Here is a 52,164-nt window from a genome sequence, read left to right on the forward strand (position 1 = left end):
TTATCAGCAAACGGGTGCAAAACTGATTTCAGGACCGGTAACGTTCACCACAGACACGCCCTGTTCCAACGGCAGGGCACAACCAATTCCAACTCATTCTACACTATTCGACTCGTTACAAACGGTGGAATTTGCCAGTCTGATCGGTTCGGGGGCGGCCACAATGGCGCTGGGGCAACCGACCATGTGCAACGGAGCCAACCTGTGTTACGAAAAGCGGGTCTTTACTGAGGTTGGCGGCTTTGCGGGTGTCGATCACCTGGCATCGGGCGACGACGAGTTTTTGATGCATAAGGTCGCAACCCGGTATCCCGATGGCGTCCGGTTTCTTAAAAGCCGCGAGGCCATTGTCCGAACAGGACCGCACCGGTCGTGGACCGCGTTTTATCAGCAGCGCAAACGCTGGGCGAGCAAATGGCGGGCCTACGAAAACTGGTTGCCTACGGGGCTGGCCGTGTTTATTTTTCTCAGCAATGCGGCTCCGGTAGTGGCCGTGGTGAGTTGGTTGCTCGGATTTTTAAACGGAAATGCAGCACTTGTCGTTGTCGGACTGAAGGTGGTACCCGAATTTTTGTTTTTACAGCAGATTCTGGTTTTTTTGCAAAAAAGGGCGTCGGTCAGTGCAATTCCGCTGACGCAATTAATTTACCCGTTCTATGTCGTTTTCTTCGGGCTGGCCGCTCAGGGAAAAGGCTACCGCTGGAAAGGACGCAACCTGGAATGAACTGAGTTTGTGGTTTGTCGTTGCGGTTCCCCGCCGGGACTGACCGCACCGGCGGACCGGCGTCCAGAACCGTGCGTCAGTCCCGGCGGGGAACCGCAACGACAAACCACAAACTCAAAAACCACAAACTCAAACGCACTTTGTCTTTCTTCCTCCATAAATCAAACTTCCTCATCCGAACGGTTTACCCTGAATTCTGGTGGAAAATCGACGATGAAGCCGCCCCAACGATCTACCTGACGTTCGATGATGGTCCCATTCCCGACGTGACGACGTTCGTGCTGGAACAACTTGATAAATACGCGGCTCAGGCCACGTTTTTCTGCATTGGCGACAACGTCCGCAAGCACCGGAATGTGCTGCTTGAGGTACTCGAAGCGGGGCACATGGTCGGTAACCACACGTTCAATCACCTCAACGGCTGGAAAACTGATGATGCGGTCTATCTGGAAAATATCGAGAAGTGCCAGCAGCAGTTGGGCGTCGAAACGGCCCTGTTCCGCCCGCCCTACGGACGCATCCGAAAGACGCAGGCGGCTCAGGTGATCGAAAATTACTCTATTGTGATGTGGGACGTGCTGACCGGCGACTTCGACCGAAAACTGCCCGCCGACGTATGCCTGCGTAAAACGATTCAGTACACCGAACCTGGCTCGATTGTGGTGTTTCACGACAGCCTGAAAGCCTGGCCGACAATGCGTTATGTGCTGCCCCGGATGCTGGCGTACTTCGCCGAGCGTGACTACACATTCCGGGCCGTTCCGCAACCCGTTTACGCTGGATATTGAGTATGTCAGTTGATGAGTCGGTCAGTCAGTGAATCAGTTGATGCGTCAGCCACTCACTGACTGACCGACTCATCAACTGATTCACTGACTGACTCCATGACTTTAATCGACACCCACGCCCATATTTATGATCCGCAGTTCGACGCGGATCGGGACGAGATATTTCATCAGGCTGAAATGCAGCAAGTGAGTCAGATCTGGATGCCCAACTGCGCCCGCGAAACCGCGCCGGGCCTGATGGCCCTCGCTGACCAACATCCTGACCGGTATTTACCGATGATGGGCCTGCATCCAGCCTACGTTACTGAGACGGTTGACGCTGAACTGGCGGCTGTAGAAGACTACCTGAACCGCAACGCGTTCATGGCCATCGGCGAAATTGGACTGGATTTTTACTGGGACATGGCGTTTGTCGACCAGCAGTTCAGGGCGTTTGAGATGCAACTGCGCTGGGCGGCTGAACAAAACCTGCCCGTGTCGATGCACACCCGCTCCGGCCACGATAGAAACGCATTCGCCGAAGCCGCCGACCTGATTGAGAAGTTATCACTGCCGGGTTTAACCGGTATTTTTCACTGTTTCGTCGGAACATTGGACGAAGCGAACTGGGCCATTGACCTTGGTTTCAAACTTGGCATTGGGGGTGTGGCTACGTTCAAAAACGGAGGTTTAAATGCCGTGTTGCCGCACGTTGGTCTGGATCACATTGTTCTCGAAACCGACAGCCCGTATCTGGCACCGATGCCGCACCGGGGCAAGCGCAACCAACCGGCTTATCTCCGGCTGATTGCCCAGCGCGTGGCTGACTTGATGCAGATTAACGTGGACGACGTAGCCCGCCACACCACCGCCAATGCATTGTCCCTGCTGCCCGCACTGTACGCGAATCTGTTACCGGACTAATGGCACCCCACAGGCTTCAGCAAATACTTCATTCCAATCGTTCACGAACCGATTTAGTCCGAACCGAGTGAGGGCGGGTAACGATGGTCGGCCAAAAAGACACCCGTTGAACCGGCCTGATTGGGCACATTGACCGGTTCTTCGCATCTTTGGCGGATGAGGTACAACACAGTGCGCCTGAATCCACGGGCGAATGCAACGCAGGCAAAAACAGACCCTGCGCTCCGGTCGGTATTAGTTATTTACACCGGCGGCACGTTCGGCATGGTGTACGATCAGCAAACGGATGGGCTTATTCCGTTCGATTTTGAGCACGTTCCCGACCGCCTGCCCGAACTGCACCGGCTCAACTTCGACATCACGCTCATTACCCTGTCCGACGTTATTGACTCGTCGAACATGAAACCGGCGGTATGGATTGAATTGGCGCAGTTGATCGAAGCAAATTACGAGCAGTACGACAGCTTCGTAATCCTGCATGGCACCGACACAATGGCCTACACGGCTTCGGCGCTCAGTTTCATGCTCGAAGGACTAAACAAACCCGTTATTCTGACGGGGGCACAGCTACCCATTGGGGCTGCCCGAACCGACGCCCGCGAGAACTTCATCACGGCCCTCGAAATTGCTGCCGCCGTGGATTCGGCCGCAGTGGACGCTGCGGCAGTGGATTCGACCCGCTCCGGCCGGTGCGCCGATGCGATACCGACCGTGGAAATGTCTGGGCAACCCACCGTACCCGAAGTTTGCGTGTATTTCAACTCGCGGCTGCTCCGGGGCAACCGGGCCACCAAGCAGGAAAGCGTTCAGTTCAACGCGTTTGCCTCCGAAAACTACCCGCCCTTAGCCACGGCGGGGGTCAGCATTGCCTACAACCGGCCATACATCCGACCTTATCAGCCGGGTCAAACCCTACGAATTCGCACGGCGCTGGAGCCGAACGTGACGATCCTGAAATTGTTTCCGGGTATCACCCAGCCCGTGGTCGAATCTATTTTGGGTATTCCCGCGCTCCGGGGCGTGGTGCTCGAAACATTCGGCGCGGGCAATGCCCCAACGGATGGCTGGTTTCTGGATGCGCTCAAAATGGCCATTGATCGGAGCGTGTTGATTATCAACGTGTCGCAGTGTGAAGGTGGCCGCGTGACGCAGGGCCGTTACCAGACCAGCAAGCAGCTTGAGCAGATTGGCGTCGTGAGCGGGGCCGACATCACCACCGAAGCAGCCATCACCAAGCTGATGGTGCTGCTTGGCCGGGAGCATGGCCGGGGAGCAGTGGCCACGGCCCGATTACGAACACTGCTGGGTTTACCAATGGCGGGCGAAATGAGCGAATGAACGATTTTTTGCCCCATAATTCTTGCGTCATTCGGGCTAATCCTGCATCTTTGCAGTCCGAAACGACACAGAGAGGTGTCCGAGTGGTTTAAGGAGCACGCCTGGAAAGTGTGTATGCGGGCAACCGTATCGAGAGTTCGAATCTCTTCCTCTCTGCCACGCCTGGAGAGTGTATATGCGGGCAACCGTATTGAGACCGGGGAATCGAAAGTCTTCGAATCTCTTCCTCTCTGCCACTTAGTTTGTGAAGTTGACCAATTTAGAGAGCTGCCAGAGTGGTCGAATGGGTCTGATTCGAAATCAGAAGTACTCGCAAGGGTACCGGGGGTTCGAATCCCTCGCTCTCTGCTTAAGTCCTGTTGACCGCAAACGTTGACAGGATTTTTTGTGCGTTTAGGTGAGCTTGAAGCTGTTCAGGATTTATTCTTAGCTATTGAATTCAGGCTGATGCAGGCGGCTGTTGGTATTCTGGACGGCCACGTCCGGGCGTAAATAGTCTGTGTTCGCCCGGACGACGTGGCCCTCCAGAATACTAACATACCGGATAAGTAATCATAAATAGCTTCCTTATCCGGTATGTTGCCAACGAACATCACGCGTGTCAGCAATAATCATAAACTACGAACTAAAAACCCTTTCCCATGTGGACCGAAACCGATAACCAACTCACCCGCGAGTTCACCTTCGCCGATTTCAGCGAGGCCTTCGCGTTTATGACCCGCGTGGCGCTCATCGCCGAAAAAATGGATCATCATCCTTGGTGGTCGAACGTCTACAACCAAGTGACCATCAAGCTATCAACCCACGACTCGGGTAACACCGTCACGACCAAAGACCACAAATTAGCTGCGGCCATCGATAAGATAATGAATAATGCAAAATGAATAGTGTGTAAATGCTTGAATTTAAGCTATTTATATATTATTCATTGAACTACTTTCCGGCGGGAACGGCCACGCGTTGCGTTGCTAACTGTTTAATCAGCGTCGTTTCCTGCGGGTCGAACACTGAGCCGTCGGGCCGGAAGATGTCGTGGAACCAGGCCTTAGGTTCGTCCCCGTTGGGCATGGGCGTATCCCAGGCGTAGATGGTGTTGGTTTTGCCCTTCACGAGTCCCCAGTTAATAGCCCCAACCTTGTATTTCTTGAAGACCGGTAGACACGTCTGGAAGGTGCTGTTGCGGGTGCGGGCCATATACTCGGTGCAGATCAGCGGCCGACCCATCTTTTGCAGGTCGATGATCTGCGCTTCGAGTTTCGGCGCTTCAGCGTAGTTGTGGAACGTAATAATGTCGGACTGGCTGTAGGACAAATCGCTGGAAAGCGGATGGTCGGTCCACCAGCCGACCGTGATGGGCTGGCTCGGCCGGACGGCCTGCGCCCAGACGAACGTTTGGGTCAGCAGGGGCATGACGGCGTCGTTGTAGCCCGAATTGGAGGGTTCGTTGAACAGGTCCCACACCAGCACCCGCTTGTCCTGGCCAAAAGCGGTCAGTACGCCTTTGGTGTATTGCTCTAATCCGGCCCACGTCCGCGCGTCGAACAGGCGTTTGGTGCCCGGCCCGCGTACCCAGCCCGAGTTGTGTTTGCCCGTCACTGGCTCGGGTTGCTTGCCGAGTTTAGGGTCGTCGTTCCAGCACGAATCGAACAGCACAAACATAATTTTTATGTGGTGCTTATCGGCAATCTGTAAAAACTGGTCAATTCGTTTTTTGTACCCCTCGGCGTCCTGTTCCCACACTAAGTTGTGCAGAAACACGCGCATGATGTTCATGCCGATGCCCTCGGCGTAACCGAGTTCGCGGTCGATGGTGGCGGGGTCGAAACTATCGGCCTGCCACATCTCCAACTGGTTGATGGCGTTGCTGGGAATGAAGTTGGCACCCACCAGGAAGGGCTGGGTCTTGTACCAGTCATTGGCCTGCTGGGCGGTCCATCGCTGAGCGGTTGCCGGGAGCAGGGCCGAACCGGTGAGAAGGAGCAGGACGGTGAAACGAAACAGCGTAACGAACGTAAATCGCTTCATAAAATTTGGATCGGGGTTGAATGGGTATTGGATCGTTGTCTTTGGGAAGAAGGAAAATAGCCCCTGATTTACCCCTGCACTTTCTGAAAAAAACGGTCTTATGCCGGGAGTGGCGGTCGGTTGGCGTCCGACGGTTAACTTGCAGCATGAAACTGTACCTCGTGCCGACGCCCATCGGCAACCTCGACGATATTACGCTCCGGGCCATTAAAATCCTGCAAAGCGTCGATGCTATTCTGGCCGAAGACACCCGCACGTCGGGCGTGCTACTCCGGCACTTAGCCATCAGCAAGCCGCTCCACAGCTACCACATATTCAATGAACACCAGACTGTGCAGCGTGTTGTCGACCAGCTCAAAAGTGGTAAAACGCTGGCCCTGATCTCCGACGCGGGTACGCCCGGCATCCAGGATCCTGGTTTTCTACTGGTGCGAGCCTGCATCCAGAATGATGTGCCGGTGGAGTGTTTGCCCGGCCCCACGGCGTTTGTCCCCGCGCTGGTCAATTCCGGCCTGCCGAATGACCGGTTTACATTTGAGGGATTTCTTCCTCAAAAGAAAGGGCGGCAGACGCGCCTGGGGGAGCTGGCAGGGGAAGAGCGGACGATGATTTTCTACGAATCGCCCCACCGCCTGCTCAAAACGCTCGGTCAGTTTGCCGAGGTATTTGGTTCCGACCGGCCCGCCAGCGTCTCGCGTGAATTGACAAAGATGTTTGAAGAAAACCGGCGCGGGCCGTTGTCCGAACTTATTACGTATTTTGCCGAAAAAACGATAAAAGGTGAACTGGTTATCTGCGTTCAGGGGAAAGAAGTGGTTAAGGGGAAGACCAAGCGAGTATACAACAATGATGACGAGGGAGATGACACCGACGACGATAGCGACGATGAATAACCGCCCACCAGTACGTAACTGGCTGCTTCGGGCAGTCCTCATCATTTATCATTTATCATTTATCATTCATCATTCGCATGGCCAAACCCTCTCCCCAGCCGCGCGGGTGAGTCTGCTGACGGTGTCGCCTGGCGCGGAACTGTATTCGAGTTTCGGGCATACCGCCATTCGTGTGGTTGATCCGGTGGTGAGTCAGGAGCGGATTTTTGGCTGGGGCACGTTCGATTTCAGGGCCGATAATTTCTACGTTAAATTCCTGCGGGGAACGCTGCCGTACACCATATCGGTCACGGATATGTACTCGATGCAGTACGCCTACCAAATCGAAAATCGCACCATCCGTGAGCAGGTACTCGACCTGTCACCCGCCCAGCGGCAGCGGCTGTTTAACGTGCTCAATGAGAACTACCGCCCCGAGAACCGGACGTACCAGTATAAATTCTATTACGACAACTGCGCCACCCGCCCCCGCGACAAAATTGCTGACTCCTGTGGCGACAGCCTGACGGTGCCGTCCAAGACCGTATCGACCGGTAAGTCGTACCGCGACTGGATGAACGATTACCTCGGTCAGCATCCGTGGTCTAAAGTGGGCATGAACCTCGCCCTCGGCACGCCCTCTGACGTAGTCACGACCGGCTGGCAGGCCATGTACCTGCCCGACCAGGTGCATGACCAACTGAGCCGTGCTACCCTGCGCCGGGCCGACGGGCGCGTGGTGCCGTTGGTGGCGCAGAACCTGACGCCGTTTGAAGCTCCTAAAGTTTTCCGGCAAACAATTCCGTTCATTTTTGACCCGGAGGTAGTTTTTGCCGTACTGGGTATTTTAGTTGCTTTGTTCACGGCACGTCGCTACCAGCGCGGCCACGTCGACCGCTGGCTCGACCGGCTGCTGTTCGGCTTCTCGGGCTTTTGGGGTTGGTTTTTGTTCCTGCTCTGGGTCGCCACCGACCACGGCGTTACGGCCTGGAACCCCACGCTGTTGTACCTCATGCCGCTGCATCTGCCACTCATTTATTGGGCTACCGGTCCCAGCACGACCGCCCGTCGCCGAACGCTGTATTTTGGCGTAACGGCGGTGCTGATTCTGCTCGGTATGATCCTCTCGAATGTGCCGGGGGGCGTGGATGTGCTCTTTCCGCTGACTCTGCTGGTGCGCTGCATCGTGAACCTGCAACCCGTCTGGCGTGGGAAACAGCTTCCGGCACAGGCTGAGGTTTGATAGTCGATATCGGATGTCACAACGCTAAAGCGATGGGCTAATAGCCGGAACACGGCACATTCGTATCATCCCACCAGCCCACCGCTTTAGCGTTAGGAACCGTTGAGAACCCTTAAAAAGCCTATAATCTCCCTAACCCCATGAGAAAACCGTTCCTCTACCTCTGCCTGCTGCTCATCTGGAGCAATACGGCATTTGCCCAACCCGTTGAGCGATTCGTTAAAATCGTCGTCACGCCCGACCACGACGATTGGCTCTACAAGATTGGCGAACCGGTAAAATTCGTCGTCTCGATATACCGCAATAATGTCTTACTGAAAGGGGCCAAACTCCGGTACGAGATTGGGCCGGAAAAGATGGAGCCGACCAAAAAGGAAGCTGTCACGTTAAAAGATGGTACACTGGCCGTTGATGCCGGTACGATGCGCACAACGGGTTTTCTGCGCTGTATCGCCACCGTTGAGGTGGATGGTAAAGAGTACCGGGGTCTGACAACGGTCGCGTTCGATCCGCTGAGCATTAAACCCACCGTCGAAAATCCCGCCGACTTCCGCGCGTTCTGGGACAAAGCCAAAGCCGACTTAGCTGCCGTGCCGATGGATGCCCGGATGACGCTCCTGCCCGAACGCTGCACCGAACGGACGAACGTGTATCACCTTAACCTGCAAAACATCAACAACTCCCGGTTTTATGGCATTCTGTGCGTACCCAAAAAAGAAGGAAAATACCCGGCTATTCTGCGGGTACCGGGCGCGGGCGTTCGGCCGTATGGCGGGATGATAGCCGACGCTGATAAGGGATTTATTACGCTCGAAGTGGGAATTCATGGCGTGCCGGTCACGATGGACCCCAGCGTATATGCCGACCTCAGCCGGGGACCGCTCAATGGGTATCAGGCGGCTAATCTGGACGACCGCGACCGGTATTATTACAAGCGTGTGTATTTGGGCTGCGTCCGGGCGGTTGATTTTTTGGCCGCCATGCCGCAGTTCGACGGGCAGAATCTGGCCGTGACGGGTGGGAGTCAGGGTGGGGCTTTGTCTATTATTACGGCTGGTTTAGATTCCCGAATCAAATGGGTAGGAGCCTATTACCCGGCGTTGGCCGACGTAACGGGTTACCTCAAGGGCCGCGCCGGGGGCTGGCCGCACTTGTTCACTGGCGACAATTTGGCGTTCAACAACAAACCCGACCGCATCAAAACAACGGGCTATTACGACGTGGTCAACTTTGCGCGATTAGTCAACATACCGGGCTATTATTCGTGGGGCTACAACGACGAAACCTGCCCGCCCACGTCCATGTACGCGGCTTACAACGTTATTCCCGGCCCTAAAATGCTGGATATCGGGTTCCTCGATACCGGCCACTGGACGTATGCCGAACAAACCGAAAAAATGACCAACTGGCTACTGGCGCAACTGAAAGGGGAGAAGTAGTTAACGTGAGTACGGGATTAATCTGGCTGCGGAGCGACAGTCGGCCGCGTAGCGGTTGAATATTTGTAGGTAATGGGAGACGCGTGTGCGCTCAGCGTGCTGTAGGTACGCAACTTCACGCCGTTGTTCCACCGGGATCTGCCATTTCGGCGGGTCCGGCTGCGTCGGGCCGGATGTCGTCGAGACTGGGGTCTTCGTCGGTGGCGGGGTCTTCCTGAATCTGGCTCTGAATCCGAAACGCCAGAACCGCCAGTGCCGTCAGCGACAGCGCGAACCAATAAAAACGTAACCGTACGTCGGAGGTTTGCTGCGCAACTAAGCCGTTAAGCACCCCACCCAGCAGCGCCACCGTCAGCGAATCGACGGCCGCCGTTGCGTACAGTAACCACACCAATTGCCCGACATTCGCGTACACGACGTGCAGCCCCGCCCCGATGATGGCCATGCTGATGACGATCTTCTTTTTATCAACTTTGTCGAGGAAATACTTGAAGAAGACGAAGTTGGTTAGCGCACTGGTAGCCCCGAAGAAAACGAAGAAGTGCGAAATCTGGGTCGAATTAAAGCGCAACGGTCCGGTGCTGACGTAGGCGTAGTAGCCCTGCGCCAGCGTGAACAGCAGCGTTAGAATCACTAACCAGCGCAGGCCCGGCCGAGCCAGCCTGGTCACTCTCGGTCAGTTTAATCCACAGGCGCTTCACGTTCAGCGACCAAACCAATATTCTTTACGATGTCATCTTTTGGCGATAAGTCGGTAACCGCCGAGCGGGCGGTGGCAAACATGCCGTTGGTGAGACCGTCGCCAAAACGGTTGGCGAAGAGGAAGCCCGCCCGCACCGGCAGCGCATTGGCGAGCAACGTTCCAATGGTTGACGTGATGATCAGGGGCCGACGCCCGAGCGAGTCGGAGAGCTTACCAATCAACGGAGACGACACCAACTGCACCCCCAGAAATAGCGCCGTACCCAGCGACAGCCACACCTGCGGCTGACTTAGCTTGCTGACAAACTGCGGCAGCACCGGCCCAATCGCTGATCCTAACACTACGTCGATCAGCACAATTCCGTACACCAATAGCAGTCGGCGATCCATTTGGCGGTAGTTGAGAGCAAACTACTATGTCGATCAAATTACTGACTGTACGAAAATTTGTTCGCCGACGCTATTAACTCTACTTTATTACCCGCGCTTGTCTGGGTTATTTACGAATCCTTACTGCTTTGGAAATTAACGTTTTATGGAGCGAATGCAGGGCTAATATAGATTTATGACGAGTTTTTTGTCTTTGTATTCGACCCAGAAATTTGCATAACATTCCCTTAAACAAGCAGTTGAGGGGTAATCTATAATAGTTATAGAGTAATATAGCAAACAATTAATCTACCCAACTGCATGACTGCTTTTTTACGCACCCGGTATCTGTGGTGCCTGCTCTGTACGTGTCAGGTACTCTGTCTCAGTCCCGCGCGGGCACAAACCGCGCCCGCTGCCACCCCATCGATTCCCGGAACCGATGCTATTCCCATCACCGGCAAAGTAACGACAACCACCGGTGAGAGCCTGCCCGGTGTCACGATTCTCCAGAAGGGTAGCCAGCGGGGCGCTACCACCGATGTCGACGGTAACTTCACCTTCAGCGTTCCCGACCAAAGGAGCACGATCACCGTCAGTTTCGTCGGGTTCGTTACGCAGGAGATCCCGGTCGGCAATCAAACCTCTTTCTCTATTCAACTCAAAGAAGATGCGCAGGCGCTCAGCGAAGTGGTGGTCGTGGGCTACGGCACCCAGAAACGCTCGACGCTGACCGGCGCGGTGGCCGAAATATCGGGCCGCGACCTTGTCCAAAGTCCGCAGCCCAACCTCGCCAATTCGCTCGCGGGCCGCACCCCCGGCCTGATTGCCCTCAACCGCTCCGGCGAACCCGGCCGCGACGGGTCCCAGTTCTTTATCCGGGGCCGCAGCACCCTCGGCGACCCCAATCCGCTCATCGTCATCGACGGCGTAGCCAACCGGCTCGGCGGCCTGGACCGGCTCGATCCCAACGAAATTGAAAGCGTGTCGATTCTCAAAGATGCGTCGGCGTCTATCTACGGGGCGCAGGCGGCCAATGGGGTGATTTTGGTGACAACCCGGCGGGGTAAGAAAGGTAAGCCCCAAGTCACCTACAACTTCAACCAGGGGTTTTCGACGCCCACACGGCTGCCCCAGATGGCCGATGCGCCAACCTACGCGCAGATTCTCAACGAAATTCAGTACTACACCAACCCAACGGGCGGACTAAACCAACGCTACACGGCTGAGGAAATTGAGAAGTTTCGCAATGGCTCCGACCCGATCAGCTACCCCAATACGAACTGGCTCAAAACGGTGTTGCGGTCGGCGGCACCCCAGCACCGGCACACCCTCGGCGTCAGTGGTGGCAGTGACGACGTGCGGTATTTAGTCTCGCTCGGTAATCTGTTTCAGGACGGCATCTATCAAAACGGCACCGCCAAATACAATCAGTACAGCCTGCGGGCCAATATCGACGCCAATGTGGGCAAAAACCTGACCATTGGGGCCGATCTGAACGGGCGTCAGGAAGACCGTAACTACCCGCTCGATTCAGCGGGGCGAATTTTCCGCTACGCCTTGCGGGCCTACCCAACGCTGCCCGCCGTGTACCCGAATGGGTTACCCGGCTCCGGCACCGATCAGGGCCGCAACCCGGTGTTGCAGGTGACCGACGCCCTCGGCTACCAGCGCGACCGCCGGACGTACCTCAACGCGACCATCCGGCTGCGCGAAAACCTGCCGTTCGTGAATGGTCTTTCCGTCGACGGCTTCGTAGCTTTGGATAAAGTGTACCAGTTCAACAAGCAGTGGTCGGTGCCCTGGACAACGTACAACTACAACGGGGCGACCGGCCAATACGACCCGCAGGTGAATTCGCCAAGCGTGCCGGGTTTATTGCAGGGTCAGACCAACCTTACGCAGATTACGCTCAACGCCCGGCTCAACTACGACCGCGCCTTCGGGCCGCACCGGCTGGCGGGGTTCGTGGCCTATGAGCAAAGTACCTACAAAAGCGACGTGTTCAGCGCTTACCGCAGCAGCTTCGTCAGTACGCAGATACCCGAATTCTTTGCGGGCACCGAAAGCGACCGCGTAACGGGCCAGCCGTTTGCGTCGGCGCGGCAGAACTACTTCGGACGGGTGCAGTACAACTACAACGACCGCTATTTAGCCGAGTTTCAGGCCCGCTACGATGGGTCGCAAAACTTTGCCCAAGAGCGCCGGTTCGGGTTTTTTCCAGCGTTTCTTGTCGGCTGGCGCATTTCCGACGAATCGTGGTTTAAGGGGTCGGCAACCAGCTTTATCAATAGTCTGAAGTTCCGGGCATCGTACGGGCTGCTGGGCAACGACCGCATTCCGCAGTACCAGTACTTAGCCGCCTTTGGCTTCGATCCGGGGTATATTTTCGGCGATACACCCGTGCGGCAGCCGGGTCTGACTGCGTCGGGTGAACCCAACCGGAACGTGACGTGGGAAAAAGCCCGCACCACCAACGTTGCGCTGGACGCCAACCTGTTCGACGGTAAACTGAGCGTGACGTTCGATTATTTTCACACGCTCCGTAACGACATTCTGATTCGCCGGAACGTGTCGGTGCCGGACTATACGGGCCTGGTGCTGCCCAACGAAAACCTCGGCAGCCTGACCAATCGCGGATTCGATTTTCAGATTACGCACAACAACACGCTCTGGTCGGGGTCGCGAAATCCCATCAACCTGTCGGTGGGTACTAACTTTACGTTTGCCCGCAACAGCGTAAAATTCCTGGACGAGATACCCGGTTTGCCCGATTACCAGCGGCAGACCGGCCAGTCGATCAGCGACCCCACCTATGGCGGTTTGCTGTATAATAGTCTCGGAATATTTAAAACACAGACCGACGTAGACGCGTACCCGCACGTGCTGGGAGCCGGACCGGGCGACATTAAGCTCGAAGATGTAAACGGTGACGGGGCCATCGACGCTAACGACCGCATCCGGCCGCGCTACGACAACATCCCCGAAATTGTGTATGGCGTACCCATCAACCTGACCTGGCGCGGGCTGGACCTCAATATATTGGTGCAGGGGCAGGCGCACGTCTCGCAGTATCTGTTGTTGGAATCAGGGTCGACGGGCAATTTTTTCGCGCAGGACGCGGCCAACCGCTGGCGACCCGACAACCCGAACGGTTCATTTCCGCGCGTGGCCAGCGAAATGCTCAATAGTATCAACGGAGTGTATCAGAATACATACTGGCTCAGGAACGCGGCTTTCACGCGGCTCAAGAACGTGCAGTTGGGCTATAACTTGCCCAAAACACTGTTGGAAAGGGTCAAGATTCAATCGTTACAGGTCTACATCAGCGGTTTTAACCTGCTGACGTTCGACAAGCTCAAAACCATAGACCCCGAAGGCGGCTCCGCCCAGGGCTGGTTCTATCCCCAACAGAAATTGTACAACATTGGCCTTAGCGCCCGATTCTGATCTCTCCATGAAATCGTTTATATACACAATTCTCACCCTCACCCTCGCCCTGCTGAGCGCGGCCGGGTGCAGCCACGAGCTGTTAGATAAAGCACCCGTTGACCGAATCACGTCCGATGTGGTCTGGTCGGATGCGAACTTAGTGCAAACGTACGTCAACTCGAAATACCGCGATCTGGGCTTCGGTTTCAACTGGAATGGCGATGAACTAATGTGGGCGTCGGCGTCGGACGAGTCGATGTTCAGCCATGATTACGGCATGTGGGCTATCAACAAGGGCGAAATCACCCCCAGCAACCTCGCTGTTCTGAGCAGTCAGCCCGGTCAGTACAACGGCAACATGAACCCGTGGGGCAAAAATTACCGCTACATCCGCGACGCCAACGTGTTTTTCGACCGCATTGGGGCTGTGCCGATGGATTCGGCCCAACGGCGGCAACTGACGGGCGAAATGACGTTTCTGCGGACATTCCGGTACTTCGATCTGGTGCGTAACTACGGTGGTGTACCCCTGCTTACCAAAACGTTTGCGCTCGGCGATGACTTTGGAACCGTTCAGCGGGCCACCCTCGCCGAAAGCATCAACTTCGTGGTGAGCGAAGCCGACAAAGCAGCCGCCCTGCTGCCGCTCACCTACGGCAGCGCCGACATTGGCCGGGCGACTAAAGGTGCCGCGCTGGCGCTGAAGGCGCGGATGCTGCTATACGCGGCCTCGCCCTTGTATGCCGGTATGAACGACGCTACGCGTTGGCAGGCTGCGGCCGATGCCGCCAAAGCTGTAGTAGACCTCGGCTTATATAAACTGTATCCCAACTACCAGCAGTTGTTCCTGACGGCCAACAACGCCGAAATCATTTTCAACCGCATTGAAACGCAGCAGGGCGATAGTTACCTGAACTTAGAGCGGTGGAATGGCCCCAACGGATACGGCGGCTGGGGTGGCAACCTGCCCACGCAGAACTTGGTGGACGCTTACGAAACGATGGATGGCCAATCCATTACGGAGGCTACTTCAGGGTATGACCCGCAGAATCCGTACGTCAACCGGGACCCGCGTTTCTACGCGACGGTGCTCTTCAACGGCGCACCCTACCGGGGCCGCATGGTTCAGGTTTTCCAGCCGGGCGGTTTGGACGGTCCCGACGGGCCGGAAGCCTTCAACACCACGCTGACGGGTTATTACCTGCGTAAATTCATCACGGAAAGTCGGGGGCTGGGCGACGCCAACGGCTCACCCGCCCCGTGGATTTACTTCCGGCTGGGAGAATTGCTGCTCAACTATGCCGAAGCGCAGAACGAAGCCACCGGACCCGATGCCAGTGTGTATGACGCCGTCAATCAACTCCGTGCCCGCGTGTCAATGCCCGCCCTGCCTACGGGCTTGACCCAGGCGCAAATGCGGGAGCGAATCCGGCGCGAACGGCAGGTCGAACTGGCCTACGAAGAGCACCGGTATTACGATGTGCGTCGGTGGCGAATTGCCAGCGCGACCGAGAACCTGCCGGTACGGGGCGTTACCGTGACCAAAGATGCAGCCGGAACGCTGCGTTATAATTACCAGACTGTGCAGGAACGCCGGTTTGGCGATCGTAATTATTTCCTGCCCATTCCGCTCAAGGAAACCCAGGCTAACCCGAACTTGCAGCAGAATCCGGGGTTTTAGGTTGCCGTGAATTAGGATTTCTCACCGATTTACGCTGATTTAAGGCGCAGGTCCTCGCCGATTTCACTCAATTTCTGCGAGGACCTGCGCCTTAAATCAGCGTAAATCGGTGAGAAATCCTAACGTAATCAGCTTTATAGTGTTTGGTAAAACGGGCCGAAAAGTCAATTTTACGCAACCAACTGGGCTGTTTTTGCGTAGAGAGGACATGAACCTGTTTGTTAATATCGCCCTCAACGACGCCCACAAAACCGCGCTTCGGCAGCAACTCCCGCCAGAGATCGTAACCGTATTTCGGCGGGAATTGCCCGAACCGGAGCAGCGGGCCGCGTGTCAATCTGCCCATATCATTCTGGGTAATCCGCCCCTGACCTGGTTCAGTGAACCGCTGCCCAACCTGAAGTTCTGGCAACTCGATTCGGCGGGTTTCGATGGCTACAAGGCTATTCAGACAACGGCACAGGTGGCTAACATGGGCGATTATTATGCCTGGCCCTGCGCTGAAACGATGGTGGCGGGGTTACTGGCGCTTTATCGGCGTATTCCCGAACTGACTTTGCTCCAAAACCAACAGCAGTGGGTGGGTGCACCACTCCGCGCCCGGACGGGTTTGCTGCGCCATAAACGCGTGGTCATCCTTGGCACCGGCACCATCGGGCAGGCGGTGCGGCAAATGCTAACCGGCTTTGAGTGCAACGTGACCATGCTCGCCCGCACCGATCCGCAGGCGGAGTTGCACTCGGCCGATGAACTCAAAGCCGTATTACCCCAAACCGACATCGTTGTCAATTGCCTGCCCGGTACGGCAGCGGGCTTCTTCTCGGCCGATCTGATCGCGGCCATGCAACCCGGCAGCGTTTACGCCAACGTGGGGCGGGGCACCACCACCGACGAACCGGCTCTGATCGCGGCCCTTCAGTCGGGTGGGCTTGGCGGGGCCGTCTTAGACGTAACCGCGACCGAACCGCTGCCCGCAGACAGCCCGCTCTGGACGCTGCCGAACGTCCTACTCACCCAGCACACGGGGGGCGGACAGCCCGACGAAGACGCCGGAAAAGCAGCGCAGTTTCTCAAGAATCTGGACTTATTTATGGCGGGCAAGCCGCTTGAAAATGCGGTGGTGCTGGGGCGGGGGTATTGAGTGAGCGGGTTTGGTTAGAAACCAGTTGGGCTTTTTTGGGATCCCGTTTTATTCCGCCAACTGCACAAAAACGGCCAAATCAGCACTTGATTCGCCTTTTTTTTGTATCTTTAAGGAGCCGATTTGTACCGCGTACGGATGGCTGGCCCGCCTGTTTTTTTACTGAAATAGTTCCACAGCAATTCATGATGAACGACGAGAATGGGGAACCGATGGACGACGATCTCCAGCCATCTTCAGCCGACGGAACGGCCGACGATACGGAGCCAATCGACGCCACCCAACCCGATGAACTACCGATTGATACCGTTACCGAAGTTCTGCACGACCAGACCGTTGTGTCGGGTTTATATGAAACGTACTTCCTCGATTACGCATCCTACGTTATCCTCGAACGGGCCGTGCCCGCCGTTGAAGATGGTCTGAAGCCCGTTCAGCGCCGGATTCTGCACGCCCTGCGCGAGATGGACGATGGCCGGTTCAACAAAGTGGCTAATGTCATTGGCCAGACCATGCAGTTTCACCCCCACGGCGATGCGTCCATTGGCGAAGCGCTCGTAAACATTGGGCAGAAAGAACTGCTGTTCGACACGCAGGGCAGTTGGGGCGATGTTCGTACGGGCGATGGGGCTGCTGCGCCCCGATACATTGAAGTACGACTCTCCAAGTTTGCCCAGGATGCCGTATATAACGACAAGACCACCGAGTGGCAACTGTCGTACGACGGCCGCAAGCGGGAACCCGTCACGCTGCCCGTTAAGTTTCCGCTGCTGCTGGCGCAGGGCGTCGAAGGTATTGCCGTGGGTCTATCGACCAAGATTCTGCCTCACAACTTCAACGAACTGATCGACGCGTCGATCAATATTCTGAAGGATAAACCGGTGTCGCTCTTTCCCGATTTTCAGACGGGGGGCCACATCGACGTCAGCAATTACAACGACGGTCACCGGGGTGGCAAAGTACGGGTGCGGGCCAAAATCGAAGAGGTCGACAAGAAAACGCTCGCCATTCGCGACGTGCCGTTTGGAATAACGACTCCGCAACTGATCGACTCCATCGTGAAAGCGGCTGAACTGGGCAAAATCCGTATCAAAGCACCGAGCCGGAACGTAGCCGCCGTAGTCGACAATACCGCTAAAGATGTTGAGATCTTAGTGCATTTGCAGCCGGGTGTCTCCCCCGACGTGACCATCGACGCGCTCTACGCGTTTACAGACTGCGAGGTGAGCATTTCGCCCAACGCCTGCGTCATTATTGGCGACAAGCCGCACTTTGTCAGCGTCAGCGATATTCTGCGCGTCAACACGCATCAGACGGTGCATCTGTTGCAACGTGAACTCGAAATCAAGCGGAGCGAATTGATGGAGCGGCTGTTATACAGTTCGCTCGAAAAGATTTTTATTGAGAACCGGATTTACCGCAAGATCGAAGAGTGCGAGACGTTTGAGGCCGTCATTGCCACCATCGACAAGGCACTGAAACCGCATCGTAAACTGTTTTACCGCGAAATCACGGAAGACGACATCATCCGCCTGACCGAGATCAAGATCAAGCGAATCTCGAAGTACGACGGCTTCAAGGCCGAGGAATTAATGCGTCGGTTAGAGCAGGAACTGTCCGAAACCGAGGACAACTTAGCCAACATCACCCGCTTCGCTATTGCGTACTATAAAGACCTGCAAAAGAAGTACGGCAAGGGGCGGGAGCGCAAAACCGAAATCCGGGCGTTCAACACCATTGCCGCCAGCGTAGTAGCGGCTGCCAACCAGAAACTGTACGTGGACCGCGAAAGTGGTTTTATTGGCTATGGGCTGAAGAAAGATGAATATGTGAGCGACTGCTCCGATATCGACGATATCATCGTGTTCCGGCGCGACGGTACCTGCGTGGTCACGAAGGTGCAGGAGAAAGTATTTGTCGGCAAGGATATTGTACACGTTTCGGTGTTCAAGAAAGCCGATGAGCGCAAAATATATAATATGGTGTACTTAGACGGGAAGTCGGGCATTTCGATGGCCAAACGGTTCCCCGTTACGGGCGTCACCCGCGACCGCGAGTATGACCTGACGATGGGCAACCCGAAGTCGAAACTGACTTATTTCAGCGCCAATGACAATGGGGAAGCCGAAGTGATCACGATCAATCTGACGGCGCAAAGTTCGGCCAAAATCAAGCAGTTCGATTTTGATTTTGCGTCGGTGGCGATCAAAGGGCGGTCGGCGCAGGGCAACATCCTGACGAAGTACCCGGTCCGGAAAATTACCCAGAAGTCGGGCGGTGTTTCGACATTGGGCGGGGTCGACATCTGGTACGACGACCACCTGGGGCGGCTTAACCGGGACGAGCGGGGAAAACTGCTGGGTAACTTCGATGCAAAAGACAGCATCTTAGTCGTTTATAAGGATGGACAGTATGAACTAACCGGGTTTGATCTGACCAACCGCTTTGAACCGAACGACGTGGCTATTCTGATGAAGTTTGATCCCGAGACGGTTCTGTCGGCAGTGTATTACGAAGCGAATCAGAAGGCGTGGTATGTGAAGCGATTTAAGGTCGAGACTACCTCGCTCGACAAGAAGTTCAGCTTCATCGGCGACGGAAAAGGGTCGAAGTCGCTGGCCGTTACCGCCGACCGCCATCCGCGTATTGAGGTCGTGCATCAGGCGAAAGATCGGGGACCTTTCGAAAAGATGGTGCTGGAACCAGAAGGATTTATTGACGTGCGTGGCTGGAAAGCGTTGGGCAGCAAATTGCCATTTGCAAAAGTAAAAGAGGTTAAATTACTAACGCCCAAAGTTGTGCCCGCCGGTTCAGTTCGTGAGACCGTGGTTGCATCATTTGTGGACGAACCGGTCGGCCTGGAGGCTACCGATGCCGACGCAACGGAGTCTGTGCAATTAGGCTTGTTTTCCTGAATGGTTCAACGCCCGAAAGTACAGGTGTTTGCGTGATGGAGTGTTTATCGTGTTTGACTGACTATTGCAAACATGATAAACACCCCGGCATGAACGACTCAATTAGTAGGCCTATCGGCAGAACGTCTTTTTAAGAGCACACATTGTGTATACGCGGGATTGTAAATGAATACAACATTGGCCACTGACTACAGCGACGATATGCCCCGCGAAGCGGTCAGGGTACGCGTGGTCAAGTGGACCATCAAAATCACCATTGTGGTTGTATTCACCGGAGCAATGCTGGTGCTGGCGTGTAACTGGTGGGTTGTGCGGACCACAGAGGCACAGATTTATTTCGACGTTCGCCAACTGCCCGCTAACGACGTTGGATTAGTGCTGGGAACGAGCAAGTTTGTCCGTACGGGGAAGGAAAACTTGTTTTTTCGGTATCGTATGGAAGCCACGGCCCGGCTTTGGAAAGAAGGAAAAATTAAATACCTGATTCTGAGCGGTAATAACGACTCGGAGTATTACAATGAACCTGCCGATATGCAGCGGGCGCTGGTTAAGTTGGGTGTACCGGCGTCGGTAATGACCCTTGACTACGCCGGTTACCGCACATTCGACTCGGTGGTGCGCTGTAAGGATGTGTTCAATCAGGAGAAGATCACGATTATCTCCCAGAATTTTCATAACGCCCGTGCGCTCTACATCGGTAACCACGAAGGAGTCGAAGCGGTTGCGTTTGCTGCTCAGGACGTGCCCGACGGCTACTCGTTTCGTACGCTCATCCGCGAATACCTTGCCCGGCCTTACGCATTGCTCGACGTGTATTTGTTTCGGCCTGAGCCTGAAAAAGGGAATTGGCAGCGATAATGATCTCGCCTAAAAATAGTGTTTAGGTAAATTAATTCAATTTTTATATTTGTAATATATGACTAATAGTATACTTGTTGTAATATAAATACTTTATATTACAACAAAAGGTATTCTACTGCGTTTCGTTTATTAGATTTACTACCGGAATGAACGCAATGATTGTAAAAATTTTTTACCTCACATGTACGGCCGCTCTACTGTGGGTAGCAACGGCCTGTCAGAGCGACAAGGAAACGGCTCAGACACCCGCGCCTGTTGCCTCGTCGGTTTACAAAGAAGGTGGCTCTGTTGTGGCTGTTCCTTCAGTGCGAAATGGGGCGCGGGCTGCAGCAGCTACTTCAATCCAGCAACAGGAAGTGCTGACCTTTATCAATCAGGCCCGTTCGCAGCCGTGTCAGTGTGGAACGGCAACCTACCCAGCCGTACCAGCGCTGGTGCTCGATGCGCAACTCAACGCAGCATCTGACAAATACGCCATCGACATGGCAACGTATAATCGGTTTAGTCATACGGGCCGCGACGGATCTCAACCTTGGGACCGCATGACCCGCGAGGGCTACATTTGGCGGGCAGCCGGCGAAAACATAGCGGCTGGCTATTCGACGACCCGCGCTGTAGTGGATGGCTGGCTGCGGTCGCCGGGGCACTGCAAAAACATTATGAGTCCTAATTTCAAGGATGTAGGTGTGGGTTATGGGTACTCCGCCAGCAGTACTTATGGTCACTACTGGGTTACGGACTTCGGCGCGAAGCGTTAATCTTCCCGCGTATAAATTTAATTAACGGGTCAGATGCTTATCTGCTCGCTAAACCGGACGACACGACGGTTTAGCGAGCAGATAAGCATCTGACCCGTTCTGTATTCTAATAATATTGGGGGTATTGTAATCTATTGATTTAGTGGCGATAAACTACGACAGACGTTGCTGGCTGTAGAGTCGGCGAATTTTATCACGGGTCCGCTTCAAACGCATCTTTACAGCGCTGTCGTTCAGCGAAAGTTGCTGAGCTATGGTCCTGATGTCGAGACCTTCTTCGTATTTCAGTAGCAACATACGTGTTTCTTCGGGTGTGATCGCATTCATCACCAGGGCCAACTGTTGAAGTTGCCCATCGATCACATCATGCTCACCTGATTCGGTCAATGTATGCTCATGTTGATCGGTGAGCGAGACGGTAACGTTTCGATTCGCCGAGCGCAGTTGATCCATGCAGTAATTGTAGGAGATGGAATAGAGCCAGGTTGAGAAAGCGGAATGCTCCTTGAATTTGCCCAAATTACCATATACCCGCAAAAAAATATCGTGGGTATAATCTTCCGCCCGGAATGCGTCTTTGGTTAGCGACAGGCATCGGTTATAAACCTTATTTACGTATCGATCATACAAGACTTCGAAGTAATTATTTTGTTGCGTATTTAAATACATTTTAATTAATTCTTCGTCATTCAACTGATGGTGCGTAGACATAATTCAGTCCCTCGTTTATGTTTGAGTTAGCTATTAAAGACTTATTACATTAACTGAAATTCGTTATTAACAAGGTTTTTGTTTACTTATTATGATTTATGTAGATAAATCACGCCATTCATTTTACACTTAAAATAATTTATTTAACACGTTATAAATCAGAACGTTGCAATTTATCTTTCGCTTGCTGGTTACAATTTGTGAATATCGGAACGGATTCAATTCTTCTATTGAGTATTTATTATTCGGTATATGTGCTCTTATATTCATGCGATAATAAGCAAATTATGTACGTTGATGTAGTAGGTTAATGACACTCGAAATTATAAATTGGAAATTAGATGTTGACGGATTGCGTCTTAATTAAATTAACTACAGATGCGGTTTGTATTGATAAAAAATGATGGTTGATGGTCGTCCATTCTGTCCCCTTCATGTATGTGCTCATAAACGAGCCGACGCTTTGTAATGTCTTCAAATAGCACACGATCACGCGCAATTGCGCTTATTTTTCGGAACCGATCAATATTGACTTACATTTGCTGAAAATTCCTGGTCCTGCCACCGAGTCAATCGATGAAGTGCAATAAGTCCTCAAAAGCAGCCATGTTGTCACCTGTATTCGTGTTATGTGGCAACGGCGTACCGTGACCGGTTGCCTGCGATAGTAACGAACTGCTGTTGAAACGAGGGGTAGGGTTCAAACGCAAACACAGCGCCTGTACACTATAAAATTGGTTTACTGTCTGTTGACGTCAGGTAGGAACGGACAGTAAACGAACAAAGATTATGGTTCCGAACGACGAACTTATCCGTATTATTGATCTGCTTAATACAACCTACGAGAGCGAAGAAGCCTGGCACGGACCGTCTGTGGTTGAAGCCCTGCGGGGCGTAACACCCGATATGGCTGGTCGGCGGACGACGCCCAATACCCACACCATTGCCGAGCTGATTTTTCATATGACGAGCTGGCGCATTTTCTGCGTCAAAAAAATGCAGGGCGACGTCGACTTTGATATTACAACCCCTGCGAAAGACTTCGGAGCATTACCCGACAAAATCGACGATTTTGAGTGGGAAGCCCTCGAAATTGAGTTAAGCCTGAGTCAGGAGGAACTCATCAATGAACTCGATAAACGCGACGACGATGAGTTTCTGGAAGACATCGTACCCGGCCGGGATTATACGTACTATGATATGCTTCATGGCATTATCAACCATGATATGTACCACACGGGCCAGATCATGATCCTAAAGAAAGCACTGTCGTTTAAAACGGCCGGTTCGCGTTTTGCCGACTCCGACGAAGATGAATACGGCTCACCTTTCGGCGGCAATCAGGAACAGGACGATTATTATTGAGTTGGTCAGTCAGGTAGTCGATGAGTTAATCAGTGCTGACGCCAGTTTTACGGACCGCCTAATTTACTCACTACCTGATTGACTGACCAATTCATAGACTCACCAACTATCTTTGAACTACTGGCTCGTCAAATCCGAACCCGATACATACGGGTGGCACGAGTTCACCCGGCAGGGTCGCGCCGTGTGGGACGGTGTCCGTAACTACCAGGCCCGTAATAACCTGAATGCCATGCGCACGGGCGATCAGGTATTGTTTTACCACAGTGTAATCAATCCGGCGGTTGTTGGATTGGCCAAGGTCGTTCGGGAAGCGTATCCCGACCCAACGGTAGCCGTTGAACTCAGCACAACGCCAACGCGGTGGGTAGCCGTGGAACTGGAGCCGGTGATGTTGCTCGAAAAGCCGGTTTTACTACGCCGGATTAAGACTGAGCCGCTCTTGGCCAACATTGCCCTCATCCGGCAGTCCCGCCTGTCGGTGATGTCAATTCGGCCCGATGAGTTCGAGCTTATTCTCCAAATGGGAACCACTATAAATGGATAATGAGTAATGAACAATGTGCGATGGCTCTGCCTATGTATTGTTCATTACTCATTATCCATTATCCATTGATGATATTAATCACCCCCGCGCCCTGGTCCGATTATGAACTGATCGATTCGGGCGGATTTCAGAAGCTCGAACGCTTCGGCGAGTTTATATTGACCCGGCCCGAACCGCAGGCTATCTGGAACAAGTCACTGTCCGACGACGAGTGGACGCAACGCACTCACGCCCGGTTTCAGCGCGACCGGCAGTCGCCTGAGCGGGGAGACTGGCAAACCACGCCTGACATGCGCGACCCGTGGTACGTATCGTTTCGGCAGGAGGGGCTTAAACTTACCTTCAAACTCGCACTGACATCGTTCAAACACGTGGGTCTGTTTCCCGAACAGGCCGATAACTGGACGTATATATATGATAAAGTGAAAAAAATGACCGCCCCCGGTCATTTACCGACTCAACCAAAGGTGCTTAACCTGTTTGCCTACACGGGTGGTGCTTCTCTGGCCGCCCGGCAGGCCGGTGCCCAGGTTACGCACGTCGATGCGGTGAAGCCCGTTATTAGCTGGGCGCGGGAAAACATGGATCATAGTGAATTGGACAACATCCGCTGGGTGGTCGAAGACGCCACAAAGTTCGTTCGGCGGGAGGTGCGCCGGGGCAACCGCTACAATGGTATCATCCTCGACCCGCCCGCCTACGGTCGCGGCCCCGATGGTGAAAAGTGGGTGCTCGAAGAGCACCTCAGCGACCTGCTCAGGTCCTGCGCTGATCTGCTCGACGGCGATGATTTCTTTTTTATCATTAATTTGTATTCGCTTGGATTCTCCGCGCTCATTCTCGAAAACCTAATTGAGCAAATATTCGGCGCGGTGCCAAATGCTGAATGGGGCGAGTTGTTCATGAGCGACAATCGGCAAAAACGGTTGCCGCTGGGGGTCTTTTACCGGTTCGCGTCCGTACCTTTGTAAGGTTATGAAAGAGCAAAAGAGCGAAAGAGTGAATCGGATCGCCGAAGCGGAGCGAAAGAACAAGGAAGCGAAACGTAGCCGGTCCTGCTCATTCACTCATTCACGCATTCACTTATTTACTCTTTCACTCATTCTTTTCGCCTGCGGCAACGACAACCGGCAGACGGCCCGCATCCCGGACTATCCAAAGCCGGGCGACAGCAGCCGGACGGCGGGGGCACTGCGTGCGCTGACGCGGTCCATCAATGAGTCGGCTCCGGCATCGGCTTATGCCAAGCGGGCCGCAATTTTACTGAGAATGGGACGAGTAAGCGACGCGCTGACCGATATTGACGAAGCCATCAGCCGAAACGATAATGCCGGTTCATATTACCTCACCCGCGCCCAGATTCTACGCGCGTTGCAACGGCCCGACAAGGCGCTCGTGAATGCACAACGCGCCGAGATTTTGGGTGTCGACACCCCCGAGTTGTACACCTTGCAGGGTGATTTACTCCAGCAGCAAAATCAGTTCGACAAGGCCCGGCTTTACGTGGCCCGTGCCCTTCAAATGGCCCCTTACGACGGCGAAGCGTATTTTTTTAATGGATTAATGGCCGCCAAGCAGGGCGACACGGCTGAGGCACTGGCGCTGTATCAGCAATCGCTTCGATTGAAGCCGCGTTACTTGGAGACGTATAATCAATTGGCGTCGATCTATCGGACAGCGGGTGATGCCGCTTCGGCACTGGCTTATAACGGGCAGGCGTTGCGGTACTTTCCGGCCAACGCCCGGCTCAACTACGGCCGGGGCCTTATTTATCACACGACCGGGCAGATTGACAGCGCCATGACGTATTACCAGCAGGCGGTGACCGTTCAGCCTACGTACTATCAGGCTTACTTTCAGATGGGGCTGATTAATCAAAAGTACCGAAACTATTACACGGCCTTAAGCAACTATGAGCGAGTGCAGCAACTTCGGCCCCAGTTTCCGCGCATCGACACGTACCTCGGCTATTGCCACGAGCAGATGGGACAATATGACCTGGCGATTGCTGCCTACACTAAAGCCGTCCAACAGAGCCCGGCCGACCGGCAGGCTGCCGCCGGATTGTGGCGGTCCGACCGGCGACGATACGCGAAAAACCCGTATAACTCCTTATTTTTGCCGGATGCTCCAGCCGAGCCATTGACCTCAACGCGAAGCCGGTCCGTACTCGACACCACCCGTGTCAGGATTTCAACGATCCAGCCTAAAGCGCGGGTGCTCACCGGCGAAAGCGACTCGCTCCGGCGAGCCGTCAGGCCGATTGGACAGAATTAGTATGTAATGAATAATGTACAATGCATAATGCCACCCGTTTCACTACTCATTTTGCATTATTCATTAAAACAAGTGACGTACAGTTGTAGGTGCGTTGCGGGTACCCATAGTTTAACCAAGTACAATCAATGATTGCGCAGGACGAACAAATCCGCGTGACGCTGCCCGATGGCAGCGTTCGGCAGTATCCCAAAGGAAGCACCGGGTTGGATGTTGCCACCCAAATTAGTGAAGGCCTGGCTCGCAACGTGCTGGCCGCCAAAGTAAACGGCATCGTTCAGGATGCCACGCGGCCTATTGATACGGACGCTAATGTGCAGCTACTGACCTGGAACGATACCGAGGGTAAAGCAACGTTCTGGCACTCGTCGGCGCATTTGCTGGCCGAAGCGCTGGAGAGCTTGTATCCGGGCGTCAAATTCGGAATCGGACCGGCGGTAGAAACTGGTTTTTACTACGACGTGGACCTCAATGGACAGCCGTTTTCCCAGGAAGACTTTAAGAAAGTGGAGGACAAGATGCTCGAACTGGCCCGCCGGAAAGAGCAGTACGTCCGCACGCCCATGTCCAAAGCCGACGCTGTTGCGTATTTCGAGGAGAAGGGGGATCCCTACAAACTCGACCTGCTCGAAGGTCTCGAAGACGGCACTATTACGTTTTATAGCCAGGGCGATTTTACGGATTTGTGCCGGGGACCACATATTCCCAACACCAGCTTTATCAAGGCGGTAAAGATCATGAATGTGGCTGGTGCCTACTGGCGGGGTAATGAAAAGAATAAGCAACTAACCCGGATTTACGGCGTTACGTATCCCAAGCAAAAGGAACTTGATGATTACCTGTTTCTGCTTGAAGAAGCCAAAAAGCGCGATCACCGGAAGCTGGGTAAAGAACTCGACCTGTTCACGTTTTCGGAGAAAGTAGGAGCGGGGTTACCCTTGTGGTTGCCGAAGGGCGCTATCCTGCGCGAGCGGCTGGAAAACTTTCTCCGTAAGGCGCAGGTGCGGGCGGGCTACCTGCCGGTCGTGACGCCCCACATCGGCAGCAAGCAACTCTACGTAACATCGGGACACTGGGAGAAATACGGCAAAGATTCATTCCAGCCCATCCACACGCCCGATGAAGATGAGGAGTTCATGCTCAAGCCAATGAACTGCCCGCACCACTGCGAGATCTATAAATCACGGCCCCGCTCGTACCGCGACTTACCCCTGCGGCTGGCGGAGTTCGGGACCGTGTACCGGTATGAGCAGTCGGGCGAATTGCACGGGCTGACACGGGTGCGCGGCTTCACCGTGGATGATGCCCACATGTTTTGCCGACCGGATCAGGTGAAGGAAGAGTTTCTGAAAGTGATTGATCTGGTGCTGTACGTATTTAAAACGTTCGACTTTACCGATTACACGGCCCAGATTTCGCTGCGTGATCCTGAAAACAAGACCAAATACATTGGATCAGATGACTTGTGGGAGAAAGCCGAATCAGCCATTATTGAGGCAGCCGCCGAGAAGGGGCTGCGGACAGTGACCGAGTTGGGCGAAGCGGCTTTTTACGGCCCTAAGCTGGATTTTATGGTGCGCGACGCCCTCGGCCGTAAGTGGCAGTTGGGAACGATTCAGGTGGATTATAATCTGCCAGACCGGTTTGAACTCGAATACATCGGGGCTGACAATCAAAAACACCGGCCGGTGATGATTCACCGCGCCCCGTTTGGGTCGATGGAGCGGTTCATCGCCATTCTGATTGAGCAGACGGCTGGTAACTTTCCGCTTTGGCTCTCGCCCGATCAGATCGCCGTGCTGCCCATCTCAGAAAAATACGAAGACTACGCCAACGCCCTGTTTCTCCGGCTACAGGAGCAGGACATCCGGGGTTTTGTTGACTTGCGCGATGAAAAAATTGGGCGCAAAATTCGTGATGCCGAAATTGCGAAAGTACCGTATATGCTGATCGTTGGTGAGAAAGAAGTTGCCGAAGGCAAGCTGTCGGTTCGTCGCAAAGGCGGTGCCGCGACCGGACAGGGTGATCTGGGTATGATGCCCGTTGATGACTTTATTCGATCGTTTCACGAGGAGGTAAGATTATAAGTTTTTGAGTGTGTAGGTATTTTGGTGTTTTGGCAAACTTATGCACCCGAACACTTACACACTCAAAAACTAAACTCTGGTTGCTTCCAATCCCTATTTTCGATACATTCCCGAACTTTTTACCAACCGGCACGTTATCCAAGCGACTTTATAAAAGTCGGATATCAACATCCGTTACCCTAAACACATTATATGGCATTACCCCAGCGCAGACCACCCCGTCGCGTGGTTGAAGAACCTTACAAAGTCAATGAGCGCATCCTGGCCCGCGAAGTGCGGGTGGTTGGTGAAAATGTAGAGCAGGGAATCTACGAGACAAATCAGGCGCAGGCAATGGCCAAAGCCCAGAACCTCGACCTCGTTGAAGTGTCACCCAACGCCGTTCCGCCCGTTTGCCGGATTGTGGACTACTCTAAGTTCAAGTACGAGCAAAAGAAAAAGCAGAAAGAAATAAAAGCCAACGCCACCAAAGTTGTCATCAAAGAGATTCGGTTTGGTCCCAATACCGATGATCATGACTTTGAGTTTAAGCTCAAACACGCCATTAACTTTCTGAAAGAGGGCGCTAAGGTGAAAGCGTACGTGCAGTTTGTGGGGCGGGCAATTGTCTTTAAAGATCGCGGATTTCAACTCCTCGACCGTTTCTCCAAAGGGTTAGAAGATTACGGCAAAATAGAAGCTGAACCGAAGCTCGAGGGCAAGCGCATGAGCATGTTCCTGGCCCCGAAGGTGGTGACGCCCAAAAAATAGATTTAATAGAAAGCCGGATAATGAATGCCGGACGTTGAGCTTCCATAACGTCGCTTCACGTCTGGCATTCATTATCCGGCTTCTTTTTGTATCTTTGCGGCCTGTTTACTATTTTCTCCACAGGTAACGGTTTATCACAATGCCAAAAGTAAAAACCAATTCGGCTGCCAAGAAGCGTTTCAAGCTGACCGGTACCGGAAAAATCAAGCGGAAGCACGCCTTCCACAGTCATATTCTGACGAAAAAAACGACCAAGCAGAAGCGCAATTTAGTGCATGACACGCTGGTTAGTGGCCCCGATGAGACACGCATCAAAGCGTTACTGAACATCTAAGCCCAAAGAAAGACGCAGTTGCGTCTGGTTTCACGTTTCACCCGATGTCCGGCTGTTGAAGAGAATGAGTAATGAAGAATGTAAAATGAAGAATGTCAGACATAGAGTCATTAAACATTACTCATTATACATTATTCATTAGTATTCCGCCGGTTGTCAAAAAACAAACAAGGTTATGCCACGTTCCGTCAATCACGTTGCCTCACGGGCGCGTCGGAAAAAAGTAATGAAGCTGGCCAAAGGCTATTTTGGTCGGCGTAAAAATGTCTGGACGGTTGCCAAGAATGCCGTCGAAAAAGGCTTGGGCTACGCCTACCGCGACCGCCGGGCTAAGAAGCGTGATTTCCGCAGTCTGTGGATTCAGCGGATCAACGCCGGTGCCCGGATTCATGGTCTGTCGTACTCAGTGCTGATGGGCGCTCTGAACAAGTCGGACATTCAGCTTAATCGCAAAGTACTGGCCGATCTGGCCATGAACCACCCGGAAGCCTTCAAAGCCGTTGTGGACCAAGTGAAGTAGTAAACAGATCTAAAAAGACAAAAGCCCTGGTGATGAACCGGGGCTTTTGTCTTTTTAAGAGGGTGTATCAGACCTCCTACCGTGATAATTCGGGAATCATCGTCACCAGAACGTCGGGTCTGATGCCCCGGTGGCTATCATCAATCACTTGCTTCACCTGTGGGTAGCTGAATCGTTCGTGCAGGTAGTGATTGTAAAAACTATTCAGTGCTGCTGTCATTTGGTTTTTGTCGTTGGCGTCGAAAGCAGCCAATGCCCATTCCACAAACACCTGTGGCGAAAACGGGGCTTTAGGGTTGGTTTGGTCGATTCGGTCAACGAACGCGTGCGGATAACCGGCCTGTTGATAAATCTGCTTCACAAAATCAATCCGGTTCACCAGCGTTTGCGTGCTGACGCGCCGAAGCAGCCGGTAACACTGAGCCGTGTCTTTCTGAACGGCAAACGCGAGGGCTTTATACAGCAAGGGTTCTTCCCACCGAGGCTGCAACTGGTAGGCCTGATCGAATAAGACCTGCGCTTGCTTAAACTCGCTCTTCCTGACGTGCGCGTTGCCTAACTGGAGAAAAGCAGAAGGACGTTTAGACCCTTCAATGGCAATGATTTGTTGGCATAAGCTAATTGCCTTATCTGTTTCTCCACCCGCCAGAAACAGTGAAACGGCTCTCGACATCAGCCGGGTATACCGGGGATGCTGGGCAAGTTGCTGATTTATTACACGGACGGTGCGCTGGTAGCAAAACTGTTTCACGGCGGGTGGGGCGTCGCTTTGGAGCAGGCTCAGGGTCTGCGATTCTAACCCATCGGCCAGATCCAAAGTCCGTATTTTTGCGTCGAAGTAAATCGTTTCCAGTGCGTCGTATCGCTGTTGTACATCCGCCAGATTCTGCTGTTTTTTCAATTGCCGTACGGTTCGGTACAGCTCGTAAGCACCGTAGTTGGCCAGTAAGGCAATCAGTGTTACACCAGCCACCCGGACCGGAACCAGCCAAACAGGTTTGGTGGGCAGATCAATTGCCGGACGGGGCAAGGTACTAACCAGCGCCAGCAGGCCGAAAAAAGTTTGCAGCGGCAACAGACTGTCGACGCTCAGTAAGTTGAAGAAAAAATAAGCTACGAATACCGCCCCCAGAAACCCCCGCTCCCAACTGGTTAGTAGGGTGCCGTTTGTCCGCAGCGTGTTGACCAGCGTTACCCAGATGAGCAGGTAAGTTAGCAGCCCGATGGCGCCGGCCGAATATGCCCAGTCTAACAGCACATTGTGAGTCCGGTCGTACCAGTCAAAATTGCCACCAATCAGAATAGTGGGGTCGAAATGCTGGGCAAATCCATAGCTGAAGGTTTCCTGCCCCCAGCCCAACAACGGGCGCTCAGTTAGGGCATTGAGGGCTATTTTCCAGCAGACATACCTCGGCGACAGCGTGTTGTTGACCCCTGAATAATGCGTGAATCGGTAGACAATCGGCGACTTTTGCAAAAAATCACTGTTAACAACCAGCCAGAAGAGGCCGACTAGGACGCCAAGCACGGCCATCAGTCGCAGAACTATCGTTGACAGCGCCCGACGTTGCTGCCAGGCGACAAAAACACTGAGGTAAAGGATACCGCTTACCAAGCCAAGCACCGCCGAACGGGTACCGGTCAGGTAAATGCCGCCTGTCAGGATTACCAGCGTCGATGCCGCCGTTAGGCCTTTTATCCAGCGCGACACACCCGGAAACTGATTTACTAAATAAACGCTGATGAACGTATTCATCAGCAGATACGAGGACAGAAAAGACGGGTTGCCAACGGTAGCAACCAATCGTCGGTCAATAGACTGCCAACCCGTCGTGCTGAAATAGCCTTTCAGAACAATCAGCACCGCAATGCCGACTGATAGTAGTAACGCTGTGTTCCACTTCCATTTAGGAAAAGGGGTGCGGGCCAGAACAAGAAAATACAGCCCTAAATGAAGGTACGTTAGAAATCCGTCCAGACGCGTGTAGCTGGAGAAGTAGCTGAGTAAGGGGTCGACCCCCAACCCATCGGCCACAAAGAGCACCGCCAGGAATAGTAATACGGCAATTTGCAACGGCGATGGTTTGACCGTCAGAAATCCGGGTGCAAACAGGGCCGTGGCGACCATGCAGTCTACTACCGCGTAAAAAAACCAGGTTCGTTCGGTGATGAAGCCAAAGAACGCTGTTTCGCTGTAGAAGAAAGGAGTGAGTAGTGAACTTAGAAAAAGAAAGAAAAGCAGGCGTTCGGATATAAGCGTGCTTAACACATGGCTATCCGACGTGCGGGTGTCCGACGGCCGAATAGCTTTAGATGGAACCTTTTTTTTCATGATGGGTGTGGTGCAGAAACCGGGTGGATATAATCGACTATAGATGCAAGTAAATAAATGCTAATCAATTAATTGATTGGCTGAATGGGAGATTTTACACCTTAGTGCATGAAACAAACAAGCCCCGCCAGTTATAGCGGGGCTTGTTTGTTTCATGCCGTTTATAGGTTTGCTGGATCACCGGTTCATCGAGATCAAAAATTCTTCGTTGTTGCGGGTGCCTTTCATCCGGTCGAGCAGAAAATCCATGCTCTCCATCGGGTTCATATCGGACATGTGTTTGCGCAGAATCCAGACCCGTTGCAGGGTTTCCTTGTCCAGCAGCAAGTCCTCCCGGCGCGTGCCCGACGCCATCACGTCGACGGCGGGGTAGATGCGCTTATTGGCTAATTTACGGTCGAGCTGAAGTTCCATGTTGCCGGTGCCTTTGAATTCCTCGAAGATAACCTCATCCATCTTCGAGCCAGTGTCAATCAGGGCGGTAGCGATAATCGTCAGCGAACCGCCGTTTTCCACGTTGCGGGCCGCCCCAAAGAATCGCTTGGGCCGGTGCAGCGCATTGGCATCCACACCACCCGACAGAATCTTGCCCGATGACGGCACCACTGTATTGTAGGCCCGCGCCAGTCGCGTTATTGAGTCCAGCAGAATGACTACGTCGTGGCCACATTCGACCATTCGTTTGGCTTTCTCCAGCACCATACTTGACACCTTCACGTGCCGGTCGGCCTGCTCATCAAACGTCGATGAGATTACCTCGGCGTTAACGCTGCGGGCCATGTCGGTCACTTCTTCCGGCCGCTCGTCAATCAGCAACACGATCAGGTAAACCTCCGGGTGGTTCCGCGTAATGGCATTGGCAATTTCTTTGAGCAGTACCGTCTTACCCGTTTTGGGCTGGGCTACAATCATGCCGCGCTGGCCTTTGCCAATTGGCGCGAACAGGTCCAGTACCCGCGAGGAGTAATTTTCGGGACGGTTGCTGAGGTGGAGTTGCTCTTCGGGGAACAGGGGCGTCAGGTACTCGAAGGGAATACGGTCGCGGATTTCCTCGGTCGTTTTGCCGTTTACGGTCGATACGCGCAGCAGGGCAAAATATTTCTCGCCTTCTTTCGGCGGGCGAATGGCACCCCGCACTGTATCCCCGGTTTTCAAACCAAACAATTTGATTTGCGAAGGCGACACGTAAATGTCGTCGGGCGAGGCTAAGTAGTTGTAGTCGGCTGAGCGGAGGAAACCGTAGCCCCCATCCTGCATGATTTCCAGAACGCCTTCGTTATCAATAATGCCGTCGAACTCGCGTATATGCTGATTATACTGACGACGGATGCGGTTCTGATATTCCTGGGCTTCCCGGGTTGCCTGATTCGTCTGCGGCTGCGCTGGCTGGCCTGATTCGGTCTCAGACTGCGGTTGCTCAGCCTGTTGCTGACCATCCGCCGTTTCGGCTGGCTGGGCATCCGGGTTGACGTCGGGCGTAGTAACTACGCCCTCGGCCGACTGCATATTGGCTGCGTTATCCTCCGATATGACGGTGGGTGTCAGAAACTCTTCGTCGGGGCGGCCACCGTAGTTCAGGCCCGCTTCGTCGGACACAATTCGTTGCGTACGAGGTCGCTGACCAGCGGCCCCCGGCCGGTTGGCAGGCTCCCCGCCGTCGCGCTGCCGATCCATGCGGTCCCGCCGGGGCTGAACACCATCCCGATTGCCGTCTGGCCGTTGCCGATTGTTGGCCCCGTCGCGTCCGGCAGGCTGGCTCGAGTCTGACCGAAGAGGACGCTGTGGGCGGTTCGTATCCGTACGGGAGTTCAGAGCAGCGTCGCTGGCGTTAGGTTCACGTCGGCCACGGGTCGGCGGCTGGTCTGTCGCGTCGTTGGGCTGAAGGGGTGCCGAAGCCATTTCATCGGGGCCTTCCGGCTCTGTGCGGGGCTGCTGGAGTGGCTGAGCATCACTTGGGAATGTACCCGGCTCGGTTTCGGCCACTGGTGTTTCAGCGACTGAAGTCATCCCATCTTCGGGGGTGGGCGATGGAATTTCTGAAGCACCTGCATCACGCCGAACGCGCTGGCGGGTCCGGGGGCTATCAGTCCCATCAGCTACCGGACTGGCAGTTGAGTTAGTGTCAGCCAGCGCGGGTGCCACTGGCTCGGGGGTGGAGTTGACGTTAACGGGGGCGGCTTTAGGGCGTCGACCGCGCCGGGGTGCGTCGTCAGCTACGGGAGACGTTGCAGGGGCAACATCCGTGTCAGGCTTGAGCGACTGCTGATCGAGTATTTTATAAATCAATTCTTTTTTCTGGTACTTGGCATTGTCGCGAATGCCAAATTCATCGGCAATGGGACGAAGCTCGGAAAGGAGCTTTGCATTCAATTCTTCAATATTATACATAAGTTCAGGTTAGCAGTAAACCTTAAAGAAGCCACTCGGGTGGCGGTAACGATATGGATTGATGGGTTGGAAGCAGGGAACGCCCATAACGAATGGGCAGTGCTTTTGGTCAACAGGTGAACGGAAGGATAAAGCGCCAGGCGCTAAACCGATCTGATTTTAACGGGGTTGCTTGAGTACGCAATGAAAACGGGTTAACTGGAAGTAGTTTATGTAGTCCAAACACAACCGTCTGGTGGGGCCAGACGCGGAGGTCATTGTAACGTTTGGAAAAAATGGTGGTTCGCCAATGCGATGGTACGCCAACGCGGCACTTCGTCGTAGCTATGGGTTGTCGCTTCTGAGAAAGCACCACTTGCCCACCGGATTGATGGCAACAAAGGTAACACACTGATCCGGTTTTGTCAACATAACGTTTTCTGTTCCGAAATGTTTCTCCGAAGCGGGATAACACGCTCTCCGACTTAAATTTCCTTAAAACTGTTCGGAGCGCTGCCAACTCAGCCGCTGTTCAGCGTTACAGATATCGAATGCCAATGACACCGCAACCACATCAAAACACCACGGAGAACGTAGTAGTCGACTGGGGCAACACGACGTTGAAAACTGGCTGGTTCAACGGGTCATCGCTCATCGAAACCCGGCGCTACGACTCCGTCGCCAATCTGGTAGCGGACTTAACCGACTGGACGACGGCAGCCGTAATCGTCTCATCCACGAGCCGACCGGCGGACGAAATCAGGGAGCGTTTGTCGGGGGCGGGGTGGGCCGTGTGGGTGCTGGATAGCCAGACACCAGTGCCCATCCGCAACGCTTACGACACGCCCCATACGCTCGGGGCCGACCGGGTAGCGGCTGCGGTGGGTGCAACGGTCCTGTTTCCGGGTCAGGACTGCGTCGTGCTTGATCTCGGTACGTGCCTGACGGCCGATTTTATTGATCGGGAAGGGATGTTCCAGGGTGGGCTAATTTCGCCGGGACTGCACATGCGTTTTCGGGCTATGCACGAGCAAACGGCCCGCCTGCCGCTGGTAAGTTTCGAGGCCGACGAGTTGGAGCTGTGGCCGGACGTAACCGCTAAGAACACGCGACAGGCCCTGCTGAGTGGGGTGGTCAATGGCCTGATGTTTGAGATGAACGGCATCATTGAACGCTACCGCCGGGAGCGGCCCGGCGTAGTGGTGCTGTTGTGCGGGGGGGATGCTCCTTCCTTTGAAAGTCGTTTGAAAGGGCCGATATTTGCAGTGCCCGAATTAGTGCTGATTGGGTTGAATCGAATTTTACGCTATAATGTTGAGAATTTACAAGCAGATACGCCAGACGTTAACGCATAGTTTGCTGGCCATTGCTGCGTCGTCGCCGGTGGTGCTGGCGCAGGGATTAGGTAACTCGCCTTATTCGGCACTGGGCATTGGCGAGCTGTATAACGAAGGGAACGTGACCAACATGGGAATGGGTAATATTGGCATCAGTAATGCCAGTCCATTTTACCTGAACATGCAAAACCCGGCTCTGCTGGCCCGTCGCACCCGGTTCACGGTTTTTGAGGTGGGCCTGATGGCGCAGTCGAAGAGCCTTTCCCAGAACCTGAACGGTGGTGTGCAGAACCAGCGCGACTTTGGGGGTAACCTGGGTTACTTAGCCCTGGCGTTCCCGGCCAACTCCCGCTGGAATATGTCGCTGAGCCTAAGGCCGTACACCTACGTGGACTACACGACCCGGCAGTATCGGCCGGTTTTCGGTACCATTTACGAGGCCGAGTACAACTATACGGGACGGGGCGGGCTAAACAAAGCTTCTTTTGCCAACGGTGTGCGAATCACTAAAAACCTCTATGTTGGGGCGGAAGCTGCGTTCGTATTTGGCAACATTACCAACTCATCCGACTCGCGCGTACTCATCAATGACAATACGGCTGCGGGCATTCAGGATACGCGGGTGACCCGCCTGAACCGGGCTAATTACAGCGACATCGTCTGGAAGTTAGGGGCCGCCTGGCGACCTAAGCTGAGCGAAACCTGGACGCTCAACCTCGGCGCTACCTACGACCCACAAACCCGCGTCAACGCCCGCGAAACGGATATCTATCAGCAAACCACGCTCGGGGGCGGTGCTATCTCAGCACCCGATACCTTACGAAGCCAGGCCAGCGGCCGGGCCACCCTGCCCCAGCGTACCCACTTTGGCATCAGTTTAGAAAGAAACAATACGTTTCTGGTGGGCGTCGATATTGGTTTGCAGCAGTGGGGTCAGTACCGGACCGTTAGCGATCAGCCGGGCAACCTGACCAACGGGATGAGTGTTGCCACGGGTCTGGAATTTACGCCCAAAGCCACTTCGACCCGCTACCGCGATTTGATTACATATCGGGCTGGATTTCAATATAACCGACTGCCGTACCGGGTAGAAGGTACGCAGATCAACGACGTGAACGCCAGTTTAGGCCTGTCATTGCCGTTGGGGGCGTACTTAGTCAACCATGTCACGCTGTCGGTAGTAGGCGGGCAACGGGGCGTGTTAACGGGCACTCAAATCAAGGAGCAGTACGTCAGAATTGGTCTGGGCTTCTCGCTCAATGACTGGTGGTTCCGTAAGCAGGTGGTTGACTGAATGATGAATTATAAATTAGGGTTTAACCCACTAATGAATGCATTTACTGCGCAAAAAACGCGGTTGTTGCGAATTGTTGGTCGTTTATCATTCATCATCTATCATTTATCATTCTTCCTGCTCTCCTGCGAAGAGCCGAAACAGGCTAAAAAAGCAGCCGCGTACACGGGCCCGATTGAGGAAATCAATGATGTCAAACTGCTATACAGTGAAGTTGCTCTATTGAAAGTGAAGCTAACGACGCCGAAACAGTTTCGCTACGCCAACGATGACCGAAAGTACCCTAAACCCGTTTCAATTATTTTCTACGGTCCCGCCGGGGAAGAAGTGACAACCCTGCGGTCCGACTCCGGCCGCTACAACAAAGCCAAAGACCTGTACACCGTCATGGGCAACGTGGTGGTGGTTAACAAGCAGAAACAGGAGAAGTTGCTCACGCCCGAACTGAAATGGAATCCGGTTACTAAAAAGGTATTTACCGAAAAGCGCGTTACGGTCATCAGCCAGATGACCGGCGAAAAGCTGTATGGTACGGGTTTAGATGCTAACCAGGATTTCACAAACTACTCCATCCGCAAGCCGTCCGGTGTCTTCAACGCAGAGGGCGGGCCGGGATTTTGAAGGGAGTCGTAAGTGGCTGACGCGTCAGCAAAAACTACGCCGGTCCGCCGGTGCGGTCAGCTACTTACGACTCCTTCGACTTACTGACTTACAACCCCCTTCTTACATTGCTCCAACACTGGCGTAACCGCTTTCACGTCCGTCAATGTCGTTTCGTCCCCCCATTCGTTGTAGATGTAGGTTGTCAGTTCGGCAATTTCGAGCGCACTCAGTTGCGGTTGGGCAGGCATTGGCCGGTTGTAGCGTTTGCCGTTAACCACAATCGGTCCCTGCTGACCGTACCGAATCAGGCAGATTACGCTGTTTTTATTGACTAAGTAATCAGACCCGGCGATGGGTGGATACAGGGCGGCCAACCCCTTTCCATCGGTCTGATGACAGTTGGCGCAGTTATTTTTGTAGACCAGAATGCCTTCCGTTATGTAGCGTTGCCGCTTAATTTCCTCATCGCTCTGGCAGGAAAGGCCAACTAACATCAGACAGAAAAGGGCTGACAAACCGATGAACCTCACCATCATGAGTTATACTCGGCCAGTAACCGGTCTATATCCGCCATGAGCTTATCGACGCCTGCTTCGGTGGTTCCATCGTAGACGCCCCGGATGTGTTTGGCTTTGTCGACCAGAATAAACGCCCCACTGTGCACAACACCCCCCGGTGCGCTGGAGTCGGCCTGCGCCGTGACCATGTAGCTGGTTTGGCCGATGTCATAAATTTTCTCGCGGTCGCCGGTTACGAACAACCATTGCCGACCCGTGACGCCGAGATTATCGGCAAATTCCTTCAGCACGGGCACCGAATCATGCACCGGGTCGATGGAGTGGGAGAGCATCATCACGCTGGCGTTGCCTGTGTACCTGTCGTAGACACGTTTCATCTGCACCTTCATTTTAGGGCAGATGGTGGGGCAGCTGGTGAAGAAAAAGTCGGCAACGTAAACTTTGTTGTCGAGAGTTTGGGCCGTGACCGTGTCGCCGTATTGGCTCACGAAGGCAAAATTCGGAATCGTCTGGTACGTTGAGTCGGTCACTGACTTGCCGTTGACCACTTTCGTCACTGCTTCCCGCTGCCCCAGAATGGGTAACTTCTCATCGGCTGACCCGCAGCCAGCTAACACAAACAGGAGCAAGGAGACAAGGAAAGAAGGACAGCCGTTATTTCTTGTCCAAAAACTGACGAGCCTGGTCGATACTGGAATTGAACTTGATTTTAACATCGGTAATTTGATCTTTTTGTTCCGATAAATACCGCAGGGCATCATCCGGAGAAAGCTTGGTCAGCGTATCGCCTTTGTAGTGACTCATCCAGTTCATCATCAGGCTATCGGCGTTTGTCAGATTTCGGCTCAACAGCCGGGCCTGCTCTTTTTCCTCATCCGTTCTAAGAGCACCAGCCGCTGAACGGGTTGCTGCTGTGCTGTCTAAGGCCGAGATGCGCTGATTGAGTTGCTTTCGTAACTTCATCACGTCACCCATTTTCGGCATCACCTCATCGTGAATAGCAAACATCTCATTTTCAGCCTCTTTAACGGCATCATCGCCTTTCTGACAAGCCCCGAAGAACACGCTACTGATGAGGATTCCTGCTACTAAAGAAACAAACTTTATCATGGAAAAAGTCTTTAAAAGGAGAAGTTAGTGAATAAGTGTATGGGTGTATAAGTATGTATGTGTTTAGTGGATACATGGTTGAATGTGCCCGCTTCCAATGCGTATACACCCATACACTTACTCACCTAAAACTATTTCGCTGTAACGACGGTGCGTTGCTTAAGGATTTCGCGGGCGTTTTTAACCGCGCTCGGCGACGGCGTTTTGCCGCCAATCATCTGCGAAATCTCGTTCACTCGCTCGTCGAAGGTAAGTTTCTTGATGCGGCTGACCGTTTTTGCGGCCGAATGGTCTTTGTACACAAAATAATGAGCCGTTCCCTGAGCCGCAATCTGGTGGAGGTGCGTGATGGCGATAATCTGGTGACTGTGCGCCATGTCGCGCATCATGTTGCCCATTTTGATGGCAATCTCACCCGAAACGCCCGTGTCAATCTCATCGAAAATAATTGTGGGCAGCGACCGTTTGTTGGCCAGAATATATTTGATCGCCATCATGAGCCGCGAAAACTCACCCCCCGACGCTACGTTTTTCAACTGCTGGGGTTTAACGCCCTTGTTGGCGCTGAACAGAAACGATATGGTATCGATGCCAGCCGGGCTGGGTTTGCCCGTTGTGGCCTGAATTTTGAGCGACGCATTGGGCATGCCCAGATCGTACAGCAGGCCCCCAATTTCGCTTTCGATGGGCTGGAGCACGGCCTGCCGGGTGGTCGACAGCGTCTCGGCGCTTGTCTGCAACTGAGCGCGGGCGGCCTCGGACTGGCGCTTCGCTTCGGCCAGTTCATCGTCTAAGTTAAGCACCTTACTAACCTTTCGGCTCAGTTCGTTGCGCAGCGCAATCAGGCCCGCCACATCACTAACCTGGTGTTTGGTCTGGAGTTGATAGATAAGATTAAGCCGCTCCTGAATGGTCTCCACGCGAGCGTCGTCAATGTCCACGCGCTCCTGTTCCGTACTGATTTCGTCGGCTAAATCGCGCAGTTCGATCAGGCTGCTCTGCGCACGCTGCAACAATTGCTCGTACTGATTCGACAGCTTGCTGATATACGCTAAATTACTGACCGTACCTTTCAAAAAGTCGATGATCGACTGTTCCGTATTGTCTAAATACTCGTAGGAAAGTTGCAGGCGGGCTTTAATATCTTCGGCGTTTTGCAGGATCGTCAACTCCTGTTCGAGCGTTTCCTGTTCGGCGGGCTGAAGCTGCGCTTTCGTTAATTCTTCGTACAGAAAATTGTTGTAATCGAATTCCTTGCGCATCGCCGACGCTTCCGTCATGAGCTGATCGTAAACCGTTTTTTTACTACGGTAGGCCTGGTAATCAACCCTGTACTGGCGAAGTAAATCATCATCCTGCGCGTACGTATCCACAATTTCCAACTGGTATTCGTTGGAGCCGAGCATGACCGAATCGTGCTGCGAGTGGATGTCCATCATCTGGCTCGTTACGCGCCGGAGCGTTTCCAGATTGACGGGCGTATCGTTGACAAACGCCCGCGACTTACCGCTGACGCCGATCTCGCGCCGAACAATACATGTATTCGAATAATCTAATTCCTCTTCCTCAAAAATTCGTTCGATAATGAAGCCCGATACGCCAAATGTGCCTTCGATAACGCACTTCTGTTCGGGATTGTAAAGCACTTTTGTGTCAGCCCGGTTGCCAAGCAACAGGCCGATGGCACCCAGCATGATCGACTTTCCGGCACCGGTTTCGCCCGTGACAATGTTTAGTTCACGGTCGGGTGTCAGTTCGAGTTCGTCAATGAGCGCGTAATTTTTTATGAGTAAATGCGATAGCATAGATGAGACGCCTTGCTTACGTAACAACACCGGCCGGGGTGCGGTTCAACCCCAACGGGACTACGTGGTCACTAATTTTCGGTACAGTTCCGTTTTAGACGGGTCTAAGAAGGAGAGCAACTCAAACGCTAGTTTGCGTTCGGCGGGCGTTCCCTCGAACAGAATATTATACAGTTCCTGCCCTTTGGCGTCAAAAAATGTATTAATCAATACCGAATACGGAAGTTGCTGACTAACCGTTCGGATGCTGGTCAGCAGGTCGAGGGTTTGCTTACGCATCTGCACGGGATTAGCCCCGAATATATCTAAGCCCTGCCGGTGGTAGGTATACATGGCGTCGCGGAATGAGGTTAACTGCTGGTTTTGCAGGTTCTCAACAAGCCAGTACCGTTTGCGCTGATCGCTGCTCGGCTGCCAGGCGTCGCTGGATGAACCCTGCTGCGCCTGTAGGGTGATGGCAAATGCCCGTTGCACAAATGGGTTGCCGCCCCGCTTGCTAAACGTATCGTAGTCAACGGCCAAAATCAAATTGGCGTAAAACGCAAGCATGGACGTAAGGTCGTCGGTGTACTGATTTTCACGGTAAAAAACCGGCGTAGACGGCTGATAAACGAAATTGAAATTTCGGTCTACGTAGTTGAAAACGGTTGTTTCATAGTTCGTGCCGTACACGGGCCGCGTCACGATGATCTGCGCCGTAGCTTCAAAAGCGCCCTGCACCAGCGATTTGACCAAGTTGATGTTGAGTGAACAGTTGATCCGTTCCGAAGCCGTAAGCTGATCGTTGCTCCAGCGCCGGTTGTTCATGAACTCCGTGATGATGCCTTTGAGCTGCGCGACGTACGAAAAGTCAGTTTTTTGCTGGGCGAACAACTGATCGGAATTGATGGTTACCTGGCAGTTCAGCTCCTGCGCCCGCGCCGTTGTCAGCAAACTTAACAGGCCAATTAGTAGGATTAACTTTTTCATGATGCTATGTTTTTGGCGACTAAATCCACTAAATCCTGTGCCACCTCTGTTTTGGGTTTAAGCCCAAATTCGTGGGTTTGCCCTTCTTTGTCGATAACGGTAATTTTGTTCGTATCGTGTCCAAAACCGGCTCCGGTGTCGCGCAGGGAGTTCAGCACGATCCAGTCTAAATTCTTGGCGTGAAGTTTTTTTAGCGCATTCTCCCGTTCATTATCCGTTTCGAGAGCAAATCCCATGAGCAACTGGCCCGGTCGTTTTTGCGCACCCAACTGAGCGGCAATGTCGGTGGTTTTGGTCAGTTCGAGCGAAAAAGTGGCTTCTTTTTTTTTGATCTTCCGGCCGGCCGGATGGGCGGGGGTGTAGTCGGCAACGGCCGCGTTCAGCACCAGCACGTCGGTTTGGGCAAAAGCCGCCTGGGTAGCCTCAAACATCTGCTGCGCCGTCCGCACGTCGATTCGCCGGATGGACGGGTGGGGGAGGGACAGGGCAGTAGGACCACTGACGAGGGTAACCACGGCCCCGGCTCTGGCAAATGCCCCCGCGATGGCGTAGCCCATTTTGCCGGTCGAGTGATTGCTGATATAACGCACCGGGTCGATTGGCTCCTGCGTTGGCCCGGCCGTAATCAGGACGTGTTTACCCGACAGGGGCGTTGGTTTGTTGAAAAACGCGTCGAGTGCCTGCATAATGGTTTCTGGTTCGGCCAGCCGTCCTTCGCCCACTAAGCCACTGGCTAATTCGCCGTGTTCAGCCCGGATGATGTGATTGCTGAACGAAACAAGCCGACGCAGATTTTCCAGCGTAGCGGGGTGCCGGTACATGTCCAGATCCATGGCCGGGGCAAAAAACACCGGGCACTTAGCCGATAAATAGACCGCCGACAGCAGGTCGTCGCACAAGCCATTGGCGCAGCGGGCCAGCGTGTGGGCCGATGCCGGAGCCACCACGACGGCGTCGGCCCAGAGACCCAGTTCAACGTGGTTAGTCCAGTTGCCTTCGCCCCGCCCCTCATTTTCCGTATCGACAAACGCCGAGAGAACCGGCCGTTTGGCGAGTGTGGCGAGCGTCAGGGGTGTGATGAATGTCTTGGCCGATTCGGTCATAACGACCTGAACGTCGGCCCCGGCTTTCACCAGCAGCCGGACCAGCAACGCCGATTTATAGGCCGAGATGCTGCCTGTTACGCCGAGAAGAATACGTTTACCAGCTAACATAAGCGCGGCAGAAATTGAATGCTATCGGGATGGGTGAAACACAAAAACCGCACGGCATACATACCGTGCGGTCACTGCTGAAGATTGGTCAACGACCCACTCTACTGCTGAGCGTCTTCGTCGTTGTAGCGCCAGTAGATTTTGTCTTCCAAAAACTCGTCCGTTGCCACGGAGGTCGGCTTGGGCATCCGCTCATAGAATTTGGAGATTTCGATCTGCTCGCGGTTCTCGAACACTTCTTCAAGATTGTCGACGGCCGATACAAACTCCGACAGCTTGTTGCTTAGTTCTTCCTTGTTCTTGGTCGCAATTTGCCGGGCACGCTTCGAGATAATTGAAACCGATTCGTACAGGTTACCCGTTTTGATCGCAATCTTGTCGTTGTTGCGGGTGATAATGGATTGATTCGATGCCATTTTTTAGTTAACAGTTAGTAGCCAACAGTGAGCAGTAAACAAAGCGCACGCTAACTGTTGGCTGTTTACTGCTCACTACTCACTGGATTAATTTGCCGCCGTCACTTTGGCCGGGCGGTTCGTGTCGGGCGCTTTGGTCTTCTCTTTTTCGCGCTCCTGCTCTGCTTTCGCCAGTCGGTCAATTTCCTTCTGGCTGGTCTCGTACATCTTTTCGGACTGTTTAATAAACCGGCTGGTCGGGTATTTGTCCACGAATGCCTGATGATAAGTCATCGCTTCCTGATACCGTTCCTTTTGTTTGGTTTCCAAGCTATTCTGAGCCAGGCTAAACTCAGCGTCAACCTTTAAAAAGGCCAATTCCTCGTTGTATTCTGAATCTGGAAACTCCCTCTGAAAGTTGTCGATGGCAATAACTGACGATTTGTACGACGCAATGTTGAAGCCACTGGTCTTGTAATACAGTTTGGCTTTCTCATACGCTTTGCGCTCCAACTTCTTGCGCAACTCCAGAATCATGCGGGTGCATTCATCCTTGTACTGGCTCTCCGGATAAGCGTTGACGAAGTCCTGAAGGGCCGACGTGGCTGTCAGCGTGTTCGACTGATCGAGGTTGAAGGCGGGCGTGTCTTTGTACAGCGAAAAGGCGTACATGTACATCGCTTCCTGCGCGTAGTCGCTTCGGGCAAACGTTTCGTAAAATTTTTTGAAGAGCGTGGCGCTGAGCAGGTACTGCTGCTGATGATACTGCGTATAGGCGTAATAGAACTGGGCCATCTCCGACTCCGTACTGCCTTTAAGCACAGGAATCAGTTCTTCAAACAGCAAACCCGCGCGATACCAGTCGCTCTTTTTATAATATTGAACGGCTCCCTTATATTTCTCATCGTCGGTGCCGCTTTTCTGTAGTTTCGAGAACGGACTGCACGAACTTAGCAAAACTACGAACCAGGTTCCGAGCAGAACCTTACCAATATGACGTTGTTGCATACGATGGCAAAGATACGAAAAAAAATGGGCTACACCGTTCTAACGACGATGCAGCCCGTATAGTGCCGAAATTGGGGGCTATCCTCAACCCGTTTATGATAATTTAACAGCCCCACAGCGTCTTACTGATGACGAACGAGCAGGCGTTTGGTCGCTACCTTTTTACCATCGACCGACAATTGGTATAAATAATAACCCGTTGCGTAGTCGCGGGTAACGATGCGTACTTTGCGGTCGTTACGGTCGAGGCCATACTCCGCAATGGGAACGCCCAGTACATTCAATAAGGCTAACTTAGCTTCTCCCACCGACCCACTGATTTGGTAGTCAACTTCAGTAACATCGTCGGCTGGATTCGGGTAAACGTTGGACACCCAGATGCGTTCGTTGGCATACAGGCGGTTTTCTGACTTGCCCTCCTGCTCAGGAGCCGACCGGGCGTCGGCGGGTGCGGGGCTGGATTCGGCTGTGGTTGTGCGGGCACCCGCTTTTGTAATTGGCTGCGCGATGAGCAACGACCGGTAATGCTCGTTGATCGCTTTATTTTTGCGGATTGTCACAGAGCGGTCAAGCCCTGAAAGAACGGGTTCCGGCACCATCCGAAACCGGTTGGCACTCACCACCGGCGCGGTAGGTTTGCGAGTCGACGCCGTTCGTCCCAACTCCAGCCGACTGCCCTTTCGGGCGTCGGAGTCGCGCAGGGCTACCTGCGCCCGAAGCGGGATTGTGGCCGTTAGTAAGCCCGTTAGTAACCCAATAAGTATAATTTGTTTCATGAAAATCCAGTTCAGATACACTTAGCCAACACAAACCTATTCAGGATAAAAGACAAAGTCAACGGGGCAGTGTGTAAAAAATTGTTAAATGAGTCATTTATTACCCCTTTGAACGTTTTTTCTGGCCAATGGTTTAGCTGACCCTTTGATTTTTGGTGGTTTTTTAGCAGCCGGTTGCTCTGTTGGGGGTGTTTCCAGCCAGAGAACCTGACCTTTCGTCGGCTTTTCTACTTCACGCCAACGAAATCCGTCGAGCTTCTGAGCATCGTCGGTGAACTCTTTGGGTGGAATAAGCTGCGCGTCAGGTCGGCCGTAGAACCGAATCTGCCCAACCTTGTTGTTAGCAAACTCCATGTTCATCCGGCTGCATTCGACGTGGTTCAGGCCAATCAGTCTGTTTTTGTCGTCCACGGCGTAGTAAATACTTTGTCCGTTGCCGTCCACGAGTACCCGGTCAAGGGTTGTTTGTTCTCGCGCCGGAGTCGACGTGGCGCGGGGCAGTGTGCGGGACGGTACACCGGGCTTGGTCGAGGCCGTGGCTCCGGTTATTTTTTTAGTTGTCTCCCCGGTCTGGGTTTGGACAAGCCTGGTCGAGGCCGGTATTACCTTTGTTACGAAATAAGCCGTCACCGTACGCCCCTTAATCTGGTTATAATTTTTGAGCGTATCGAGCGAAATGACGAACGACCTGCCTTTAAGGAACATGGTGTTGATGCGGTTGTTCTTGAGTAAAGCCCGCATCGTGTCCGCTTCCATCTGGTACTTATCCTGGCTCCAGACGATGGGTTTCTTGAAGAAATGAATCGTTGAGTCAGCCGTGTCGTAGATGAGCGAGTCGCACTTGCTTTGCAGATCGGACTTGTAAACGAAAACGTTCTTCTGGCCGAGCAACCGGCGCGTGTTGGTCAGCTTATTGTCGAACGAAAACAGCGTATCAGCCCGCATATAAAGTGTATCGCGCGTGGTTTCGCTGGCGAGACTTTTGGCCACGGGGTGACCCGTTACGCGCGAAATGCCCGACTTGCCGTTGTAGCGGACGTGTTCACCGGTGATAACAGCTTTGCGGTCTTTGGCTACCATAATGACGTTGCCTTTGGCAATGCCCAGTTCCGACACGTTGTCGTAGTAGAGTGAATCGCCGGTTAAGCGGTATTTGGGCGTATCGACGGTGGCCCGGCGCTGAAAATTCGAGATGCCGGTAGCCGTGTTATACTGTCCGGCAATGGCCGTCAGCACCCCGTCCTTATTGGTAATACGCGTTGGCCCCTGAAACGTTGCAATCCGGCTGAGGGAATTATAAAGCAGTGAATCGGCGGTGAGCGTACCTTTGGTGTTGACCAACCGAACGTTCTGGCGGAAGGTGAACAGCTTGCTGCGCGTGTCGTAATAGCCTTCGCGGCTGGTCAGCACGTTTTCTTTGTCAACAATACGGCCGGGAACGGGATAATGGGCAACGCCCGACAGCATGTCGTAGTCGAGCTGCTGGGTCGTGAGCGTCATCTTGCGGTCGCGCATCACCACGTTGCCGCGCAGATTGGCCTGCCGGGTGTTGCCGTAATAAAACATCGTATCGCCCCGCACGTTAATGGTGTCGCCCTGGATCAACCGGACGTTGCCATAGGCTTCGATCACGTTGGTGGTCACGTTCTGGATGGCAAGGTCGCAGTACATGAGAACGCCTTTCTGCCGGAACCGGACGTTATTGTAGATCTTCCGGACGACCTGACCGGGGATGTTCACGCCCACCAAACTGTCGGAACCAGGCAGCAACTCGACCTTGTCGGCCGTACTGCCCGGCATTGGCGGGCGACCGGCCTGGGCGCGTACATCGGCAGGCACGAACACCGATCCAAGCAGGAGAGAAAAAGCGATAAGGTGAATGAGGAAACGCATAATGGAACAAAAATACGGCTTCGTGCCGAGACCGAATGTTGGAGTCGGACTTTTTAGGATTTATTAACGACAAACGGCTATTCGAACCGACCGACTGCGTCCTGCTGGCCGTTAGTGGCGGGCTGGATTCAATGGTGATGGCCGACCTGTTTCACCGCACCAACCAGCGGTTTGCCATTGCCCACGTCAATTTTGGACTGCGGGGAACCGAATCGGCCGACGATGCTACCTTCGTCCAAAACTGTGCCAAACAGTATGGAGTTCCGTTTCACCTGACGCACGTCAACACGGCCGTTGTAGCGGCTGAACGGGGCGTGTCCATTCAGATGGCCGCCCGCGATCTGCGCTACGACTGGTTTGCCCAACTGATTGGCGAACACAGCTACGCGGGTGTGGCGACGGCTCATCACCAAAACGACGTACTGGAAACGCTATTGCTAAACCTGACACGCGGTACCGGACTGGCCGGGCTGCACGGCATTGCCGCCCGGCAGGGCAACGTGATCCGGCCGGTGCTGTTCGCCACCCGCGACCAACTGGCGGCTCATGCGGAGACACATAGCCTGACTTACCGCGAAGACCGATCCAACGCCGATGACAAATATGCCCGCAACCGGATTCGCCATCACGTTGTGCCCATCCTGACCAGCCTGAATCCGGGTCTCTGGCAAAGCCTGCCCCGCACCGTGGAGCGGCTGCGGGCGGCCGAAATGCTCGTTTGGGCCGAACTCAACCGGTCGTGGCAGTCCATTGCTGAACCATACGGAGCGGGTCTGTTTCTGCCAGCCGATACACTGCTGGCCCAGCCGGAATTGGCATTTCGGCTGGCCGAGTGGCTAAAATCGTACGGCTTCACAAGCGATCAAACGGGTCAGATGGTCGAATCACTGAGCCGGGAAACGGGGCAGTTGTTTCGCTCGACTACGCACCAGGTTACGCACGACCGATTGCCGAACGGTACAACCGGATTGCTGCTCGAATCCTTGCCAGCACGAAGCGACTACGAAATCACGCTAACCGAGTGGCCTGATGCGCCGGTGAACGTAGCGGGACACTTTACGCTGACCATTGCGCTATTCGGCAAACCCACCGACTTCCGGCCATCCACCGATCCGAATATGGCTTGCTTAGACGCTGACCGGCTAACGTTGCCGGTAACGATTCGTCCGTGGCGGCAGGGTGACCGCTTCCGACCGCTGGGACTGAACGGCACTAAATTAGTCAGTGACCTGCTGAACGACCTGAAACTACCCCGCCCCGAACGCGACCGCACCGCCGTGCTGCTATCGGGCGATCAGATTGTCTGGGTCATTGGCCGACGTATCGCCCATTCATTTCGGGTAACGGGAGAGACCAAACGGATTGGTCGAATCTCATTTGTGAACGAATAATTTATTGGCGTATCGTTAGCTTTACGGAAAACCCCTGTACCCATCCGTAATGACCACTATTCAGATTGACGGGAAAGACCCCGGTTTATTGGCCGTTTGTTTCCCCCAAGACCCCATCGGTAACGACCTCATCCGCGAAATTCCAGGAAGACGATGGAGTTACTCGCGCAGATGCTGGCTCGTATCCAACACCCGCGAATCTGTGGTGCAGATCGGCCAGCTCTTCGGCAAAGAGTATTGTCGTTTCGATGAGGCCGTCGTGCGGCTCTATAAGCCCCTGGCTTCAGCCGTGGGAATTGAGCAGGCCACAAACCCACCCTGGCCCCCGTTAAGTAAACGAACTGCTGGAGCACACCGCCTGCCATTTCGGTATGCACCACCAATGCGTGAGTACGACCGGCACCCGGTTATCGTGGCTATTTCCGATACTTTGCGGATTCAGAATTACAGCTATAAGACGTACAAAAATTACAAACAGGCCATCATCGCGCTTATTCGCTACGCTGGTCTGAGACCGCTCGATGAACTGACCAAACCCCAGTATCAGCAATACCTGCTCTTTTTGATCCAGAAAAAGCGGCTTAGCGCGGCTACCATCAACGTCCATATCAATGGTTGGAAGTTCTATCAGGAAAAAGTTCTGCTGCGCGATAAGGCGTTTTACGACGTTGTGTATCCACGTCAGGCTACCAAACTGCCAACCGTATATAGTGTAGCCGAAGTAAAGGCTATTTTCAAGACCACCACCAGTATGAAATATCGGACGCTCTTTCAGGTTGTATACGCTACAGGTATGCGGTTGAGCGAGGTGGCCTGTTTACGTCTGACCGACCTTGACCGTACCCGCCAACTCATTACGGTTCGGGGTGGTAAAGGCAAAAAAGACCGGGTTATGATGTTTTCCGAAAAAATCGAGCTATCTGTCAACGAGTACCTTGCCCGATATACTCCGAAAACGTATGTGTTTGAGGAAGCTGGACATCACGAGCCTATTGCCGTTCGTACTATTCAGTTTGTATACACTCAGTCCGTACAGGCTGCCGGTATTCAGAAACGGGGTGGTATTCATACCCTCCGGCACAGCTTCGCCACCCACCTGCTCGAATCAGGCTTGGATATCCGGTATATTCAGGAGTTACTGGGCCACACCAGTATATTAACCACGATGCGGTATACACACGTAACGGCCAACAAAATCAGTCAGCTCAAAAGCCCACTGGACGATCTGTAATCTGGTGCCGACGTAGCTTGGATCGGAGTTGTGATAAGCTGTAAAATCGGCTTTTGAGTACATAACCTTGTGTGTACCGCTTTACCGTTCTGCGTACGGGCTTCACGTCGCCCCGTGCTGTAAAGCGGTATAGTTGCCCCTTCTCATCAAAAAAGTAGTTGGGATAGCCCTCGATGTCCCATACCCGCTCTACAAATACCTCTACATACCGTTTAGTCACTTCAGATGAATGAAAGTTGGAAGTTTCGGTCAAGTTCTTTTCTTTTGCATTAGTCCTGTTCAATAGTAAAATCTTAGCCGTTGCGGAACTAAAAGTAGCTGATTGTGAGCAGAATGTAGTTCCGCAATTTTGCGTACATATACTTGTTAGGTGGCTCGTCCATAAAGTGCTTGTGTGCCAACGTTCCGGCGACAAGCAGCACGTCCCAAAGGTCAGGCTTTCGCTCGTTCGGCAAGTCCTATGCGACAAGTTGAACGCCCCGGTTGAGCAGGTTTGGGCTTCCGATTGACAAGCCAACCGCCCCAACCATTAACGTTTAGGTTCGCGGGGCAGGTTGCGGGCGACAGGTAAGCTTATAAAAAAGGGTTACCGTAATCTGGTCAACATATATTAAGTAGATTCACAGAGAAAATAGTTATTGCTCAATTCAAACCGATAGCTTATGTCAAAACTTCCTTGGGCAAAATACCTCTTCAGTGTTTGGGTAGTAGCCATCATCGTTTCGTTGACGGCCAAGTTTCTTACGGCGAATGTCTTGGTTTTAGTGCCACTATCTGTTGGTGTATACTGGCTTTCTGTACAGGGATTTGCCAAAATAAGGGGGTACTAATAAAGCAAATTAGGTACGACGTTGTCCGCTCCGCGTAGGCAGTTCCCTGGTGACAGGCCGCACGTCCCGCAGGAGAGTCGGCAGCCCAACTCAAACAGGTTTGTAAAGGTGCAGGTGCGTGAGTTTAGCAAGTAACTCGCTCACCATCAACACCTGTGGGTGTTGGGTGGCTCGTCCAAGTAAGTGGGTTCGGTAACGTACCTGTGACAGGACAAGTGCTTGATAGTAAACGTGTTTTGGTTGAGTGCCACGTATCTGGCGACAGGTCAATGCCCGGTGGACAGCACGCAAAAAGTGCGTTTCGGTTGACAAAGCAACGTACCTGAGCGGGCGGGCTTGACCAGCCTCGGCTTGACATTACTCGGCCTGTCTCGGCTTGCTTGGTTTTGTGCGTTTTTGGTTAGCGTTGTTGTGGCGTGTCACCTCTGACAGGAAACTGTCGAGTAGTCCAAGGTGGCAGCCCAACATCCTCTGTGTTCGCGGGCGAACGAACCCCAACCAACGCATGAGACCAGAAAGCCAGCCCGTAGCCCTATATTTACGTAGCTATCAGTAGCCCCTTTGTGGGAAGATCGTCCTTTCCTCTGGTGCCCTCAGCCCGGCCAACGTCCCGATTTGGCTATGAGACAGGGACTACTTTATCAGTCCGTGCCTTGAGAACCCCACTGGTAGAGCGGGGCAACCCGCTACTCCGTACATCATAATTATCGTTTGACTAACATAGCCCACTGATAGCCCTTTTTGAGTAACTGCTAACCCGTTTCTACCATGAACAAGCAGACCCAAGACTATCGCAAAATGCCTGTCGTTCACCAGCAGGTGGCTGGCATCGACATTGGCTCTCAGTTTCACGTCGTAGCCGTAGGCGACGATCCCAAACAAGATGTGCAGCAGTTCGGCGTATCGACCAAAGAACTCTTCCGACTCGCCGACTGGCTGCATCTATATGAGGTTAAGTATGTCGCTTTGGAAGCCACCGGGGGCTATGAACGACCGTTGGTCAATGTGCTTCAGGAGGCTGGTTTTGACGTGTTGGTCACAGCAGGAGCGAATACGAAGAACTATCGACGTTTCAAATCTGATACGTCAGATGCTATTCACATTCGTACGCTGCACAGTCTGGGCCTGCTGCCCCCCATCTTCCTTCCCCACGAGTTTTCCACCCTTATCCGGCCACTAGTGCGGCTGCGGAGAAGTCTGGTCGAGGATGCCGCTGATTACATCCGGCGTATCCAGAAAGCCCTGCGGGTGGGCAATGTACGCTTAGATACGGTGCTGACCGATACCAACTCGGTGTCGGGTTTGCGGA

Annotated in this window: 44 protein-coding genes and 2 tRNA genes (1 of these 46 only partly in view); 30 read left to right on the forward strand and 16 right to left on the reverse strand. The window is 53.5% G+C overall.

All coding sequences use genetic code 11. The annotated features are described in order from the left end of the window. From ACYVHB_RS19845 to ACYVHB_RS19875, 7 genes are all read left to right on the forward strand, one after another. A protein-coding gene (locus ACYVHB_RS19845) for a glycosyltransferase (protein WP_461053521.1) crosses the window boundary here: on the forward strand, positions 1-724 show its 3' portion. The gene continues 440 nt to the left of window position 1, outside the view; the window shows 724 of its 1,164 coding nt (coding positions 441-1,164); its start codon lies beyond the left edge, outside the window; it ends in the stop codon at positions 722-724. 140 nt (positions 725-864) lie between these two features. Beyond that, the gene (locus tag ACYVHB_RS19850) at positions 865-1,512 is read left to right on the forward strand and encodes a polysaccharide deacetylase family protein (RefSeq protein WP_461053572.1); all 648 of its coding nucleotides are present in this window, start codon (positions 865-867) and stop codon (positions 1,510-1,512) included. A 96-nt stretch (positions 1,513-1,608) separates the two neighbouring features. Next, positions 1,609-2,415 (forward strand): TatD family hydrolase, encoded by an 807-nt coding sequence (locus ACYVHB_RS19855; protein ID WP_461053522.1) that lies wholly within the window; start codon positions 1,609-1,611, stop codon positions 2,413-2,415. A gap of 156 nt (positions 2,416-2,571) precedes the next feature. Beyond that, positions 2,572-3,753, forward strand: coding sequence for an asparaginase (locus ACYVHB_RS19860; RefSeq protein WP_461053523.1), 1,182 nt, complete (start codon positions 2,572-2,574; stop codon positions 3,751-3,753). A gap of 69 nt (positions 3,754-3,822) precedes the next feature. Further along, positions 3,823-3,912 (forward strand) — tRNA-Ser (locus ACYVHB_RS19865). A 102-nt stretch (positions 3,913-4,014) separates the two neighbouring features. Beyond that, positions 4,015-4,101 (forward strand) — tRNA-Ser (locus tag ACYVHB_RS19870). A 293-nt stretch (positions 4,102-4,394) separates the two neighbouring features. Next, complete coding sequence (locus tag ACYVHB_RS19875; RefSeq protein ID WP_461053524.1) at positions 4,395-4,637, forward strand: 4a-hydroxytetrahydrobiopterin dehydratase; 243 nt, start codon at positions 4,395-4,397, stop codon at positions 4,635-4,637. Between the two features lie 49 nt (positions 4,638-4,686). Here the strand turns inward: ACYVHB_RS19875 and ACYVHB_RS19880 are convergent, their stop codons facing one another. After that, on the reverse strand, positions 4,687-5,778 hold the full coding sequence (locus tag ACYVHB_RS19880) for a cellulase family glycosylhydrolase (protein WP_461053525.1): 1,092 nt from the start codon (positions 5,776-5,778) through the stop codon (positions 4,687-4,689). Between the two features lie 146 nt (positions 5,779-5,924). Between ACYVHB_RS19880 and rsmI the strand changes: the two genes are divergently transcribed. The 3 genes from rsmI (at position 5,925) to ACYVHB_RS19895 (ending at position 9,332) form a co-directional block, all read left to right on the forward strand. Further along, positions 5,925-6,671 carry a 16S rRNA (cytidine(1402)-2'-O)-methyltransferase gene (rsmI, locus tag ACYVHB_RS19885; RefSeq protein WP_461053526.1) on the forward strand — a complete coding sequence of 249 codons (747 nt, stop codon included), beginning with the start codon at positions 5,925-5,927 and terminating at the stop codon, positions 6,669-6,671. Next, positions 6,625-7,893: an Lnb N-terminal periplasmic domain-containing protein gene (locus ACYVHB_RS19890; protein WP_461053527.1), complete on the forward strand. Its 1,269-nt coding sequence runs from the start codon at positions 6,625-6,627 to the stop codon at positions 7,891-7,893. Before rsmI ends, ACYVHB_RS19890 begins: the two co-directional genes overlap by 47 nt. A gap of 140 nt (positions 7,894-8,033) precedes the next feature. After that, a complete protein-coding gene (locus ACYVHB_RS19895) occupies positions 8,034-9,332 on the forward strand; it encodes an acetylxylan esterase (protein WP_461053528.1) in 1,299 nt (432 codons plus the stop codon). Between the two features lie 115 nt (positions 9,333-9,447). Here the strand turns inward: ACYVHB_RS19895 and ACYVHB_RS19900 are convergent, their stop codons facing one another. Together ACYVHB_RS19900 and ACYVHB_RS19905 are read right to left on the reverse strand one after the other, a co-directional pair. After that, entirely contained in the window at positions 9,448-10,002 is a 555-nt protein-coding gene (locus ACYVHB_RS19900; protein ID WP_461053529.1) for a hypothetical protein, read from the reverse strand. An 11-nt stretch (positions 10,003-10,013) separates the two neighbouring features. Next, positions 10,014-10,424 carry an MFS transporter gene (locus ACYVHB_RS19905; protein WP_461053530.1) on the reverse strand — a complete coding sequence of 137 codons (411 nt, stop codon included), beginning with the start codon at positions 10,422-10,424 and terminating at the stop codon, positions 10,014-10,016. A 300-nt stretch (positions 10,425-10,724) separates the two neighbouring features. On the opposite strand from ACYVHB_RS19905, the gene ACYVHB_RS19910 reads away from it, so the two are divergent. The 6 genes from ACYVHB_RS19910 to ACYVHB_RS19935 all read left to right on the forward strand — a co-directional run bounded on the left by ACYVHB_RS19910 (position 10,725) and on the right by ACYVHB_RS19935 (position 21,191). Then, entirely contained in the window at positions 10,725-13,853 is a 3,129-nt protein-coding gene (locus tag ACYVHB_RS19910; RefSeq protein WP_461053531.1) for a SusC/RagA family TonB-linked outer membrane protein, read from the forward strand. 7 nt (positions 13,854-13,860) lie between these two features. Continuing rightward, positions 13,861-15,516, forward strand: a complete 1,656-nt coding sequence (locus ACYVHB_RS19915; protein ID WP_461053532.1) for a RagB/SusD family nutrient uptake outer membrane protein — start codon at positions 13,861-13,863, stop codon at positions 15,514-15,516. Positions 15,517-15,724: 208 nt separating this feature from the next. After that, complete coding sequence (locus ACYVHB_RS19920) at positions 15,725-16,657, forward strand: D-2-hydroxyacid dehydrogenase (protein WP_461053533.1); 933 nt, start codon at positions 15,725-15,727, stop codon at positions 16,655-16,657. A gap of 185 nt (positions 16,658-16,842) precedes the next feature. After that, entirely contained in the window at positions 16,843-19,572 is a 2,730-nt protein-coding gene (locus ACYVHB_RS19925) for a DNA gyrase/topoisomerase IV subunit A (protein ID WP_461053534.1), read from the forward strand. A 165-nt stretch (positions 19,573-19,737) separates the two neighbouring features. Next, on the forward strand, positions 19,738-20,430 hold the full coding sequence (locus ACYVHB_RS19930; protein WP_461053535.1) for a SanA/YdcF family protein: 693 nt from the start codon (positions 19,738-19,740) through the stop codon (positions 20,428-20,430). A 158-nt stretch (positions 20,431-20,588) separates the two neighbouring features. Beyond that, positions 20,589-21,191: a CAP domain-containing protein gene (locus ACYVHB_RS19935; protein WP_461053536.1), complete on the forward strand. Its 603-nt coding sequence runs from the start codon at positions 20,589-20,591 to the stop codon at positions 21,189-21,191. Positions 21,192-21,344: 153 nt separating this feature from the next. On the opposite strand, the gene ACYVHB_RS19940 is transcribed toward ACYVHB_RS19935, so the two are convergent. After that, a complete protein-coding gene (locus tag ACYVHB_RS19940; RefSeq protein ID WP_461053537.1) occupies positions 21,345-21,902 on the reverse strand; it encodes an RNA polymerase sigma factor in 558 nt (185 codons plus the stop codon). Positions 21,903-22,691: 789 nt separating this feature from the next. Here ACYVHB_RS19940 and ACYVHB_RS19945 point away from each other — a divergent pair. The 8 genes from ACYVHB_RS19945 to rplT all read left to right on the forward strand — a co-directional run bounded on the left by ACYVHB_RS19945 (position 22,692) and on the right by rplT (position 29,782). Continuing rightward, the gene (locus ACYVHB_RS19945; protein ID WP_461053538.1) at positions 22,692-23,267 is read left to right on the forward strand and encodes a DinB family protein; all 576 of its coding nucleotides are present in this window, start codon (positions 22,692-22,694) and stop codon (positions 23,265-23,267) included. A gap of 112 nt (positions 23,268-23,379) precedes the next feature. Then, complete coding sequence (locus ACYVHB_RS19950) at positions 23,380-23,814, forward strand: EVE domain-containing protein (protein ID WP_461053539.1); 435 nt, start codon at positions 23,380-23,382, stop codon at positions 23,812-23,814. A 68-nt stretch (positions 23,815-23,882) separates the two neighbouring features. Further along, entirely contained in the window at positions 23,883-24,785 is a 903-nt protein-coding gene (locus ACYVHB_RS19955; RefSeq protein ID WP_461053540.1) for a class I SAM-dependent methyltransferase, read from the forward strand. A 4-nt stretch (positions 24,786-24,789) separates the two neighbouring features. Beyond that, on the forward strand, positions 24,790-26,091 hold the full coding sequence (locus tag ACYVHB_RS19960) for a tetratricopeptide repeat protein (protein ID WP_461053541.1): 1,302 nt from the start codon (positions 24,790-24,792) through the stop codon (positions 26,089-26,091). Between the two features lie 128 nt (positions 26,092-26,219). Next, positions 26,220-28,178: a threonine--tRNA ligase gene (thrS, locus tag ACYVHB_RS19965; RefSeq protein WP_461053542.1), complete on the forward strand. Its 1,959-nt coding sequence runs from the start codon at positions 26,220-26,222 to the stop codon at positions 28,176-28,178. A 192-nt stretch (positions 28,179-28,370) separates the two neighbouring features. After that, a complete protein-coding gene (gene infC, locus ACYVHB_RS19970) occupies positions 28,371-28,928 on the forward strand; it encodes a translation initiation factor IF-3 (RefSeq protein ID WP_461053543.1) in 558 nt (185 codons plus the stop codon). A gap of 139 nt (positions 28,929-29,067) precedes the next feature. After that, positions 29,068-29,262, forward strand: a complete 195-nt coding sequence (gene rpmI, locus ACYVHB_RS19975; protein WP_461053544.1) for a 50S ribosomal protein L35 — start codon at positions 29,068-29,070, stop codon at positions 29,260-29,262. A gap of 175 nt (positions 29,263-29,437) precedes the next feature. Continuing rightward, positions 29,438-29,782: a 50S ribosomal protein L20 gene (gene rplT, locus ACYVHB_RS19980; RefSeq protein WP_461053545.1), complete on the forward strand. Its 345-nt coding sequence runs from the start codon at positions 29,438-29,440 to the stop codon at positions 29,780-29,782. 76 nt (positions 29,783-29,858) lie between these two features. Here the strand turns inward: rplT and ACYVHB_RS19985 are convergent, their stop codons facing one another. Continuing rightward, positions 29,859-32,114, reverse strand: a complete 2,256-nt coding sequence (locus ACYVHB_RS19985; RefSeq protein WP_461053546.1) for an O-antigen ligase family protein — start codon at positions 32,112-32,114, stop codon at positions 29,859-29,861. 177 nt (positions 32,115-32,291) lie between these two features. Continuing rightward, positions 32,292-34,502: a transcription termination factor Rho gene (gene rho, locus ACYVHB_RS19990; RefSeq protein WP_461053547.1), complete on the reverse strand. Its 2,211-nt coding sequence runs from the start codon at positions 34,500-34,502 to the stop codon at positions 32,292-32,294. 536 nt (positions 34,503-35,038) lie between these two features. Here rho and ACYVHB_RS19995 point away from each other — a divergent pair. The 3 genes from ACYVHB_RS19995 to lptC are packed head-to-tail and all read left to right on the forward strand — an operon-like array spanning position 35,039 to position 37,733. Continuing rightward, positions 35,039-35,836: a type III pantothenate kinase gene (locus ACYVHB_RS19995; RefSeq protein ID WP_461053548.1), complete on the forward strand. Its 798-nt coding sequence runs from the start codon at positions 35,039-35,041 to the stop codon at positions 35,834-35,836. Continuing rightward, positions 35,793-37,112, forward strand: a complete 1,320-nt coding sequence (locus ACYVHB_RS20000; RefSeq protein WP_461053549.1) for a hypothetical protein — start codon at positions 35,793-35,795, stop codon at positions 37,110-37,112. Before ACYVHB_RS19995 ends, ACYVHB_RS20000 begins: the two co-directional genes overlap by 44 nt. 33 nt (positions 37,113-37,145) lie before the next feature. Beyond that, positions 37,146-37,733, forward strand: a complete 588-nt coding sequence (gene lptC, locus ACYVHB_RS20005) for an LPS export ABC transporter periplasmic protein LptC (protein WP_461053550.1) — start codon at positions 37,146-37,148, stop codon at positions 37,731-37,733. Between the two features lie 80 nt (positions 37,734-37,813). Here the strand turns inward: lptC and ACYVHB_RS20010 are convergent, their stop codons facing one another. The 10 genes from ACYVHB_RS20010 to ACYVHB_RS20055 form a co-directional block, all read right to left on the reverse strand. Then, entirely contained in the window at positions 37,814-38,248 is a 435-nt protein-coding gene (locus ACYVHB_RS20010; protein WP_461053573.1) for a c-type cytochrome, read from the reverse strand. After that, on the reverse strand, positions 38,248-38,862 hold the full coding sequence (locus ACYVHB_RS20015; protein ID WP_461053551.1) for an SCO family protein: 615 nt from the start codon (positions 38,860-38,862) through the stop codon (positions 38,248-38,250). The genes ACYVHB_RS20010 and ACYVHB_RS20015 overlap by 1 nt, the downstream gene beginning before the upstream one ends. A 25-nt stretch (positions 38,863-38,887) precedes the next feature. Continuing rightward, a complete protein-coding gene (locus ACYVHB_RS20020; RefSeq protein WP_461053552.1) occupies positions 38,888-39,343 on the reverse strand; it encodes a viral A-type inclusion protein in 456 nt (151 codons plus the stop codon). A gap of 131 nt (positions 39,344-39,474) precedes the next feature. Then, positions 39,475-41,148 carry a DNA repair protein RecN gene (recN, locus tag ACYVHB_RS20025; protein WP_461053553.1) on the reverse strand — a complete coding sequence of 558 codons (1,674 nt, stop codon included), beginning with the start codon at positions 41,146-41,148 and terminating at the stop codon, positions 39,475-39,477. 60 nt (positions 41,149-41,208) lie between these two features. Beyond that, the gene (gene porD / locus ACYVHB_RS20030; protein ID WP_461053554.1) at positions 41,209-42,117 is read right to left on the reverse strand and encodes a type IX secretion system protein PorD; all 909 of its coding nucleotides are present in this window, start codon (positions 42,115-42,117) and stop codon (positions 41,209-41,211) included. Beyond that, positions 42,114-43,331 carry a bifunctional phosphopantothenoylcysteine decarboxylase/phosphopantothenate--cysteine ligase CoaBC gene (coaBC, locus tag ACYVHB_RS20035; protein ID WP_461053555.1) on the reverse strand — a complete coding sequence of 406 codons (1,218 nt, stop codon included), beginning with the start codon at positions 43,329-43,331 and terminating at the stop codon, positions 42,114-42,116. The genes porD and coaBC overlap by 4 nt, the downstream gene beginning before the upstream one ends. Before the next feature lie 101 nt (positions 43,332-43,432). Then, positions 43,433-43,747 (reverse strand): DNA-directed RNA polymerase subunit omega, encoded by a 315-nt coding sequence (locus tag ACYVHB_RS20040; protein WP_461053556.1) that lies wholly within the window; start codon positions 43,745-43,747, stop codon positions 43,433-43,435. An 87-nt stretch (positions 43,748-43,834) separates the two neighbouring features. Then, on the reverse strand, positions 43,835-44,734 hold the full coding sequence (locus ACYVHB_RS20045) for an outer membrane protein assembly factor BamD (RefSeq protein WP_461053557.1): 900 nt from the start codon (positions 44,732-44,734) through the stop codon (positions 43,835-43,837). Between the two features lie 122 nt (positions 44,735-44,856). Then, positions 44,857-45,510, reverse strand: coding sequence for a T9SS type A sorting domain-containing protein (locus tag ACYVHB_RS20050; RefSeq protein WP_461053558.1), 654 nt, complete (start codon positions 45,508-45,510; stop codon positions 44,857-44,859). Positions 45,511-45,603: 93 nt separating this feature from the next. After that, positions 45,604-47,403 carry an OstA-like protein gene (locus ACYVHB_RS20055; RefSeq protein WP_461053559.1) on the reverse strand — a complete coding sequence of 600 codons (1,800 nt, stop codon included), beginning with the start codon at positions 47,401-47,403 and terminating at the stop codon, positions 45,604-45,606. Between the two features lie 35 nt (positions 47,404-47,438). Between ACYVHB_RS20055 and tilS the strand changes: the two genes are divergently transcribed. From tilS to ACYVHB_RS20070, 3 genes are all read left to right on the forward strand, one after another. Next, positions 47,439-48,794, forward strand: coding sequence for a tRNA lysidine(34) synthetase TilS (tilS, locus tag ACYVHB_RS20060; RefSeq protein ID WP_461053560.1), 1,356 nt, complete (start codon positions 47,439-47,441; stop codon positions 48,792-48,794). A 49-nt stretch (positions 48,795-48,843) separates the two neighbouring features. Next, complete coding sequence (locus ACYVHB_RS20065) at positions 48,844-50,025, forward strand: tyrosine-type recombinase/integrase (RefSeq protein WP_461053561.1); 1,182 nt, start codon at positions 48,844-48,846, stop codon at positions 50,023-50,025. 1,598 nt (positions 50,026-51,623) lie between these two features. Beyond that, positions 51,624-52,164 (forward strand): IS110 family transposase (locus ACYVHB_RS20070; RefSeq protein ID WP_461053562.1); only part of this gene is annotated, 541 nt, incomplete at its 3' end.

Source organism: Spirosoma arcticum (genome assembly GCF_054779955.1).

What these genes read in the sequence shown, in the direction of transcription:
- ACYVHB_RS19855 (WP_461053522.1), top strand. Translation starts at nt 1,609, where the DNA reads ATGACTTTAATCGACACCCACGCCCATATTTATGATCCGCAGTTCGAC.
- ACYVHB_RS19860 (WP_461053523.1), top strand. Translation starts at nt 2,572, where the DNA reads ATGAGGTACAACACAGTGCGCCTGAATCCACGGGCGAATGCAACGCAG.
- ACYVHB_RS19875 (WP_461053524.1), top strand. Translation starts at nt 4,395, where the DNA reads ATGTGGACCGAAACCGATAACCAACTCACCCGCGAGTTCACCTTCGCC.
- ACYVHB_RS19880 (WP_461053525.1), bottom strand. Translation starts at nt 5,778, where the DNA reads ATGAAGCGATTTACGTTCGTTACGCTGTTTCGTTTCACCGTCCTGCTC.
- rsmI (WP_461053526.1), top strand. Translation starts at nt 5,925, where the DNA reads ATGAAACTGTACCTCGTGCCGACGCCCATCGGCAACCTCGACGATATT.
- ACYVHB_RS19890 (WP_461053527.1), top strand. Translation starts at nt 6,625, where the DNA reads ATGATGACGAGGGAGATGACACCGACGACGATAGCGACGATGAATAAC.
- ACYVHB_RS19895 (WP_461053528.1), top strand. Translation starts at nt 8,034, where the DNA reads ATGAGAAAACCGTTCCTCTACCTCTGCCTGCTGCTCATCTGGAGCAAT.
- ACYVHB_RS19905 (WP_461053530.1), bottom strand. Translation starts at nt 10,424, where the DNA reads ATGGATCGCCGACTGCTATTGGTGTACGGAATTGTGCTGATCGACGTA.
- ACYVHB_RS19910 (WP_461053531.1), top strand. Translation starts at nt 10,725, where the DNA reads ATGACTGCTTTTTTACGCACCCGGTATCTGTGGTGCCTGCTCTGTACG.
- ACYVHB_RS19915 (WP_461053532.1), top strand. Translation starts at nt 13,861, where the DNA reads ATGAAATCGTTTATATACACAATTCTCACCCTCACCCTCGCCCTGCTG.
- ACYVHB_RS19920 (WP_461053533.1), top strand. Translation starts at nt 15,725, where the DNA reads ATGAACCTGTTTGTTAATATCGCCCTCAACGACGCCCACAAAACCGCG.
- ACYVHB_RS19925 (WP_461053534.1), top strand. Translation starts at nt 16,843, where the DNA reads ATGATGAACGACGAGAATGGGGAACCGATGGACGACGATCTCCAGCCA.
- ACYVHB_RS19930 (WP_461053535.1), top strand. Translation starts at nt 19,738, where the DNA reads ATGAATACAACATTGGCCACTGACTACAGCGACGATATGCCCCGCGAA.
- ACYVHB_RS19935 (WP_461053536.1), top strand. Translation starts at nt 20,589, where the DNA reads ATGATTGTAAAAATTTTTTACCTCACATGTACGGCCGCTCTACTGTGG.
- ACYVHB_RS19940 (WP_461053537.1), bottom strand. Translation starts at nt 21,902, where the DNA reads ATGTCTACGCACCATCAGTTGAATGACGAAGAATTAATTAAAATGTAT.
- ACYVHB_RS19945 (WP_461053538.1), top strand. Translation starts at nt 22,692, where the DNA reads ATGGTTCCGAACGACGAACTTATCCGTATTATTGATCTGCTTAATACA.
- ACYVHB_RS19955 (WP_461053540.1), top strand. Translation starts at nt 23,883, where the DNA reads ATGATATTAATCACCCCCGCGCCCTGGTCCGATTATGAACTGATCGAT.
- ACYVHB_RS19960 (WP_461053541.1), top strand. Translation starts at nt 24,790, where the DNA reads ATGAAAGAGCAAAAGAGCGAAAGAGTGAATCGGATCGCCGAAGCGGAG.
- thrS (WP_461053542.1), top strand. Translation starts at nt 26,220, where the DNA reads ATGATTGCGCAGGACGAACAAATCCGCGTGACGCTGCCCGATGGCAGC.
- infC (WP_461053543.1), top strand. Translation starts at nt 28,371, where the DNA reads ATGGCATTACCCCAGCGCAGACCACCCCGTCGCGTGGTTGAAGAACCT.
- rpmI (WP_461053544.1), top strand. Translation starts at nt 29,068, where the DNA reads ATGCCAAAAGTAAAAACCAATTCGGCTGCCAAGAAGCGTTTCAAGCTG.
- rplT (WP_461053545.1), top strand. Translation starts at nt 29,438, where the DNA reads ATGCCACGTTCCGTCAATCACGTTGCCTCACGGGCGCGTCGGAAAAAA.
- ACYVHB_RS19985 (WP_461053546.1), bottom strand. Translation starts at nt 32,114, where the DNA reads ATGAAAAAAAAGGTTCCATCTAAAGCTATTCGGCCGTCGGACACCCGC.
- rho (WP_461053547.1), bottom strand. Translation starts at nt 34,502, where the DNA reads ATGTATAATATTGAAGAATTGAATGCAAAGCTCCTTTCCGAGCTTCGT.
- ACYVHB_RS19995 (WP_461053548.1), top strand. Translation starts at nt 35,039, where the DNA reads ATGACACCGCAACCACATCAAAACACCACGGAGAACGTAGTAGTCGAC.
- ACYVHB_RS20000 (WP_461053549.1), top strand. Translation starts at nt 35,793, where the DNA reads ATGTTGAGAATTTACAAGCAGATACGCCAGACGTTAACGCATAGTTTG.
- lptC (WP_461053550.1), top strand. Translation starts at nt 37,146, where the DNA reads ATGAATGCATTTACTGCGCAAAAAACGCGGTTGTTGCGAATTGTTGGT.
- ACYVHB_RS20010 (WP_461053573.1), bottom strand. Translation starts at nt 38,248, where the DNA reads ATGGTGAGGTTCATCGGTTTGTCAGCCCTTTTCTGTCTGATGTTAGTT.
- ACYVHB_RS20020 (WP_461053552.1), bottom strand. Translation starts at nt 39,343, where the DNA reads ATGATAAAGTTTGTTTCTTTAGTAGCAGGAATCCTCATCAGTAGCGTG.
- recN (WP_461053553.1), bottom strand. Translation starts at nt 41,148, where the DNA reads ATGCTATCGCATTTACTCATAAAAAATTACGCGCTCATTGACGAACTC.
- porD (WP_461053554.1), bottom strand. Translation starts at nt 42,117, where the DNA reads ATGAAAAAGTTAATCCTACTAATTGGCCTGTTAAGTTTGCTGACAACG.
- coaBC (WP_461053555.1), bottom strand. Translation starts at nt 43,331, where the DNA reads ATGTTAGCTGGTAAACGTATTCTTCTCGGCGTAACAGGCAGCATCTCG.
- ACYVHB_RS20040 (WP_461053556.1), bottom strand. Translation starts at nt 43,747, where the DNA reads ATGGCATCGAATCAATCCATTATCACCCGCAACAACGACAAGATTGCG.
- ACYVHB_RS20045 (WP_461053557.1), bottom strand. Translation starts at nt 44,734, where the DNA reads ATGCAACAACGTCATATTGGTAAGGTTCTGCTCGGAACCTGGTTCGTA.
- ACYVHB_RS20050 (WP_461053558.1), bottom strand. Translation starts at nt 45,510, where the DNA reads ATGAAACAAATTATACTTATTGGGTTACTAACGGGCTTACTAACGGCC.
- ACYVHB_RS20055 (WP_461053559.1), bottom strand. Translation starts at nt 47,403, where the DNA reads ATGCGTTTCCTCATTCACCTTATCGCTTTTTCTCTCCTGCTTGGATCG.
- tilS (WP_461053560.1), top strand. Translation starts at nt 47,439, where the DNA reads ATGTTGGAGTCGGACTTTTTAGGATTTATTAACGACAAACGGCTATTC.
- ACYVHB_RS20065 (WP_461053561.1), top strand. Translation starts at nt 48,844, where the DNA reads ATGACCACTATTCAGATTGACGGGAAAGACCCCGGTTTATTGGCCGTT.